This window comes from Pseudomonas sp. WS 5532 (genome assembly GCF_012985445.1).
Classification (GTDB): domain Bacteria; phylum Pseudomonadota; class Gammaproteobacteria; order Pseudomonadales; family Pseudomonadaceae; genus Aquipseudomonas; species Aquipseudomonas edaphica.
On record NZ_JAAQWK010000018.1, the window covers coordinates 1 to 57,671 of the forward strand.

Annotated in this window: 49 protein-coding genes and 1 tRNA gene (1 of these 50 running past the window's edge); 36 read left to right on the forward strand and 14 right to left on the reverse strand. The window is 59.8% G+C overall.

What is annotated here, in order from left to right; translation table 11 throughout:
• Positions 1-207 precede the first annotated feature (207 nt).
• The 5 genes from HBO23_RS25155 to HBO23_RS25175 are packed head-to-tail and all read right to left on the reverse strand — an operon-like array spanning position 208 to position 6,046.
• The gene (locus HBO23_RS25155) at positions 208-1,212 is read right to left on the reverse strand and encodes a substrate-binding domain-containing protein (protein WP_017136516.1); all 1,005 of its coding nucleotides are present in this window, start codon (positions 1,210-1,212) and stop codon (positions 208-210) included.
• Between the two features lie 37 nt (positions 1,213-1,249).
• Positions 1,250-2,113 (reverse strand): SMP-30/gluconolactonase/LRE family protein, encoded by an 864-nt coding sequence (locus tag HBO23_RS25160; protein ID WP_170040153.1) that lies wholly within the window; start codon positions 2,111-2,113, stop codon positions 1,250-1,252.
• 14 nt (positions 2,114-2,127) lie between these two features.
• A complete protein-coding gene (locus HBO23_RS25165) occupies positions 2,128-3,708 on the reverse strand; it encodes an aldehyde dehydrogenase (NADP(+)) (protein ID WP_170040155.1) in 1,581 nt (526 codons plus the stop codon).
• A 10-nt stretch (positions 3,709-3,718) separates the two neighbouring features.
• A complete protein-coding gene (gene araD1, locus HBO23_RS25170) occupies positions 3,719-4,708 on the reverse strand; it encodes an AraD1 family protein (protein WP_170040157.1) in 990 nt (329 codons plus the stop codon).
• 15 nt (positions 4,709-4,723) lie between these two features.
• Positions 4,724-6,046 (reverse strand): MFS transporter, encoded by a 1,323-nt coding sequence (locus HBO23_RS25175; protein WP_170040159.1) that lies wholly within the window; start codon positions 6,044-6,046, stop codon positions 4,724-4,726.
• A 192-nt stretch (positions 6,047-6,238) separates the two neighbouring features.
• Between HBO23_RS25175 and HBO23_RS25180 the strand changes: the two genes are divergently transcribed.
• From HBO23_RS25180 to HBO23_RS25190, 3 genes are read left to right on the forward strand one after another with little or no spacing between them, the layout of a single operon-like run.
• A complete protein-coding gene (locus tag HBO23_RS25180) occupies positions 6,239-7,975 on the forward strand; it encodes an IlvD/Edd family dehydratase (RefSeq protein ID WP_017136520.1) in 1,737 nt (578 codons plus the stop codon).
• A gap of 48 nt (positions 7,976-8,023) precedes the next feature.
• Positions 8,024-8,746 carry a FadR/GntR family transcriptional regulator gene (locus HBO23_RS25185; RefSeq protein ID WP_017136521.1) on the forward strand — a complete coding sequence of 241 codons (723 nt, stop codon included), beginning with the start codon at positions 8,024-8,026 and terminating at the stop codon, positions 8,744-8,746.
• A gap of 42 nt (positions 8,747-8,788) precedes the next feature.
• The gene (locus HBO23_RS25190) at positions 8,789-9,466 is read left to right on the forward strand and encodes an SOS response-associated peptidase family protein (RefSeq protein WP_138450596.1); all 678 of its coding nucleotides are present in this window, start codon (positions 8,789-8,791) and stop codon (positions 9,464-9,466) included.
• Positions 9,467-9,470: 4 nt separating this feature from the next.
• On the opposite strand, the gene HBO23_RS25195 is transcribed toward HBO23_RS25190, so the two are convergent.
• Positions 9,471-10,511: a GGDEF domain-containing protein gene (locus HBO23_RS25195; protein ID WP_170040161.1), complete on the reverse strand. Its 1,041-nt coding sequence runs from the start codon at positions 10,509-10,511 to the stop codon at positions 9,471-9,473.
• Complete coding sequence (locus HBO23_RS25200; RefSeq protein WP_017136524.1) at positions 10,501-11,391, reverse strand: hypothetical protein; 891 nt, start codon at positions 11,389-11,391, stop codon at positions 10,501-10,503. Before HBO23_RS25200 ends, HBO23_RS25195 begins: the two co-directional genes overlap by 11 nt.
• A 324-nt stretch (positions 11,392-11,715) precedes the next feature.
• On the opposite strand from HBO23_RS25200, the gene HBO23_RS25205 reads away from it, so the two are divergent.
• The 4 genes from HBO23_RS25205 to HBO23_RS25220 all read left to right on the forward strand — a co-directional run bounded on the left by HBO23_RS25205 (position 11,716) and on the right by HBO23_RS25220 (position 17,643).
• Positions 11,716-12,591 (forward strand): bestrophin family ion channel, encoded by an 876-nt coding sequence (locus HBO23_RS25205; protein WP_138450602.1) that lies wholly within the window; start codon positions 11,716-11,718, stop codon positions 12,589-12,591.
• Positions 12,592-12,693: 102 nt separating this feature from the next.
• Positions 12,694-13,584: a proline iminopeptidase-family hydrolase gene (locus tag HBO23_RS25210; RefSeq protein WP_170040163.1), complete on the forward strand. Its 891-nt coding sequence runs from the start codon at positions 12,694-12,696 to the stop codon at positions 13,582-13,584.
• Positions 13,585-13,896: 312 nt separating this feature from the next.
• Positions 13,897-16,305, forward strand: a complete 2,409-nt coding sequence (locus HBO23_RS25215) for a glucose/quinate/shikimate family membrane-bound PQQ-dependent dehydrogenase (protein ID WP_138450606.1) — start codon at positions 13,897-13,899, stop codon at positions 16,303-16,305.
• A gap of 72 nt (positions 16,306-16,377) precedes the next feature.
• A complete protein-coding gene (locus tag HBO23_RS25220; RefSeq protein ID WP_170040165.1) occupies positions 16,378-17,643 on the forward strand; it encodes a carbohydrate porin in 1,266 nt (421 codons plus the stop codon).
• Between the two features lie 116 nt (positions 17,644-17,759).
• Here the strand turns inward: HBO23_RS25220 and HBO23_RS25225 are convergent, their stop codons facing one another.
• Entirely contained in the window at positions 17,760-18,941 is a 1,182-nt protein-coding gene (locus HBO23_RS25225; RefSeq protein WP_170040167.1) for a XylR family transcriptional regulator, read from the reverse strand.
• Positions 18,942-19,080: 139 nt separating this feature from the next.
• Here HBO23_RS25225 and xylA point away from each other — a divergent pair, with 139 nt between their 5' ends.
• The 4 genes from xylA to HBO23_RS25245 all read left to right on the forward strand — a co-directional run bounded on the left by xylA (position 19,081) and on the right by HBO23_RS25245 (position 24,191).
• Complete coding sequence (xylA, locus tag HBO23_RS25230; RefSeq protein ID WP_099547911.1) at positions 19,081-20,397, forward strand: xylose isomerase; 1,317 nt, start codon at positions 19,081-19,083, stop codon at positions 20,395-20,397.
• 105 nt (positions 20,398-20,502) lie between these two features.
• Positions 20,503-21,504 carry a D-xylose ABC transporter substrate-binding protein gene (gene xylF / locus HBO23_RS25235; RefSeq protein ID WP_017136530.1) on the forward strand — a complete coding sequence of 334 codons (1,002 nt, stop codon included), beginning with the start codon at positions 20,503-20,505 and terminating at the stop codon, positions 21,502-21,504.
• A gap of 5 nt (positions 21,505-21,509) precedes the next feature.
• Positions 21,510-23,054, forward strand: a complete 1,545-nt coding sequence (gene xylG, locus HBO23_RS25240) for a D-xylose ABC transporter ATP-binding protein (RefSeq protein WP_170040169.1) — start codon at positions 21,510-21,512, stop codon at positions 23,052-23,054.
• Complete coding sequence (locus HBO23_RS25245) at positions 23,055-24,191, forward strand: sugar ABC transporter permease (RefSeq protein ID WP_170040171.1); 1,137 nt, start codon at positions 23,055-23,057, stop codon at positions 24,189-24,191.
• Positions 24,192-24,388: 197 nt separating this feature from the next.
• Here the strand turns inward: HBO23_RS25245 and HBO23_RS25250 are convergent, their stop codons facing one another.
• Entirely contained in the window at positions 24,389-26,953 is a 2,565-nt protein-coding gene (locus HBO23_RS25250) for a hypothetical protein (protein ID WP_170040174.1), read from the reverse strand.
• Between the two features lie 336 nt (positions 26,954-27,289).
• Here HBO23_RS25250 and HBO23_RS25255 point away from each other — a divergent pair, with 336 nt between their 5' ends.
• On the forward strand, positions 27,290-27,601 hold the full coding sequence (locus tag HBO23_RS25255) for a hypothetical protein (RefSeq protein ID WP_186354781.1): 312 nt from the start codon (positions 27,290-27,292) through the stop codon (positions 27,599-27,601).
• 123 nt (positions 27,602-27,724) lie between these two features.
• Here the strand turns inward: HBO23_RS25255 and HBO23_RS25260 are convergent, their stop codons facing one another.
• A complete protein-coding gene (locus HBO23_RS25260; protein ID WP_169988316.1) occupies positions 27,725-29,224 on the reverse strand; it encodes a CoA-acylating methylmalonate-semialdehyde dehydrogenase in 1,500 nt (499 codons plus the stop codon).
• 109 nt (positions 29,225-29,333) lie between these two features.
• On the opposite strand from HBO23_RS25260, the gene HBO23_RS25265 reads away from it, so the two are divergent.
• The 15 genes from HBO23_RS25265 to HBO23_RS25335 all read left to right on the forward strand — a co-directional run bounded on the left by HBO23_RS25265 (position 29,334) and on the right by HBO23_RS25335 (position 47,760).
• Entirely contained in the window at positions 29,334-30,272 is a 939-nt protein-coding gene (locus HBO23_RS25265) for a LysR family transcriptional regulator (protein WP_170040176.1), read from the forward strand.
• A 152-nt stretch (positions 30,273-30,424) separates the two neighbouring features.
• Positions 30,425-30,691, forward strand: coding sequence for an acyl-CoA-binding protein (locus tag HBO23_RS25270; protein ID WP_170040178.1), 267 nt, complete (start codon positions 30,425-30,427; stop codon positions 30,689-30,691).
• Positions 30,692-31,298: 607 nt separating this feature from the next.
• Entirely contained in the window at positions 31,299-31,607 is a 309-nt protein-coding gene (locus tag HBO23_RS25275) for a hypothetical protein (protein WP_170040180.1), read from the forward strand.
• A 526-nt stretch (positions 31,608-32,133) separates the two neighbouring features.
• Entirely contained in the window at positions 32,134-33,999 is a 1,866-nt protein-coding gene (locus tag HBO23_RS25280; protein ID WP_170040182.1) for a 3-dehydroquinate synthase, read from the forward strand.
• Positions 34,000-34,004: 5 nt separating this feature from the next.
• Positions 34,005-34,874: a UbiA family prenyltransferase gene (locus HBO23_RS25285; RefSeq protein WP_169988391.1), complete on the forward strand. Its 870-nt coding sequence runs from the start codon at positions 34,005-34,007 to the stop codon at positions 34,872-34,874.
• Positions 34,871-35,554, forward strand: a complete 684-nt coding sequence (locus HBO23_RS25290; RefSeq protein ID WP_170040184.1) for an EboA domain-containing protein — start codon at positions 34,871-34,873, stop codon at positions 35,552-35,554. Before HBO23_RS25285 ends, HBO23_RS25290 begins: the two co-directional genes overlap by 4 nt.
• Positions 35,555-35,586: 32 nt before the next feature.
• Positions 35,587-36,471 carry a TatD family hydrolase gene (locus HBO23_RS25295; protein ID WP_170040186.1) on the forward strand — a complete coding sequence of 295 codons (885 nt, stop codon included), beginning with the start codon at positions 35,587-35,589 and terminating at the stop codon, positions 36,469-36,471.
• Complete coding sequence (gene eboE, locus HBO23_RS25300; protein ID WP_017136540.1) at positions 36,468-37,688, forward strand: metabolite traffic protein EboE; 1,221 nt, start codon at positions 36,468-36,470, stop codon at positions 37,686-37,688. Before HBO23_RS25295 ends, eboE begins: the two co-directional genes overlap by 4 nt.
• On the forward strand, positions 37,678-39,114 hold the full coding sequence (locus HBO23_RS25305) for a nucleotide pyrophosphatase/phosphodiesterase family protein (protein ID WP_170040235.1): 1,437 nt from the start codon (positions 37,678-37,680) through the stop codon (positions 39,112-39,114). Before eboE ends, HBO23_RS25305 begins: the two co-directional genes overlap by 11 nt.
• Entirely contained in the window at positions 39,093-40,232 is a 1,140-nt protein-coding gene (locus HBO23_RS25310) for a hypothetical protein (RefSeq protein ID WP_170040188.1), read from the forward strand. The genes HBO23_RS25305 and HBO23_RS25310 overlap by 22 nt, the downstream gene beginning before the upstream one ends.
• 10 nt (positions 40,233-40,242) lie before the next feature.
• Positions 40,243-42,606 carry a hypothetical protein gene (locus tag HBO23_RS25315; RefSeq protein ID WP_099547922.1) on the forward strand — a complete coding sequence of 788 codons (2,364 nt, stop codon included), beginning with the start codon at positions 40,243-40,245 and terminating at the stop codon, positions 42,604-42,606.
• A gap of 59 nt (positions 42,607-42,665) precedes the next feature.
• Positions 42,666-43,589: a hypothetical protein gene (locus HBO23_RS25320; RefSeq protein ID WP_170040190.1), complete on the forward strand. Its 924-nt coding sequence runs from the start codon at positions 42,666-42,668 to the stop codon at positions 43,587-43,589.
• A gap of 11 nt (positions 43,590-43,600) precedes the next feature.
• On the forward strand, positions 43,601-44,887 hold the full coding sequence (locus HBO23_RS25325) for a hypothetical protein (RefSeq protein ID WP_017136545.1): 1,287 nt from the start codon (positions 43,601-43,603) through the stop codon (positions 44,885-44,887).
• 3 nt (positions 44,888-44,890) lie between these two features.
• Positions 44,891-46,699, forward strand: a complete 1,809-nt coding sequence (locus HBO23_RS25330) for a hypothetical protein (protein ID WP_170040192.1) — start codon at positions 44,891-44,893, stop codon at positions 46,697-46,699.
• 11 nt (positions 46,700-46,710) lie between these two features.
• Positions 46,711-47,760, forward strand: coding sequence for a hypothetical protein (locus HBO23_RS25335; RefSeq protein WP_170040194.1), 1,050 nt, complete (start codon positions 46,711-46,713; stop codon positions 47,758-47,760).
• Positions 47,761-48,020: 260 nt separating this feature from the next.
• Here HBO23_RS25335 and HBO23_RS25340 read toward each other — a convergent pair whose 3' ends face one another.
• Positions 48,021-48,317 (reverse strand): putative quinol monooxygenase, encoded by a 297-nt coding sequence (locus HBO23_RS25340; protein WP_099547926.1) that lies wholly within the window; start codon positions 48,315-48,317, stop codon positions 48,021-48,023.
• 403 nt (positions 48,318-48,720) lie between these two features.
• On the opposite strand from HBO23_RS25340, the gene HBO23_RS25345 reads away from it, so the two are divergent.
• From HBO23_RS25345 to HBO23_RS25355, 3 genes are all read left to right on the forward strand, one after another.
• Positions 48,721-49,101, forward strand: a complete 381-nt coding sequence (locus HBO23_RS25345) for a DUF1090 family protein (protein WP_169988296.1) — start codon at positions 48,721-48,723, stop codon at positions 49,099-49,101.
• Between the two features lie 178 nt (positions 49,102-49,279).
• Positions 49,280-49,645 carry a hypothetical protein gene (locus HBO23_RS25350; protein WP_017136551.1) on the forward strand — a complete coding sequence of 122 codons (366 nt, stop codon included), beginning with the start codon at positions 49,280-49,282 and terminating at the stop codon, positions 49,643-49,645.
• A 248-nt stretch (positions 49,646-49,893) separates the two neighbouring features.
• The gene (locus HBO23_RS25355; protein ID WP_170040196.1) at positions 49,894-51,339 is read left to right on the forward strand and encodes a serralysin family metalloprotease; all 1,446 of its coding nucleotides are present in this window, start codon (positions 49,894-49,896) and stop codon (positions 51,337-51,339) included.
• Positions 51,340-52,017: 678 nt separating this feature from the next.
• On the opposite strand, the gene HBO23_RS25360 is transcribed toward HBO23_RS25355, so the two are convergent.
• Positions 52,018-52,440: an RDD family protein gene (locus HBO23_RS25360; protein ID WP_017136552.1), complete on the reverse strand. Its 423-nt coding sequence runs from the start codon at positions 52,438-52,440 to the stop codon at positions 52,018-52,020.
• Between the two features lie 228 nt (positions 52,441-52,668).
• On the opposite strand from HBO23_RS25360, the gene HBO23_RS25365 reads away from it, so the two are divergent.
• The 5 genes from HBO23_RS25365 to HBO23_RS25385 all read left to right on the forward strand — a co-directional run bounded on the left by HBO23_RS25365 (position 52,669) and on the right by HBO23_RS25385 (position 55,717).
• The gene (locus HBO23_RS25365; RefSeq protein ID WP_017136553.1) at positions 52,669-53,100 is read left to right on the forward strand and encodes a hypothetical protein; all 432 of its coding nucleotides are present in this window, start codon (positions 52,669-52,671) and stop codon (positions 53,098-53,100) included.
• A 110-nt stretch (positions 53,101-53,210) separates the two neighbouring features.
• On the forward strand, positions 53,211-53,537 hold the full coding sequence (locus HBO23_RS25370) for a DUF2388 domain-containing protein (RefSeq protein ID WP_138452158.1): 327 nt from the start codon (positions 53,211-53,213) through the stop codon (positions 53,535-53,537).
• 217 nt (positions 53,538-53,754) lie between these two features.
• Positions 53,755-54,165: a VOC family protein gene (locus HBO23_RS25375; RefSeq protein ID WP_170040198.1), complete on the forward strand. Its 411-nt coding sequence runs from the start codon at positions 53,755-53,757 to the stop codon at positions 54,163-54,165.
• A gap of 778 nt (positions 54,166-54,943) precedes the next feature.
• A complete protein-coding gene (locus tag HBO23_RS25380; protein WP_170040200.1) occupies positions 54,944-55,096 on the forward strand; it encodes a hypothetical protein in 153 nt (50 codons plus the stop codon).
• Positions 55,097-55,156: 60 nt separating this feature from the next.
• Complete coding sequence (locus tag HBO23_RS25385; protein ID WP_017136558.1) at positions 55,157-55,717, forward strand: fasciclin domain-containing protein; 561 nt, start codon at positions 55,157-55,159, stop codon at positions 55,715-55,717.
• 437 nt (positions 55,718-56,154) lie between these two features.
• On the opposite strand, the gene HBO23_RS25390 is transcribed toward HBO23_RS25385, so the two are convergent.
• A tRNA-Ser gene (locus HBO23_RS25390) sits at positions 56,155-56,245 on the reverse strand.
• A gap of 152 nt (positions 56,246-56,397) precedes the next feature.
• Between HBO23_RS25390 and HBO23_RS25395 the strand changes: the two genes are divergently transcribed.
• Positions 56,398-57,069 (forward strand): Bax inhibitor-1/YccA family protein, encoded by a 672-nt coding sequence (locus tag HBO23_RS25395; protein WP_058419884.1) that lies wholly within the window; start codon positions 56,398-56,400, stop codon positions 57,067-57,069.
• A 72-nt stretch (positions 57,070-57,141) separates the two neighbouring features.
• Here the strand turns inward: HBO23_RS25395 and murB are convergent, their stop codons facing one another.
• Positions 57,142-57,671: the 3' portion of a UDP-N-acetylmuramate dehydrogenase gene (gene murB, locus HBO23_RS25400; RefSeq protein ID WP_017136560.1), read on the reverse strand. Its footprint extends 490 nt past the window's final position; 530 of the gene's 1,020 nt are visible here — the last part of the coding sequence; its start codon lies beyond the right edge, outside the window — the gene reads right to left on this strand; its stop codon occupies positions 57,142-57,144.

The window sequence follows — 57,671 nt, forward strand, 5'->3', positions numbered from 1 at the left end:
CCATCACTTTTTGCGAACAATCGACATTAGTAAGCCTGATTATGGTCAATAATGTGTCCACCATGTCCCCGCACATGTGTCAACCATGTGTCCGGTCCGTACAGGGCGTTTGCCAAAAGTGACCCGCCGTAAGGGCGGAACCATAGGTAGCCGTTACCGCAGCAACGGATATGTACTCCGTCCGATCCCCCCCCCGCCAAGCCTACCTCACTGCCACAACCCAATCTTCGTCAGCTCTTGCTTGAAGTTCTCCCGTGTAATCAGCGTCACCTCGTCCATGGCCGTGTACTTGGGCGGCTCCGTCCCCTTGGTAACCCACTCATACATCATCAGCGCAGTGTTGTAGCCCTCGATATGCGGACTGGGCAGCATCGAACCGAAAAATCCACTGTCAGCCTTTTTCAGTTCGCCAATGGCATCCGTACCATTGATGCCGATACCAATCACATTGGCCGCGGCAAAACCGGCCGTTTCGGTTGCGCGCACGCCACCGAGCACCGTGTTGTCGTTCATACCACCGATAATCAGGTTCTTGGCACCGCTGGGCAGCTTGACCAGTGCCGAGTTGGTGGCGTCCATACTGCCCGGTACATCAAGCGTCTTGGCCGCGGTGAACAGAATGTGGTCTTTAGGAAAACCAGCATCTTCCAGGGATTTAACCGAACCGTCAGTGCGCTTTTTACCCGTGTCCAGTTCGTTAAAGGTATTGATCACCGCATAGGTGTCCTTCCAATCCCAACCGCGTTTTTTCGCCTCCGCCGCCATCGCCGCGCCCTGCTTCTGGCCCACTTCAAACGCGGCCATGCCCAGGTACGGCACGTCCTCCATGAAGTTGCCTTTGGCGTCGACAAAACGGTCATCCACCGCAATCACTTTCAGGCCGTTGGCCTTTGCCTTGGCAACGATGGCCGGGCCGAGTGATACGTCCGGCGGGCAGATCACAAAGCCCTTGGCGCCGTTGGCCGCCAGGCTGTCGATGGCCGAGAGGGTTTTCTCGCCATCCGGCACGGCGATCTTGATCACGGTAAAGCCATGCTCCTTGCCGGCTTTTTCGGCAAACGCCCATTCGGTCTGGAACCACGGCTCTTCAGCCTGCTTGACCAAAAAACCAATCTTCACGGCTTCAGCGGCCTGCAACAGACCGCCCAAGCTCAGGGCCGACACCGCCACAGCGGCGCAGCACAGGGAACGCATACCTCGACGACGATTCATACGGGTGACTCCTTGTTATTGTTTTCAGGTCTTGGGTTTATCCGGCAAAGCGGTGACAGCGTGTGCCCGGCACATCGACCTCGATGGCCAGCACTGCGCCATCCAGCGGGTGATCGAGTGGGCTGGCGGCGCTGGTGATGTAGAGGGTGGTGAGGTTGGGGCCACCGAACACGCAACTGGTGGGGCGGCTCACGGGCAACTCGACAATGCGGTCGACCTCGCCGGCAGGCGTCAGGCGCAGCAAGCAACTGCCATCCCAACGGGCATTCCAGATATAGCCATCCGCGTCCATCGCCGAGCCATCCGGGCCACCACGCTCATGCGGGCCGAACCAGACTCGGGCAGGCTCGAGCTGACCCTCTGGCTTGACCGCATGCCGGTACAAGGTGCCGTCCAGGCTGTCGCCAAAATGCACGTGCGCGCCGTCATCGCTCCACACCAAGGTGTTGGGAATGCCCAACCCTTGCAGCAGCGGCGTGACATGCGCGTTGGCATCGACGCGAAACAGGCCGCCGGAACGCCGCGTAATCGGCAGGTCTTCACCCTGCTCGCCAATGTTGTTCTGCATGGTGCCCAACCACAGGCGGCCCTGGGCATCGCAGCGCGCTTCATTGCCACGGTTACCCGGTTGCGGGTCGGCCACGCACAGCAGCGTGAGGGCTTCGGTTTCCAGGTTCAGCCGGTACACGCCGCTGCTCAGCGTCACCAGTGCATCCCCGCTTTCACAGGGGATGAAGGCCGAGACGTGCTCGGGCAACTGCCAGATCTGCAACTGCCCGCCCATCAGGCGCAGCGCCTGCTTGCCGGCGATATTCACCCAATACAGCGCCTGGGTCGGCACGTCCCAGAACGGGCCTTCGCCCAGCTGCGCACGGTGCGCAGTGACTGCGGTACACGACATAAAACCTCCTGGTGTTACAGCGGGTCGCGCGATGGCGTGCCATCCACCAGCCGCTGGATACGCAACGGGTTGGCGTTTTTCAACGCGTCGGGCAGCAGGCTATCAGGGTAATTCTGCAAGCACACCGGGCGCAGGAAACGGTCGATGGCCAGGGTGCCGACCGAGGTGCCACGGGCATCGGATGTGGCCGGGTACGGCCCGCCGTGAACCATCGAATCACACACTTCCACGCCGGTCGGGTAGCCGTTGAGCAGGATGCGCCCGACTTTCTGCTCCAGCAGCGGCGTCAGTTCAGTGAAGTGCTGCAGGTCGGCCGGTTCAGCAATAAGCGTCGCGGTGAGCTGGCCGTGCAGCCCGTGCAAGGCGTCGCTGAGCTGGGCCTGATCGGCGACCTCGACAAACACCGTGGCAGGGCCGAACACCTCTTCCTGCAACACCTCATCACCGTCGATCAGCAAGCGCACGTCGGCCTTGAACAGCTGCGGCTGCGCCTGACTGCCCACTTGAGCGCTGCCCGCCAGGTGTTGGATGCCAGGGTGCGCCAAGAGCTTTTCCAAGCCTTTGCCATAACTGCCCAGGGTGCCGGCATTGAGCATGGTTTGCGCCGGCTGTTCACCGATCAGTTGCGCCACCTGTTGGGTAAACGCGGTGAACTGTGGCGAGGCAATACCGATCACCAGGCCAGGGTTGGTGCAGAACTGGCCACAGCCTTGCACCACCGAGGCGGTGAGGTCGCGGGCGATGGTCGCGGCCCTGGCGTGCAAGGCCTGGGGCAGCACGATCACCGGGTTGATGCTCGACATTTCGGCAAACACCGGGATCGGCTGCGGGCGTGCCGCCGCCATATCACACAAGGCACGGCCGCCCTTGAGCGAGCCGGTAAAACCCACGGCCTGGATCGCCGGGTGCTTGACCAGCGCCTCACCGACGCCGCCACCGAAGATCATGTTGAACACCCCCGCCGGCATCTCGGTAGCCTCGGCCGCCCGAATGATTGCATCGGCCACCCGCTCAGCCGTCGCCATATGCCCACTGTGCGCCTTGAACACCACCGGGCAGCCGGCCGCCAGCGCGGCAGCGGTGTCGCCGCCGGCGGTGGAAAATGCCAGGGGAAAGTTGCTCGCACCAAACACCGCCACCGGGCCGAGGCCGATGCGGTATTGGCGCAGGTCCGGGCGCGGCAGGGGTTGGCGCTCGGGCAAGGCTCTGTCGATACGCGCGCCGTAAAAATCACCACGACGCAATACCGTAGCGAACAGGCGCATCTGGCCGCTGGTGCGCCCGCGCTCGCCTTTGATGCGCGCAGCAGGTAATGCCGTTTCGCGGCACACCAACTCGATAAATTCATCCCCCAGCGCATCCAGCTCATCGGCCACCGTCTCCAGGAACTGCGCCCGCCGCGATGCACTTAATGCCCGGTACGCGGGATAGGCGGCAGCGGCGGCCTTGGCGGCGGCATCCACCTCGGCGGGCGTGGCCTGATAGAAATCCTGAGGCAAGGCCTCGCCGGTGCTGGCGTCGACGCTTTTCAGGGTGATGCTGCCCTGGGCGCTGCGCTGGCCGCCGATGTAGTTGTGGCCGAGAAACGGATTCATGCTGATCTCCTTAAAGGCTGATGACAGTGCCAGGTGCGAACGCCGCCTCGGCGCTGCCGACCTGATTGACCAGCGGCGCGCCGAACTCGGCCTGGCTGATCTCGAACACATCCCCCGGCTGGGTACGTATACCGTCGGCGAATGACAAGGTGGCGGTGCCGAAGAAATGAATATGCACGTCGCCCGGGGTCAGGAACTGGCTGTATTTGAAATGGTGGTACTCGAGGTTTTCCAGGCTGTGGCACATGTTCGCCTCGCCACTGAGAAATTCGCTTTCCCATATCACTTGACCGTCTCGGCGGATGCGGCTGGTGCCGGCCAGATGCTCGGGCAACTCACCCACACGCAACTCCGGACCATAGCTGCAACTGCGCAACTTGGAATGGGCCAGGTACAGGTAATTCTTGCGCTCCATGACGTGGTCGGAGAACTCGTTGCCCACCGCAAAACCCAGGCGGTAGGGTTTGCTGTCACGGCCGATCACGTACAACCCGCCGATTTCCGGCTCTTCACCGGCGTCTTCAGCAAAGGGTGGCACCGGGAACGCCTGGCCTGGGCGCACGACAATATTGCCATCGCCCTTATAGAACCATTCCGGTTGCACGCCGGCCTGGCCGGCCGGCGGTTTGCCGCCTTCCACGCCCCATTTGAAGATACGCATGGTGTCGGTCAAGGCACTGTCGTCACCGGCCTGATGCATTTTATCGCGGGCCGAGGCGCTGCCCAGGTGCGTCAGTCCAGTGCCGCTGATCAGCATGTGCGCGGGGTCGGGATGGTCGAGCGGCGGCAGGACTTTGAGGTCTGCCAACAGCGCGGCGTAGTCGTAACTGTCGCCCAGCCCGAGGCTGTCGACCTGTTGCGCCAGGCCCACACCGGCATCGATGGCGGCCAGCGCCAACTCACGCACGCTGCGCGCGGTGTGCACTTCGCGCAGTGTGTTGCCTTGCACCACGCCGACACGACGCTCACCGTTACGCAATTCGAACTGAACTAAACGCATCAAACTTCTCCAGGATTAAGTACGTGTGGCGCCTCGGGCGCTGGCGGCAAACTGGTCGGCGGGCAGCACATGCTTGCGCTCCAGCACGCGGTACACCACAGCGGTCAACACCAGCCCGAACACCATGACGCCAGCCAAAAAATACAGGCCCGAAGCCAGGTTGCCGGTGTATTCCTTGAGCGCGCCGATCACGAACGGGCCGATATAGCCGCCCAGGTTGCCCACCGAGTTAATCAAGGCAATGCCCGCCGCCGCACTGGCGCCGGCAAAGAACCGCCCCGGCAAGGTCCAGAACACCGCCGTGCAGGAAAACAAGGCGAATGCCGCCAGGCACAGCGCCGCCATTTGCAGCACCGGCACGCTCAGCCAGGCACTGCAAAACAAGCCGATGGCGCCGAGCACATAGAGCACGGCAAGGTGGCCATAACGATCGTTCAAACGGTCGGAACTGCGCGGGATGATCAGCAGCCCGATGATGCCGAAAATGTAGGGTACCGCCGAGATAAAGCCGGTCACCAAGTCAGTGCCGCCGAACTGTTTGATCAGGGTCGGCAACCACAGGCCCAAGCCATAGATGCTCAAGGTCACCGGCAGATAGAACAGCGCCAGCAACAACACGCGCTTGTCCTTGAGGGCATGCAGCGGGTTGCCGTGGCGGGTCTGGCCGTAGGCTTGCAGGTCCTTGGCCAACTCAGCGGTCAGCCAGGCTTTTTCGTCTTCGCTCATCCAGTTGACCTGCTTGGGGCCGTCCGGCAGAAAGCGCAACACCGGCCAGGTCAGCAGCAACGCCGGCGTGCCAATCACGATAAACAGCCATTGCCAGCCGTGCAGACCAAGGATGCCGTCCATGCCCAGCAGGCCGCCGGACACGGGCCCGGTGATCATCATGGCAATCGGCTGGGAGAGGATAAACAGCCCCAGGATCTTGCCGCGATGGCGCACCGGGAACCACTGGGTGATGTAGTACAGCACGCCCGGAAAGAACCCGGCTTCGGCCGCGCCAAGCAGAAAGCGCATCACATAGAAACTGTGCGGCCCCTGCACAAAGGCCATACCAATGGTGATGGCGCCCCAGGTGAGCATGATCCGTGCAAACCAGCGCCGCGCGCCGAAGCGGTCGAGCATCAGGTTGCTGGGGATTTCAAACAGGAAGTAGCCAATAAAGAACAACCCCGCCCCCAGGCCATAGGCGGCATCGCCGATGCCGACGTCGGCGCCCATGTGCAGCTTGGCAAACCCCACCGCCGAGCGGTCCACGTAGGCGATCAGGTACAGCAGGATCAGGAAGGGAATCAGTTTCAGCGTGATACGCCGAACAAGCCGCAGTTCCTGGCTCATGGGGTCGATCTCCGATTGTTGTTTTTATAGAAGCTCGGGGGCTGCCTCTCGCGAAAATCCGCCAGGGTCAAACCTCAATTAAGCTGGACTATATAGTATGACTATTTGCAAAACAACACTTCCAAAGCTGCGTTTTTGCGCTTATGTTTAAGCACATATAGAACATATAGTCATACAATAAGAGAGTCGATCATGCCTGATAAAAAGCCCGCCCTACGCTCCGCCCAGTGGTTTGGCACCGCCGACAAGAACGGTTTCATGTACCGCAGCTGGATGAAGAACCAGGGCATTGCCGACCATCAGTTCCATGGCAAACCGATCATTGGCATTTGCAACACCTGGTCGGAACTGACCCCGTGCAACGCGCATTTCCGCCAGATCGCCGAGCACGTCAAACGCGGTGTGATCGAGGCAGGTGGTTTCCCGGTGGAATTCCCGGTGTTCTCCAATGGCGAATCCAACCTGCGCCCCACCGCCATGCTCACCCGCAACCTGGCGAGCATGGATGTAGAGGAAGCCATTCGCGGCAACCCCATCGACGGCGTGGTGCTGCTCACCGGCTGCGACAAAACCACCCCGGCGCTGCTGATGGGCGCGGCCAGTTGTGACGTGCCGGCCATCGTGGTCACCGGCGGGCCGATGCTCAACGGCAAGCACAAGGGCCAGGACATCGGCTCGGGTACGGTGGTGTGGCAACTGAGCGAGCAGGTCAAGGCCGGCACCATCACCCTTGACGATTTCCTTGCGGCCGAAGGCGGCATGTCGCGCTCGGCGGGCACCTGCAACACCATGGGCACTGCGTCGACCATGGCCTGCATGGCCGAAGCACTCGGCACTTCCCTGCCCCACAACGCGGCGATTCCGGCGGTGGATGCACGGCGCTATGTGCTGGCGCATATGTCTGGCATGCGCGCGGTCGAGATGGTGCGTGAGGATTTGAAACTGTCGAAAATCCTCACCAAGGAAGCATTTGAAAACGCGATCCGGGTGAATGCGGCCATCGGCGGTTCGACCAACGCGGTGATCCACCTTAAAGCCATCGCCGGGCGCATTGGCGTCGAGCTCGACCTCGACGATTGGACCCGCATGGGCCGTGGCGTGCCGACCATCGTCGACCTGCAGCCGTCAGGTCGTTTCCTGATGGAAGAGTTCTACTACGCCGGCGGCCTGCCGGCCGTGCTGCGTCGCCTGGGCGAAGCCAACCTGATCCCGCATCCGAATGCCTTGACGGTCAATGGCAAGTCGTTGGGCGAGAACACCCAGGACTCGCCGATCTACGGCCAGGATGAGGTGATCCGCACCCTCGATAACCCGATCCGCGCCGATGGCGGTATTTGCGTATTGCGCGGCAACCTGGCGCCGCTGGGCGCCGTGCTCAAGCCTTCCGCCGCCAGCCCCGAGTTGATGCAGCACCGTGGCCGCGCGGTGGTGTTCGAGAACTTCGACATGTACAAGGCACGCATCAATGACCCGGCGCTGGACGTGGATGCCAACTCGATTCTGGTCATGAAAAACTGTGGCCCCAAGGGTTACCCCGGCATGGCCGAAGTGGGCAACATGGGCCTGCCCGCCAAGCTGCTGGCCCAGGGCGTGACTGACATGGTGCGCATTTCCGATGCACGCATGAGCGGCACCGCCTACGGCACGGTGGTGCTGCACGTGGCACCGGAAGCTGCCGCCGGTGGGCCGCTGGCCACGGTGCAGGAAGGTGACTGGATCGAGCTCGACTGCGCCAACGGCCGGTTGCACCTGGATATCCCCGACGCCGAACTGGCGGCGCGCATGGCTGACCTTGCGCCAGCGCAAAACCTGATCGTCGGCGGCTACCGCCAGCTGTATATCGATCACGTGCTGCAGGCCGATCAAGGCTGCGACTTCGACTTCCTGGTGGGCTGCCGTGGCGCTGAAGTCCCCCGGCATTCCCACTAATTGGGATGCTATGATGCCGCGAACCTAAGCCAGAGCCTCCCCGTCGTTATGGATCACCAGCCGCCCAAGCCGCGCAAGAGCCAGCATGCCCAGATCGTTCAGGACTTGGGCATGCACATCGTTTCCGGTCGCTTCAAGCCCGAAGAACGCCTGCCCATGGAAGCCACGCTGTGCGAGGAATACCAGGTCAGCCGCTCGGTGTTGCGTGAGGCGACCCGCGTGCTCAGCGCCAAGGGCCTGGTGTACTCCAAACCACGGGTGGGCGCGGTGGTGCGCCCACGGGTGAAATGGCATTTGCTTGACCCGGACGTGCTGTCCTGGCTGATGCAGTCCACGCCCCACAGCGAATTCTTCAACACCCTGGCCGGCGTGCGGCGCATCCTCGAACCGGAAATCGCCGCCATGGCCGCGACCACGGCCACCGCCGAAGACATCGCCACCATCGAAACCGCCTACCGGGGCATGGAAACCGCCAAGACCCACGATGACCTGCTGCAGGCCGACCTGGACTTCCACCGCGCCATCGCCGACGCGACCCGCAACGACTTGCTCGCCTACATGTGCAACATGCTGTCGTTGCCGCTGCGCGAGTCGATCAACATCACCAACCGCCGTCCTGACATCCAGGGCCTGAGCCTGCCCCGCCACAAAGCGATCCTCACCGCCATCCAGAACCGTGACGCCCTCGGCGCCCGGCACGCCTCGCTGGTGCAACTGGATGACACGCGGGTGGCGCTGGACACGGTGATGAACGTGCTCACGCCGCTGTAAATTGATCGTCTACGCTCAGGGAGTCAGTTCGAGGAACCGGCCATGTGCGGACGACTTTCGCAGTACCGCGGTATTCATGACTTTGTGGCGGCGCTGAGCATGCCCAATGCACTGGCCAATAGCGTGGGCGACCAGCCGCTTGAGCGCTACAACGTGGCGCCAACCACCCCCGTGGCGTTGCTGCACCTGGACAATGATCTTTTGCACGCTGACCCGGTGCGCTGGGGCTGGCGCCCGCACTGGAGCAAAGAACGCCTGCTGGCGATCAACGCGCGTGTCGAGAAGGTCGCGCACGGCGCGTTCTTTCGCGCGATCTGGCCGCATCGCGCAATTGCCCCAGTGGACAACTGGTTTGAATGGGTGGATGAAGGCGACGCGAAAAAACAGCCCTACCTGATTCGTCGCCGCGACGGTGCGCCGGTATTCTGTGCCGCCATAGGCCAACTGCCCGACGCCGATGAGGGCGCGCACGCGCACGATGGCTTCGTGATCATCACCGCCGACAGCGCCGGTGGCATGCTCGACATCCATGACCGCAGGCCCGTGGTGTTCACTCCGGAACTGGCCCGTGAGTGGCTGGACCCGGCCACCTCCCGAAGTCGCGCCGAGCAGATGGTGCTGTTGCAGGGCGACCCGGCAGACGTGTTCGAATGGTTCAAGGTCGACAGTGCCGTGGGCAACACACGCAACCATGGGCCAGCGTTGATCCAGCCGCGCTGAGCACTCATTGGGCGACTGCACACCCCTGCGGATTAATCGGCCTGCCCTCCAGATAGGCCCGGTCCTTGCCATTTTGCTTGGCGCCATACAGGTTGCGGTCAGCGTCCTTAAGCACTGCCGACATCTCGTCCCCCGCCGAAAACCGCGCCATTCCCGCGCTGCACGTGTAATTGTGCGGCGCCGCCACACTGTGCCGGATAGCCTGCAACAAATCCCGTGCGAACTCGCAGGCGACAGCCGGGTCGTCGCCCAACAGCAGCACGCCGAATTCTTCGCCGCCGATCCTGCCGAAACTGTGGCTGCCTTTGGCGGTTTTCAGGCAGGTGGCCATGGCGCAAAGAATGCTGTCGCCCACATCGTGGCCATACCGGTCATTTTTGAGTTTGAAACTGTCGATATCCAACATCATGAAATAGCCGCTGTGGCCGCTGGCGATCAACGCGTCAAAGCCCTGCATGAAGGCGCGCCGGTTGAGAATGGAGGTCAGGTAATCCGTCTCTGCCAGCTCGCGAAACTCACTTTCTACCAGCAACACCGAGCGCAGGTTCTTCAAATAGGAAAAACTCAGGATAAAACCGATGGCCACCGACGCAACGCAAAAAATATACAGATAGACCTGGGCATCGCCGTAAATGTCCGCCTGGATGCACGGCCATAAAATCAACCAGACCAACGTGGCGCAGACCAGGTAATCCTGCACACTGATAAACAGGATGGCGCTGCTGATCACCAGGATAACCGCCAGCGGCAAGCCAAACAGGCGCAACTCCCCATGCGCGCTGATGACATAGGCAAACCCCACGGACAGCAGCACGACATACACAACCCCGAGCGTGCGCCACAGGTAAAAGTGGATGGTCATGTGGTGCAGTCGACACACCGCCAACAGGCACAGGGTGATCGCTGACAAATATATATCCAGCTGCATGTCCGGATGAATCAACAACACCCCGAGCCAGGCAATAATCCCGATTAACTCGGCCTGGGTGACCGCTGGCGACAGTAACCGGCGCATCCGTGGCCTTAACTTCAAATTAGCAGGCATCCCTTTCCCCTCTTTCAACCGCGTGCAGGCCAACCGCAAATGAAAACGCCATAAACCGTCTTACCAGGCAAACAAAAGCCGGCAGCACTTCCAGCTGTTTTTTCGCATGCACTTTGAAATAGCCCTTCTCGACACCCTCCCGGACCATTCTAATAATATGGGTTTTTGATACCGACAGCTGCTGGGCGAGCGCAAGATAAGATGACGATTTGAAGGTCATGCGCTCGTTTTCCGGTGAAAAGGCATCGTTATATATCGCCAGCATCAACAAATGGCCTGCATCTTTCTTCACCAGCCAAAAACAGTCGGGCAGCAACACATCAACGGTCATTTCGTCGGCCAGGATCTGAGCGAAGCCTTTGAAATAAAGGGCTAGAAAACTGCGGTCGTCCATCTCGCGCATTGTGCGAAAACGCTCCTTCTCAGGGCACATCAGCGCCAGTGAGTCGGTAATGGACGTCAGCATCAGCCGCACTTCCCGGCAGGCTTCATCCGAGGGCGCATACACCCTGAACCGGCTGTCCTCCGGGTGTGCGTCGACCACCATGAACCCCAGCGCCCGAAACAGCAGGAAGATCGACTCCAGGCTGTTTCTTGAGCAATACCCCCGCGCCACACAAAAGGCTTTCACCTCGCAAAGCAAGGCTGTCGGTTTGGAAAAGTACTCGCTGAACAGTGCAAATGAGACCATCAAACGGCTGTATTTCATTGCACTTTTGTAGAAAAACGGGCGTTTCGAGTAAGGGCCAAGAAGCACCTGATAATGTGCCCGAATACAAGATTCAAAGTCCTCATGACGTTCAAGTGCTTGTGCAGTATTACCGATATCCAACTTTAACGAACTGACACGCATGAAAGAACCCTGATCAACCAACTTCATCCCACTGATCTAGACTACAAAGTTCACGTAGTCAGGTCCCAAAACAAATCACGTCGTAAAACGGCCCCTGATGGCGCTTTGCCTTTGGGGTCAATGTACAGTGATTGCCGCGTGGCACAGCATCATTACCAAAGTTGTTCCAACTGCACTTCCTGGGCTATTTGCTAACGCGCAAGCGGTGAACTTGCTTGAAATAGCAGTGCAAAGATTGCGTGTGAAGCAGAGCCAATAAATGGCGCCAGAAATATGACCGCGAACCTTTCACCGCCCCCGGGCGTCCGAGCTAGGGTATTTATTGCCCATTGCTCGCCGTGAGGTCCTCGCTTGAAAGCCGCCATCATCAAAAAGTACCGCCTGATTATCAAAACCATGGGCTATGTGGGTTGGGCCTTGTTCTGGCTGTTGTTGTGGGATGTGGCCGTCACGGTCGATTTCATGTTGTTCCTGACCACCAAGATCAACTTGCCGCTGATGCCGCTGACCCTGCTGGGGTCGGCGCTGGTGGTGTTGATCAGCTTTCGTAACAGCAGCGCCTATAACCGCTGGTGGGAAGCACGCACGTTGTGGGGCGCAATGGTGAATAACTCGCGTAGTTTTGCACGTCAGGTACTGACGTTGCTGGATGACTCCAGCGGCGAGGTAAACCCGGTCAAGGCCACCCTGTTGCGCCGCCATGTGGCCTATGTGAATTGCCTGGCGGCGCACCTCAAGGGCCGCCCGTGCCCGGATGAAGTACGTGCGTTTATCCCCGCCGAAGAGTTTGCGCGCAATGGCGCCACCAACAACTTTGCCAATGACATCCTCACCGGTTCAGCGACGTTGTTGGCCCGCGAATACAAGGCCGGGCACCTGGACAGTATTCGCCTGGCGCGGCTGGAGTCGACCCTGGTGGACCTGTCCAACGCCCAAGGCGGCATGGAGCGAATCGCCAATACGCCGCTGCCCTACCCTTACGTATATTTCCCGCGGCTGTTTATCTCGCTGTTCTGCCTGATCGTGCCGGTGGGCCTGGTTGAATCCCTGGGCTGGTTCACCCCGCTGGCCTCGACCGTGGTGGGCTTTATGCTGCTGGCGATCGAACGCATCGGCACTGACTTGCAAAGCCCGTTTCATTCCAGCGAACACCAGATCCAGATGGAAACCATCTGCGAAACCATCGAGAAGAACCTGCAGTCGATGCAGCGGGATGCGCTGGCTTAAGCTCAAGGTGCTTTTTAATTCAAGAACCTATCATTTTTACCAGTGCCCCTGACGCGCGGTTTTGACTAGCCTGTAGCGCATCTATCCAAGGAGGCACACAGCATGCAGGTTCGCGAAGGTTATGCCGATTTCCGTGGCTACCGGACATGGTTCCGGGTCACCGGCGATTTGAGTTCCGGGCGCTTGCCCTTGATCGTCGCGCACGGCGGCCCCGGCTGCACCCATGACTACGTCGACAGTTTCAAGGACCTGGCCGAAACGGGGCGCGCGGTGGTGCACTACGACCAATTGGGCAATGGCCGCTCCACTCACCTGCGCGACGCACCCGCTGACTTCTGGAACGTGGCGTTGTTCCTGGCGGAACTGGACAACCTGATCGAGCATTTGGACATCAGCGACTACGCGCTGCTGGGCCAGTCCTGGGGCGGCATGCTTGGGGCTGAACACGCGGTACGCCAACCCGCCGGCTTAAAGGCATTGATCATCGCCAATTCGCCCGCCTCCATGGACCTGTGGTGCGCCGCCGCGAATGAGCTGCGCCAGGCATTGCCCACCGAAGTGCAGGCCACCCTGCTGCGCCATGAGGCGGCAGGCACCACTGACAGCGCCGAGTACCGCGCAGCCTCGGATGTGTATTACGCCCGCCACGTCTGCCGCGTCCAGCCGGAGCCCGATGAAGTGCTGCGCACCAATGCCGCCATCGAAGACGACCCGACCGTTTATCACACCATGAACGGCCCCACTGAATTCCACGTGATCGGCAGCCTGCGCCACTGGAGCATCATCGAGCGACTGCCACGCATCCAGGTGCCGACGTTGTTGATCTCCGGGCGCTTTGATGAAGCCACACCCGCCACGGTACAGCCGTTTGCCGATGGCATCCGCGACGTGCGCTGGCAGATTTTTGAGCAGTCGAGCCATATGCCGCATGTCGAGGAACGTGAGGCGTGCATGGCGTGTGTGGGGGCGTTTCTGGCGCACGTGGAGCAATAGCCAGATTGAGCTTTGTGGCTGACGCTCTACACTAAAGCCAATGTGGAATGGGGCTGGTGTGGGAGCTGGCTTGCCTGCGATGACATCAACTGGGTGTACCTGATGTACCGAGGTGTCTGCATCGCAGGCAAGCCAGCTCCCACAGTTGGTTTTTGTCGCTGGGGACATCTGTGTTCGCATCGGCGCCCTGCGAGCCAGGGTTTTGCTGTTGTACCCACATTTGTAAAAGACTATTACGCAGCACAATGTACTAACTGGTTACTTATATTGCTAAAATCGCGTCTTTGCCCTCTCACCTTCGAGTCTGTCGACATGAAAAGAGCATCGCGCGCCGCTGGCGCCTCTAGATTTCTCCTGCTGGGCCTGGGCGTGGTTATCGCCCTGCTCGGCGTAGCGCTGGCTGTGGGCGGCGCCAAGCTGGTCAGCCTGGGCGGTTCCTGGTACTTCCTGGTCGGTGGCGTGGCCATGGCCGTTTCCGGCATGTTGATCGCGCGGCGCAAGCCGGCGGGCGCCTGGCTGTTCGCCGCGTTCCTGGTTGGCACCGCCGTGTGGGCGATTGCGGACGTGGGCCTGGTGTACTGGCCGCTGTTCTCGCGGCTGTTCATGTTTGCCGTGATCGGCCTGGTGGTGGCGCTGGTGTATCCGCTGCTGGCCGGCCGACCGGCGCGTGGCGCCTATGGCGTTGCCGCCGTGCTGGCCGTCGGCGTGGCGTTGGCGGCGGGCAATATGTTCGTTGCACACCCAAGCGTTGCGCCCACCGGCAAAGGCCCTGGCGTCACGCCAGTGGCCGCCGCCGATGCGCAGAAAGACTGGGCGCATTACGGCAACACCGAAGGCGGCAGCCGTTTTGCGGCGCTGGACCAGATCAACCGCGACACGGTCAATAAGCTCAAAGTGGCGTGGACCTACCACACCGGCGACGTGGCGATCAGCGACGGCAACGGTGCCGAAGACCAACTGACGCCCCTGCAGATCGGCAACAAGGTATTCATCTGCACCCCGCACAACAACCTGATCGCTCTGGATGCCGACACCGGCAAAGAGCTGTGGAAGAACGAAGTCAACGCCAAATCGGCGGTCTGGCAGCGTTGCCGTGGCATGGCGTATTTCGATGCCACTGCGCCGATTGCCCAGCCCACCCAGCCAAACAGCTCGCCGATCATTGCTGCCAGCGTACCGGCCGGCGCGCAATGCCAGCGCCGCTTGCTGACCAACACCATTGATGCGCGCCTGATCGCAGTGGATGCCGACACCGGCAAGTTCTGCGAAGACTTCGGCACCCACGGCCAGGTGGACCTCAAGGCCGGCCTGGGCAATGTACCGGACAGCTACTACCAGCTGTCCTCTGCGCCCTTGATCGCCGGCACCACCGTAGTGGTCGGCGGCCGCGTGGCAGATAACGTGCAAACCGATATGCCCGGCGGTGTGATCCGCGGCTTCGACGTGATCAGCGGCCAGATGCGCTGGGCGTTCGACCCGGGCAACCCCGAAGACAAGCAAGCCCCGGCAGCCGGCAGCACTTATGTACGCAGCACGCCGAACAGCTGGGCACCGATGTCTTATGACCCGCTGATGAACACAGTCTTCCTGCCGATGGGCAGCTCGTCCACCGACATCTACGGCGTTGAGCGGACCCAACTGAACCACAAATACGGCGCCTCGGTGCTGGCGCTGGACGCCTCTACCGGTGCAGAAAAGTGGGTGTACCAGACCGTCCACAATGACCTGTGGGACTTCGACCTGCCGATGCAGCCGAGCCTGATCGACTTCACCCCACCTGGCAGCGACAAGGCCGTGCCAGCGGTGGTGATCGGCACCAAGGCCGGGCAGATCTATGTGCTCGACCGCGCCACCGGCAAGCCGCTGACCGACGTGAAGGAAGTACCGGTCAAGGCCGCCAACATCCCCAACGAGCCTTACTCGCTGACCCAGCCTAAATCGGTGGGCATGCCGCAGATCGGCGCGCAGACGCTGACCGAATCGGACATGTGGGGCGCCACGCCGTTCGACCAATTGCTGTGCCGTATCGACTTCAAGGGCATGCGCTACGAAGGCCTGTACACCGCGCCGGGCACCGACAAATCGCTGAGCTTCCCGGGTTCTTTGGGCGGCATGAACTGGGGCAGTATTTCCACCGACCCGGTGCACGGCTTTATCTTCGTCAATGACATGCGCCTGGGCCTGTGGATCCAGATGGTGCCGTCGCAGAACAAGGCCCAGGCCGCGTCCGGTGGTGAAGCGCTGAACACCGGCATGGGCGCCGTGCCGCTCAAGGGCACGCCGTATGCGGTGAACAAAAACCGCTTCCTGTCCGTGGCTGGCATCCCGTGCCAGGCACCGCCGTTCGGCACCCTGACGGCCATCGACATGAAGACTCAGCAGATCGCCTGGCAAGTGCCGGTGGGCACTGTTGAGGACACCGGCCCGCTGGGCATCCGCATGCACCTGCCGATCAAGGTCGGCCTGCCGACGCTGGGCGGCACCTTGTCGACCCAGGGCGGGCTGATTTTTATCGCCGGCACCCAGGACTTCTACCTGCGCGCCTTCAACAGCGGCAACGGTGATGAAGTCTGGAAAGCCCGCCTGCCAGTGGGCAGCCAGGGCGGCCCGATGACCTATGTGTCGCCAAAAACCGGCAAGCAGTACATCGTCATCACCGCCGGCGGTGCTCGCCAGTCCACTGACCGTGGCGACTACGTAATCGCCTACGCCCTGCCGTAACGCCCCTCTGTTCGCGCGGTGCTCTCCTGCACCGCGCGCGCCTTTCTATACATGCCGTTTGGAAGACCCCGCATGACCCTCACTTCTCCTATGCCCTTCGGCCGCCTGGCGCTGGGCCTGGCTTTGGCTGCCGCCCTGCCCGTTCAAGCCGACGACACTACCCTGACCGGCGACTGGGGCGGCCTGCGCCGTGAACTCGACGAGCAAGGCATCCGCTTCACCGGCGACTACAGCGGCGAGACCGCCTACAACGCCGACGGCGGCCAACACCGCTCGGCGCGCTACTCGCAAAACATCAAGCTCGGTGTGCAGTTCGACCTCGGCAAGCTCTACGGCTTCACCAACGGCGACCGCATTCAGCTGACCATCAACGACCGGCGCGGCAACAGCGCCTCCGAAGACCTGGTAGGCAACCGCCTGCCGATCCAGGAAAACTATGGCGGCCTCTACACCCGCCTCACCGAGCTGAGCTACGAGCGCACGCTGTTCACGCCCGCGCTGAACATCAAGCTCGGTTACATGGCGATGGGCAACGACCTCGGCGGCCTCGACAGCGGCATCCTGTGCAACTTCATGAACGCCGGTTTCTGCGGGCACCCGCTGAACATGTCCGGCGGCAGCGGCTGGACCAATTACCCGAATGCACGCCTGGGTGCGCGGGTGAAATACGATTTTTCGCCAAACTGGCAACTGCGTGTGGCGGCATTCAATGTCGACCCCGACAGCAACGGCAACTCCAGCCGCGCCTGGCGCCTGGACCCCAAACACACCACCGGCACCGTAGTGCCGATCGAGCTGGTGTACAAACACGCGGGCACGCTGCCGGGTGAGTACAAGCTGGGTTATTACTACGACAGCTCCGATGTGAAGCGCATCGGCAGCAACAAAGACGTGAACGGTCGCGGCGGTCACTACCTGCTGATCGACCAGGCCGTCTGGGCCTCCAGCACATCCGCAGGCCGTGTGCTGCACGCTTTCGGCCAATACTCGGCCGCCAGCGAAGCCGCCTCGCCGTTCAGCAAGTGGTATGGCGCGGGCGTGGTGCTGTACAAGCCGTTTGAAGGCCGCCCACGCGACACAATCGCCTTGGGTTATGGCCGTGCGGTGCCCAACCCACGCAACCGTGACGTGCAGGAGTTGGCGGCGTTCAATGCGGGGACGGACTACCCCAACCTGAACAATGCCGAGCAATTGATCGAACTCAGTTATGGCTACCAGGCCACGCCGTGGCTGACGCTGCGCCCGGATGTGCAATACATCATCGAGCCTGGGGCGTTTTCCGGTGAGAGCATCGATAACGCGCTGGTACTGGGGTTGCAGGTCAAAGCCGTATTCTAAAAGCCTGAACACCGTCGAAAATGTGGGAGCTGGCTTGCCTGCGATAGCGCAGTGTCAGTCAGAACACCTGGCGCTGACACACCGTAATCGCAGGCAAGCCAGCTCCCACAGTTGTTCTACGGTGTACTTGCGCCATGCTGGTACTCGCGCGGCGTACAGCCAAACTCTCGCCGAAACACTGTATGCAGGTACTGCGCCGATTTGAAGCCGCAACCCTGGGCAATGTCGGCGATCGCCAGGGCGTGGTTTTCCAGGCCCTTGGCCGCCGCCGCAAGTTTGAAGCGCAGAATCTCGTCATGCACGCTGCACCCACGCACCTTGCGAAAGTGCGACTCCAGGGATGAACGCGACACCCCCACATACGCCGCCACCTGCGCGGTCTTGATGCCCTGGCAGGCGTATTGGCGAATAAACAGCAACGCCTGCATCACATACGGGTTGCCCAACGGTTGATGCAGGCTGGAGGCCTGCACATTGATTGCATCCGGCGGCACCAAAATCTGCGTGCCCGCGCAGGGTTTGCCGTGCAGCATCTGGTGCAGCAACGCGGCGGCCGTGCGGCCCATGGTTTCGGTACCCTGGATGACCGAGCTGAGCGGCACGCGCGTAAGCGTGCGGGTCAGCGGGTCGTTGTCGATGCCGATCAACGCGACCTGTTCCGGCACGGCGATGCCGGCGGTGAGGCAGGCTTGCAGCAATTGCCGGGCGCGGGCGTCGGTGACGGCGATGATGCCGATGGGCTTGGGCAAGGCTTGCAGCCAGGCGATTTGCTGCTCCACCGCGCTGTCCCACAGCGGCGCACTGGTGCCCAGCCCACGGTAAACCTCAACCTGCAAACCATCGCGTTGCATCAGGCGGCGAAAGGCTTTCTCGCGCTCCTGCGCCCAGCGGTTGGCCTGGGCTTCGGGCAGGCTGAAGCAGGCAAAGCGGGTCAGCCCCGCCTCAATCAAATGTTCGTACGCCAACTTGATCAGTGCATGGTTATCGGTGGCCACATAGGGAATGCCCTTGGGGTAGGCGCGTGCATCCTGATAGGAGCCGCCCACTGCCACCACCGGCAAATGAATATCGGCCAGCGCCTCACCGATCAGCGGGTCATCGAAGTCGGCAATGATGCCGTCGCCCTGCCAGCGCTCGATGCCTCTTAAACGGCACAAAAAGTCTTCCTCCAGGAACAAGTCCCAGGACACACGAGTGCTGCTCAGGTAATTGCCGATGCCGGTGATGATGCCGCGATCGTAGATTTTGCTGCCGTTGAACAACAGGGCAATGCGGTGCACGGGCGGTAGGGTTTTCATTGTTTTTATCCTGGGGCCGGTCGCTACAGACTAGCCCTGGCTGGTCAAAATCGCACTACGTCTTGGTGATTTTCATAATCGGCAGTCCCGATGCCGTTGCTAGTATCGGGGCACCGCCAAGAACAATAAGGAAAACACCATGCCGTACTTCCCAGGTGTCGAGAAGGTTCGCTTCGAAGGCCCCAACAGCGACGCCCCTCTCGCCTTTCGCCACTACGATGCCAACAAACTGATCCTCGGCAAGCCCATGCGTGAACACCTGCGCATGGCCGCCTGCTACTGGCACACCTTCGTGTGGCCGGGGGCGGACATGTTCGGCATGGGCACCTTCAAGCGCCCGTGGCAGCGCAGCGGCGAGCCGATGGACGTGGCCATCGGCAAGGCTGAAGCGGCGTTCGAGTTTTTCTCCAAGCTGGGCATTGATTACTACAGCTTTCACGACACCGATGTGGCGCCCGAAGGCGGCTCGCTCAAGGAATACCGCAACCACTTCGCGCAGATGGTCGACCACCTTGAGCGCCATCAGGAACAAACCGGTATCCAGTTGCTGTGGGGCACCGCCAACTGCTTCAGCCACCCACGCTTTGCCGCTGGCGCCGCCAGCAACCCGGACCCCGAGGTATTCGCCTACGCGGCCGCTCAAGTGTTCAGCGCGATGAACGCCACCCAGCGCCTCAAGGGTGCCAACTACGTGCTGTGGGGCGGTCGCGAAGGCTATGAAACCCTGCTCAACACCGACCTCAAGCGCGAGCGCGAACAACTCGGGCGTTTTATGCGCATGGTGGTCGAGCACAAGTACAAGATCGGCTTTAAGGGTGACCTGCTGATCGAACCCAAGCCCCAGGAGCCGACCAAGCACCAGTACGATTACGACAGCGCCACGGTGTTCGGCTTCCTGCATGAGTTCGGCCTGGAACACGAGATCAAAGTGAATATCGAGGCCAACCACGCCACCCTGGCCGGGCACAGTTTTCACCATGAAATTGCCACCGCCGTGTCCCTGGGGATTTTCGGCAGCATCGACGCCAACCGCGGCGACCCGCAGAACGGCTGGGACACCGACCAGTTCCCCAACAGTGTCGAGGAGATGACCCTGGCCACCTATGAAATCCTCAAGGCCGGGGGCTTCAAGAACGGCGGCTACAATTTTGATTCCAAGGTGCGCCGCCAGAGCCTGGATGAGGTTGACCTGTTCCACGGGCATGTCGCCGCCATGGATGTGCTGGCCCTGTCTCTGGAGCGTGCGGCGGCCATGGTGCAAAACGACCGATTGCAGCAGTTCAAGGACCAGCGTTATGCCGGCTGGCAGCAGCCCTTGGGCCAGGCGGTGCTGGCCGGTGAGTACAGCCTGGCATCGTTGGCCGAGCACGCGTTTGCCCATGAGCTGAACCCGCAGGCTGTGAGCGGCCGTCAGGAGATGCTCGAAGGCGTGGTCAACCGGTTTATCTACACCTGACCGCCTGCTGATTTTGTGGCGAGCGGGCTTGCCCCGCGTTGGGGCGCGAAGCGGCCCCTGTTACTGGCAACTCGGTTTTAACAGATACACCGCATCGCCACCACCATGAAAGCATTCAAACGTACCCTGCTCGCCACTGCCCTGGCTCTGCTCGCCCTGCCGGTGATGGCCGACTCGGCCCACCCGAAAATCGGCTTTTCCATCGACGACCTGCGCCTGGAGCGCTGGTCCCGCGACCGCGATTACTTTGTCGCCGCGGCCGAAAAGCTCGACGCCAAGGTGTTTGTGCAGTCGGCCGATGCCAACGAGCAGAAGCAAATCTCGCAGATCGAAAACCTCATCTCTCGCGGCGTTGACGTGATCGTCATCGTGCCGTTCAACGCCACCGTGCTGACCAACGCCGTCGCCGAGGCCAAGAAGGCCGGGATCAAGGTGGTGTCCTATGACCGCCTGATTCTCAACGCCGACATCGACGCGTACATCTCCTTCGATAACGAAAAAGTCGGCGAGATGCAGGCCAACGGCGTGCTGCAAGCGGCGCCCAAGGGCAATTACTTTTTGCTCGGCGGCGCGCCCACCGACAACAACGCCAAAGTGCTGCGCGAAGGCCAGATGAAGGTGCTGCAACCGGCCATCGACAAGGGCGATATCAAGATTGTCGGCCAGCAATGGGTCAAGGAATGGAACCCCACCGAGGCCCTGAGCATCGTCGAAAACGCCCTGACCCGAAACGACAATAAGATCGATGCCATTGTGGCCTCCAACGACGCCACCGCCGGCGGCGCGATCCAGGCCCTGGCCGCGCAGAAACTGGCAGGCAAGGTGCCGATTTCCGGCCAGGACGCCGACCTCGCCGCCGTCAAGCGCGTGATCGACGGCACCCAGACCATGACCGTGTACAAGCCTCTCAAGCTGATCGCCACCGAAGCCGCCAAGCTCTCGGTACAGCTTGCGCGTAATGAAAAACCTACCTACAGCTCGCAATACGATAATGGCAGCAAAAAAGTCGACACCATCCTGCTCACGCCGACCCCGCTGACCAAGGCCAATATCGACCTGCTGGAGAAGGATGGTTTCTATACCAAAGAGCAGATTGCCGGGCAGTGACCGCCATGGCCGACTACTTGCTGCAAATGAACGGCATCGTCAAAACGTTTGGCGGTGTCAACGCTCTGAACGGCATCGATATCAAGGTACGGCCGGGGGAATGCGTCGGCCTGTGCGGTGAAAACGGTGCCGGCAAATCCACCTTGATGAAGGTGCTGTCGGCGGTCTACCCGTATGGCACCTGGGAAGGGGAAATACTCTGGGACGGGCAGCCGCTTAAAGCCCATTCCATCAGCGAAACCGAGGCCGCCGGCATCGTTATCATTCACCAGGAGCTGACCCTGGTGCCGGACTTGTCGGTGGCCGAAAACATCTTCATGGGCCACGAACTGACCTTGCCCGGCGGGCGCATGAACTACCCGGCCATGCTGCAGCGCGCCGAAGCGCTGATGCGCGAACTCAAGGTGCCGGACATGAATGTGGCGCTGCCGGTGTCGCAGTATGGCGGCGGCTACCAGCAACTGGTGGAAATCGCCAAGGCGCTGAACAAACACGCGCGCCTGTTGATCCTCGACGAGCCCTCCTCGGCCCTGACCCGCTCGGAAATCGAGGTGCTGCTCGACATTATCCGAGGCCTCAAGGCCAAGGGCGTGGCCTGCGTGTACATCTCTCACAAGCTCGACGAGGTGGCTGCCGTGTGCGACACCATCGCGGTGATTCGCGACGGCAAGCACATCGCGACCACGGCCATGGCCGACATGGATATCGCGCAGATCATCACCCAGATGGTCGGCCGCGAAATGAACAACCTCTACCCCACCGAGCCCCATGCAGTCGGTGAGGTGATTTTCGAGGCGCGCAACGTCACCTGCTATGACGTCGACAACCCCAAGCGCAAACGCGTGGACGATGTTTCTTTCGTGCTCAAGCGCGGGGAAATCCTCGGCATTGCCGGGCTGGTCGGTGCCGGGCGCACGGAACTGGTGTCGGCCTTGTTCGGCGCCTACCCCGGCCGCTACAGCGCCGAAGTGTGGCTGGACGGCCAACTGATCGACACGCGCACGCCGCTCAAATCGATCCGCGCCGGGCTGTGCATGGTGCCCGAAGACCGCAAGCGCCAAGGCATCATTCCTGACTTCGGCGTGGGCCAGAACATCACCCTGGCGGTGCTCGACCGCTACGCGCATATGACCCGCATCGACGCCGAGGCCGAGCTTGGCAGCATCGACCAGCAAATCGCGCGCCTGCACCTCAAGACCGCCAGCCCGTTTTTGCCGATCACCAGCCTGTCCGGTGGCAACCAGCAAAAGGCCGTGCTGGCGAAAATGCTCATGGCCAAGCCCCGCGTGCTGATCCTCGACGAGCCCACGCGCGGCGTGGATGTGGGCGCCAAGTATGAGATCTACAAACTGATGGGCGCGCTGGCCGTCGAGGGTGTATCGATCATCATGGTCTCCTCGGAACTGGCCGAAGTGCTGGGGGTTTCCAACCGCGTGCTGGTGATTGGCGACGGCCAGTTGCGTGGAGACTTCATCAACCAGGGGCTCACCCAGGAACAGGTGCTCGCCGCTGCGCTCAGCCAACACAATAAGAATGGGAAAACCGCGTAGATGAACCAGGTCAAACAGCTTTTTACCCGCTACAAAATGCTCGCCCTGGTGATCGCAGTGGCGATCATCTGGGTGTTTTTCAGTTGGCAGACCGAAGGCGGCTTTCTCACGCCGCGCAACCTGTCCAACCTGCTGCGGCAGATGTCGATCACCGGGATTCTGGCGTGCGGCATGGTGCTGGTGATCATCAGCGGCGAGATCGATTTGTCGGTGGGTTCACTGCTGGGGCTGTTGGGCGGGCTGGCGGCAATTCTGGACGTGGTCTACCACATTCCGCTGCTCGCCAACCTGAGCCTGGTGGCGCTGTGCGGTTTGATGATCGGCCTGGCCAACGGCTACATGACCGCCTACCTGCGCATCCCCTCGTTCATTGTCGGCCTGGGCGGCATGTTGGCGTTTCGCGGGATTTTGCTCGGCATTACCGGCGGTACCACCATTGCGCCGGTATCGCCGTCGCTGGTGTATGTGGGCCAGGGGTATTTGCCGCATGCCGTCGGTGTGGGGCTGGGCGTGTTGCTGTTTGCCTTGACCCTGTTCCTGACCTGGAAGCAACGGCGCAACCGCGCACTGCATGGCCTGGCGGCGCATTCGTTGGTGCGTGACCTGTTACGCGTGGCTGTGATCGGCGCAGTGCTGGCCGGGTTCGTCACCACCCTCAACAGTTACGACGGCATCCCCGTGCCGGTGTTGCTGTTGCTGGTGCTGCTCGGCGTGTTCAGCTACGTCACCAGCCAGACCGTGTTCGGCCGTCGCGTTTACGCGGTGGGCAGCAATATGGAAGCCACACGCCTGTCGGGCATCAACGTGCAGGCGGTAAAACTGTGGATCTTCGGCATCATGGGCGTGATGTGCGCCCTCGCCGGCCTGGTCAACACCGCGCGCCTGGCTGCCGGCTCACCGTCGGCGGGCAATATGGGCGAACTGGATGCGATTGCCGCGTGTTTTATCGGCGGCACCTCCATGCGCGGCGGCTCGGGCACGGTGTATGGCGCGTTGCTCGGCGCGCTGGTGATTACCAGCCTGGATAACGGCATGTCGATGCTGGACGTGGACAGCTACTGGCAGATGATTGTGAAGGGCAGCATTCTGGTGCTGGCGGTGTGGGTGGATGTGAGTACGCGGACGGGGCGCCGCTGAGGGGCTCGCAAGTACGGGCAAGCGCCAATGTGGGAGCTGGCTTGCCTGCGATGGCGGTGTAAAAGTGCCAGCCAGTTAGCTGACACTCCGCTATCGCAAGCAAGCCAGTGACCTTTATGGATCGACGGCTTACTTGAGTGACGTGAACACAGGCACCGACGCCGCCGCAGTGTGCGTGGCTACTGCGCTGTTAGCGTTCAAGCAATGCTGCTCCCGTCAAAAAGGCTATACGTATACTCGGGAACCTTCGAGGGCTTGGACAGGTAGACAAATAACTTATTGTCCGCCTCTTGGACAGCCAGGACTTGCATAGGCTCACCTGGTGCTACGGCGACATGGTCAGGCAAAAAGCTGGTGGATAAGTTCTTTTTGGGTAGCGACTCATCAAACACATACACAACCTGTTGAGTGGCGTTACCGCGTTCCTCTGCTTCCTCCGTGGCCCAACTTTCCCATTCAGTGGCATTACGGACGGTCGCCGAAGCAGACTGTACACCCGAGTCTTTAAACACCTGACCTACGCCATTCTTGATCTTTTCAGCGCCCTCTGGCGTGACGAAAGCAGAACGATAGGCTTTGCCTTCGAAACTGTTTAACTCATCGAATTCTTCAAGGAACATATCCAGCTCAACGGTGCGTTCACCCGTTCGCAACGATTCATTGATAGCATTGCTATCCTTATCTATATATTCCCCCACCTCGTCATAATCTTCTGCGTTACTTTCGCTAATGAGCTTCGTCAGTGTGTCTGCAAAGGTTTGGCGTTGTGCTTGGGTAACGGGTGCTGCTGCGTTGCTTTGCTCAGTAATAACAGCGTCCAGCGCTTCACTTGCCTGGGCATATTCCAATGGAATGAACGCTGACTCGACGCCACCACCCACAACGCTCCTGAGTTGCCAAACGCCCGCCTCATCGGGCTTCGCGATAATGCCACTGCTCACCCACTTCGATGGATCAACCGGGTCTGGATTACGCAACAAATAATGCACGCCATCCCCACCATCAGGCGTGTCAGCGACAAAGTACTTTTGCCCTCTAAACTCAATTTCGCGCATCTGCGCAAAGGTTGCAGGTGCGTCAGTAGTTGGGTTTACTGTCGGCGGTGATTCAACAACTACTTCAGCGGTATTTTGCGAAGCGCTGGGGGTTCGCATCAGTTCCAAGTCGCTTTCCGAAGAGTCCGGACTCCATGTGTAATTTTTGCCGGGCGCTGAGACCTCAGAGACGTTGGCTACCCCACGCAGTCCCTCACTCAGCGCAACCTCGTGCGCCAGTTGTAAGCTTGAAATCACCGCTGCGGCAGTGCCGCCAAGGCGATCGGATGACGTCTTGCCATAGATGGAGTCATGGATACCAAAGACGATATTGCCCGCGTTACCGACACCAGGCAGATAACCGAAGGTATTGCCCCAAAGGTCTTTTGCGGCCTTCCAGTTTTGCTGCGAGGAACCAAACACTTGAGTTTGGTCGGACCACACCGCGTTTTTAGCATTCACCTCCTGGTAGTGAGCGGCAATACCGGTATCCAGGTTGCCGTATTTCAACCGATATCCGCTGTCGCGCGACTCGGTGTAATTAAATGTCTCCCACACGGGCACAGCCTCATCTTTAACGAGGCTTCGATAGCCAGGGTAGGTGGCATGGTTGCCTGCAATTAAATTATCCAGCACATCGCCCGCCTTGGGCCAATGCGCATCTTGGGTGCCTTGCCTGTCGCCGGCATTGAAACTGCGCAGCAAATGATTACGGTTTTTTTTAGCCCAACCGGCAAAGTCCCGATCGTCCCATATTTCGGTGACCCCGCCATTCTTCAAATCGATCATCACACCCTTATGGGGTCTGCTTTCCACATTGCCTTTAAACTCTAAGAATGGAACAAAGGCATACCCTGCCAATGGGTAGCCATAAATATTCGGCACAATGACCTGCCCGTTCCTGCGTAACGTGCGCCCCACGGCCGTTTGAGCGGCTTCGCTTAACTGCTCGAAACCTTCCTTGTCATTGGCCAGGCTTTGCAAGGTGCCCCGTACGGCATAGGCGTCAGCTTTGCCTGAACGCTGCGCCAATGCTCCCGTCGTGTCGCGCATGGGCTGGGATATCTCAAGCTCCCAATGACGCTGAAGTTTGTTGCCCATCGACTCCAGATCCGCGACCTTGCTTCTGTCCTGGGGCTCAATATGCATAGATTGGACGTTGACCGTGCCGCCTCGCTCGACTTTATCGTGCGCAAGCGCACCGGCGGCAATTTCCCACGCAAAGTAGGTACGTATATTTTGATTGGTCACATGGGAGGCCCCGTTAAGCTCCCTTACTGACGAGGTGAACGTTACGTTGATTTTTTCATGAGGGTCATAGCCTGCGGCCAGCAACCCACCACTGAAGTAGCCCGCCGGTTCGAGAAATTGGCGAGGCTGCTGGAATTTGACGTTGCGTTCGCCATCGCTGCCATTTTCTATATTGTTGATCGCCGCAACGACACGATCAGCATAGGCATCGATTCGCCGCATACGCTCAGGTAGCTTATAGGCCGCAGTGGGCGCAGTGGGCGCAGTAACGTGGGTTGCACCATAAATGAGCGACTTGTTAAAAATATCTTGTGACAGGGGAGCAGCGGTCGTTTCTGGCTTAAAACTGAGAGAGATACCAATGCCGCCTGCTGTGAAACCAACTGTTTGAACATTACCAGAGCCCTGCGTACCGGCCTCTGGTTCAAGAGCAACCGTTATCGCAGATTGTATAAGTGGAAACATATTTAAACTCATATCAGGATACTCCTTTCAGAATATTTACCCCCCCAAAACATTGAGCATGAACGTGAATTAAACAACTATCACTCTCTGTTCAAATCATATGAAGTTGGGAGCCAGTCCCGGGTGTACTTTTGCCCCTTTGGCATTATTTCCACACCAGCAATCAGATGAGTCGTACCGAAGAATGAACGAGTTCCTTCGATAGAAGTCACGTTTGTTACCTGCTGTTTTTGCACCGCACAGCGTGGAAGTTGAACAGGACAGGCTATCGGTGCACTTGACTGTTGAACGCTCGGTGGGTGGCCTGTCGTCATGCTTTGTAAAGGGCCAGCAAGACGTGTCGGTTCCTTGATCAGACAGGTACTAAACGATGAAAAAATTGTCCCCGACCCACCTGACAATTCCGCCAAAGACCGCGCCGCCTTCAACCGCGCCATCGACCATTACCTACCCACCCCCGGCGTTCACAGTGTTATCGAAGACCTGAGCTTCGAAGATGCCCTGCTCGACAGCGCTTCGGCCACCACGCTCAATTGCAGTGAAATGCTCGCCAGCCCCGAACGGGCGAAGATTCTGGCGGTATGGCATTTGCTCGAGCTGGCGAGGACTACGGTGGATCGCTCCATTGAGTGCCTGAAGCCCGCCAAGGCTATGGCTTAAATGCGGTAAAAAAATGTGGGAGCTGGCTTGCCAGCGATGGCGGTGTATCAGCCAGAACATCTGGTGCTGATATCGCTATCGCAGGCAAGCCAGCTCCCACATGTGAACTGCGGTGTATTTAAGTTACTTGGACACCGGCATCGCAAACTCAGCGCCCTGCTCAATGCTCTCCGACCAGCGCTGCATGATCGACTTCTGCTTGGTGTAAAAACGCACACCTTCCGTGCCGTAGGCATGCATGTCGCCAAACAGACTCTTCTTCCAGCCACCAAAGCCGTGCCAGGCCATCGGCACCGGAATCGGCACGTTGATGCCGACCATGCCCACTTCGATGCGCCGGGCGAATTCGCGGGCGATGTTGCCGTCGCGGGTGAAGCAGCTGACGCCGTTGCCGAACTCGTGGTCGTTGACCAGCTTGATCGCCTCGGCAAAGTCATTCACGCGCACGCAGGCCAGCACCGGGCCGAAGATTTCTTCGCGGTAGATGCTCATGTCTTGGGTAACGTGGTCGAACAAGGTCGCACCGAGCCAGAAGCCGTTTTCCAAGCCTGCCTCGGTTGGCACGTAATCACGCCCGTCGAGCAGCAATTGCGCGCCGGCTTGCACGCCTTGTTCGATGTAGCCGCTGATGCGTTCCAATGCGGCGCGGGACACGATCGGGCCCATTTCAGCCTTCAAATCGCGGCCGTCGGTGATGCGCAATTGCTTGGCACGCTCGGTCAAGCAAGCGATGACTTTGTCACCCACATCGCCTACCAACACGGCGACGGAAATCGCCATGCAGCGCTCGCCGGCACTGCCGTAGGCGGCGCCCATCAGCGCATCCACGGTTTTTTCGATGTCGGCGTCGGGCATCACCACCATGTGGTTTTTCGCGCCGCCCAGGCCTTGTACGCGCTTGCCGTTGCGCGCGCCGGTTTCGTAGATGTATTGCGCAATCGGCGTGGAGCCGACAAAGCTCATGGCCTTGACGTCCGGGTGTTCGAGCAGTGCATCCACCGATTCCTTGTCGCCCTGCACCACGTTGAACACGCCTTTGGGCAGGCCGGCTTCACGCAGCAGTTCGGCCATGAACAGCGAGGCGCTCGGGTCGGTCGGGCTTGGCTTGAGGATAAAGGTGTTGCCGGCCGCAATGGCGATCGGGTACATCCACATCGGCACCATCACCGGGAAGTTGAACGGCGTGACGCCGGCAACCACGCCCAGCGGCTGGCGCATCGTCCAGTTGTCCATACCACGGGAAACCTGGTCGGAATGCTCGCCCTTGAGCAGGTTGGGAATGCCGCAGGCGAATTCCAGAATATCGATGCCACGGTCAACTTCACCCTGGGCATCGGTAAAGACTTTGCCGTGCTCGGCGACGATGATGCGCGCCAGGTCGTCCTTGCGTTCACGCAGCAGGTGCAGGTACTCGAACAAAACGCGAGCGCGGCGGATCGGCGGCGTGTCGGCCCAACTGGCAAACGCGGCCTGGGCAGCGGCGACGGCTTCACCGACGGTCTGGCGGCTGGCCAGCGCCACGCGGCCGGTGATTTCGCCGGTGGCTGGGTTGTAGACGTCCTGATAGCGATCATCGCGGCTCACGCGTTGGTCGTTGATGTAGTGCTCGATCGTACTGGTCATGGCAGGTGATCCCAGGTGGGTAGCGTTGAGGCACACGATAGGCTTTCAGTTTGTTCCAAACCAGAGCAGAATCCTGAACTTATTGTCCTTGTGAGCGAACAATAGAACCATGGAAAAATCCGAGATCGAAGGGCTGTGGACCCATATTCACTGGTTGTCGGTGCTCGAAGAGCAAGGCACCTACACCGCCGCCGCAGCGCGTCTGGGGGTGAGCAAGTCGGCCGTCAGCCAGCGCATCTCGGACCTGGAAAAGGCCACCGGCACCCGCCTGGTCACCCGCACCACGCGCAGTGTGCGGCTTACCGATGCGGGGCTGTCGTTGACCCGCGAAGTGCGCAGCGCCTACGAACATATCGCCCGCAGTTTCTCGTCGGTGCGCGACTCGGCCGGAGAGATTCGCGGGCTGGTGCGCCTCACCGCGCCGGTGGCGTTTGCCCGGCAGCAGTTGGTGCCGCATCTGTCGGAATTCCTGCAGCAATACCCGCAAGTGCGTATTCAACTGGACGTGTCGGATGCCCTGAGTTCACTGACAGCCGAAGGTTACGACCTGGCGGTGCGCCACGGTTTCCAGGTGCCAGAAACCCACGTGGCCTGGAAGTTGTGCGACACCGGCTCGGTGCTGGTCGCCACCCAGGACTACCTGCAGCGCCACGGCGAACCCCGCGAGCCCAACGACCTCAGTGCCCACAACTGCCTCTACTACCCACGCGGCGCCGACCAGCCGGCCTGGACATTCGAGCGCGGCGGCAAAAAAGTCGAACGCGTCACCGTGCCCATCGCCGGCAGTTTTTCCACCAACAACAGCGAAGCCCTGCGCGACTCGGCGCTCAACCACCTGGGCATCGCCCTGCTCCCGGACTTCAGCGCACAGGCGGCGCTGGCCAGCGGCACGTTGGTGCAAGTGCTCAAGGGCTGGACACTCAAGGGCGCGTTTGCCGATGAGATTTACTTGATCCGCCCGTATTCGCCCCATGTGCCGAAGTCGGTGAGTGCGTTGGTGGGGTACCTGAAGGAGAAACTGTCGAGTGGGTTTCGGTTTGTGGGATGAGGCGAGGTTGTGCGAATAAATCAGCGCCATTAAGCGTGGCGCTTATAGCCAACAGGTATTGATAACTGTGAATTATACCAGGCGTATTGTTTATGCCTGGCACTTACTATTTGTAGCGCACACCTAACCCGGTTTAATACCTTGGAGGCACCATGAGCATTGCAGATTTCGACTCAGCAGTGGAAGCGGTCACACGGTTATCAAAACGACCAGCCGACGATGAACTTCTTGAACTGTATGGGTTACACAAACAATCCACACAGGGTGACAATAACTCTGCAAGGCCTGGCTTCACTGATTTTGCAGGAAAAGCTAAATGGGAAGCTTGGAACAAACTAAAAGGTACGTCACAACGTGAGGCCCAAAATAGGTATATCGAATTAGCGAATAGCCTGATCAACCGAGAGAGCACCTCATAAGGGTCGGCCACCACACTCAATGGCAGTGAAATGCTCGCCAGCCCCGAACGGGCGAAGATTCTGGCGGTGTGGCATTTGCTGGAGCTTGCCCGCACCACGGTGGATCGCTCTATCGAGTGCCTGAAACCTGCAAAAGCAATGGCTTAAACACGGTCAAAAATGTGGGAGCTGGCTTGCCTGCGATAGCGGTGTATCAGACAGAAAATTAGGTGCAGATATACCGCTATCGCAGGCAAGCCAGCTCCCACATTGGATCGTGTGGCTGCTGCTCCGTGTGGCTGATCAGTCAGTGGCCTTTCGACATGGTTTGTAAAGGGCCAGCAAGGCGCGTCGCTTTTAATTGCAGGACGTTTCCTAGACAATCCCTGCCGCCTTGTGCCTGTTGGAATCGATGGCTAGTCTGCGATCCGTCACTGCTCATCAGTGATCGGGTTTAGCAGCCTGACTTCAATAGGTACACGGTTCACCGCTGCGTTTATGGTGGCTGTGCGTGGGGCACCTTCGGGTGCGCTGGTTTTCCTATTGACCGGTCTGCTAACCCGCGTACAGCTACCACCCTCGTTTAGCAGCGTTGGTGATAGCTCTCTGGTTCAATAGGAGTTACACCATGAAAAAAGTCGTCCCCGACCCACCCCGCAATTGCGCCAAAGACCGCGCCGCCTTCAACCGCGCCCTCGACCATTACCTGCCCACCCCCGGCGTTCACAGCGTGATCGAAGACCTGAGCTTTGAAGACGCCCTGCTCTACACCGCCAGCCTGCTCGACAGCGCTTCGGCCACCACGCTCAATTGCAGTGAAATGCTCGCCAGCCCCGTACGGGCGAAGATTCTGGCGGTGTGGCATTTGCTCGAGCTGGCCCGCACCACGGTGGATCGCTCTATCGAGTGCCTGAAGCCTGCAAAAGCAATGGCTTAAACACGGTCAAAAATGTGGGAGCTGGCTTGTCGGGTCGCCGCATCGCTGCGATGGCGGTATATCTGTACCTGATTTTCTAACTTATACACCGCTATCGCAGGCAAGCCAGCTCCCACAATTGACCATCGTCGCACCCACTAAACGGAATAGTTCTCGACAACTACGCGCGCATAAACTTGTTATAGCCAGCCGCAATAATTAACCAAACAAACCCCACCGTTATGTAATCCACTTGTTACTTTCAAAGCCCCTCACCAACAGCTTCTTGACGCAGACAAAAAAGCCATACAACTAATTGTAAATATTGAATAATCATCGCCACTCCTGCTCCACTCAAGCGCCCTTTTCAAACTCCCGCCCGCACAAACTTGCAAAACAACCACAACCGGCTACGTTCATGAATACCGTGAAAGCCATCAGCCATTACGCACAAAACCTGCCAGCCAGGTGAGGGGTTTTATTGTTCTAAAAACGGCGCAAACACAGACACGGAACTTAAGTCTCAATACTCAAAAGGGATGCTTTGATGAAGCGCAGCCGGTGGTATCGTGCATGCTCGAAAAAGGCGCCAGCCGAACATTTTTGGCTGTCATTGGTGTGCTTTTCTGCGCTGGTGATTGCCAGCTTTCTGTTGTTTGAACAACAGATCCAAGACTTCCTGATTCACCTCAACCTGTACCAACCGTCCTCGCCTGCCCAGGCGTTCAACCTGGCCCTGCTGCTGGTCGCCCTGCTCGCGCTGGACGTGGTGCTGCCGGTGCCGTCGAGCATGGTGGCGTTGCTGGCGGTGGCCATGCTCGGCAGCGTTGGCGGTTACCTGGTGATTTTTATCGGTCTGTGCCTGGGTGCAGGCTTGGGGTATGCGTTGGGCGCCGGTTATTTTCGTTTGCTGTCCGGCCGCCTTGGCTTGCATCAGCGCTCGCCCGGGCAGTTGGCGTACCGCTTGGGCACGCTGTCGTTGATTTGCCTGCGCGGTGTACCGGTGCTGGCGGAAACCTCGGTGGTGGCCGCCGGGATGCAGCGCTACCCGCTGCGGGCCTTTTTGCTGATCACCACTTTGGCCAATGCCGGCCTGGCGCTGGCCTACACGGCCATCGGCACCTTCCTGATCGAGCAGAATTCATTGCTGGTCACGGTGCTGGCCAGCATGGTGTTGCCGCTGGCGTTTGTGGCGATCTACAGCTTGCTCAAGCGCAAGCCCAAAGTCGACCAGCCTTTGCGCGGGCGGTTCGAGGTGACTTACGACTACCCAGTGATCTTCACCGACCACCTGTTCGACCCACTCAACCCGTGCCTGCACCACCAACTCATCACCCAGCACAGTGCACCCGTCACGGTGATGGTGTTCGCCGATGAGCAACTGCTGCACAGCGCCCCCGCGTTGCGCGACCAGATCGACGCCTACTTCGCGGCCCATGCCGATCTGCAGTTGCTCGCCGCGCCCATCGCCGTACCGGCCGGTGAATTGAGTAAAACCTCAGAGGTGTTGCAGCAGCTCTACAGCGACATGCTGCAACACGGCCTGGACCGGCATTGCTACGTGCTCGCCCTGGGCGGCGGCGCGGTGCTGGATGCGGTGGGTTACGCCTGCGCGACCTTCCACCGGGGCATCCGGCTGATCCGCATCCCCAGCACAGTGCTGGCCCAGAACGATGCCGGTATCGGCGTCAAAAACGGCATCAATGCCTTTGGCCAGAAGAACCTGCTCGGCGCGTTCTACCCCGCCACCGCCGTGATCAACGACTTCCAGTTGCTCACCAGCCTCACCCGCCGCGACCAGATCGCCGGGCTGGCCGAAGCAGTGAAAGTGGCGCTGATCAAGGACGCCGCGTTCTTCGAGTGGATGGAAGCCAATGCCAGCGCCCTCGCCCACTTCGACCACGCGGCCAGCCGCTACGCGATTCGCCGTTGCGCCGAGCTGCACCTGGGGCATATCACCGGCGCCGGTGACCCGTTCGAGCGCGGTAACGGCCGCCCGCTGGATTATGGGCATTGGGCCGCGCACAAACTGGAAAACCTTAGCCACCACCGGCTGCGCCATGGTGAAGCCGTCGCAGTGGGCATGGCCCTGGATGGGCTTTACGCGAACGCACTGGGCCTGTTGAGCGATTCCGAAACTGAGCGGGTGATGAGCCTGCTGCACACGCTGGGCTTCAACCTGTGCCCGCCGGAATTGAGTGTGACCGATGCCCAGGGCCGCTCACCGCTGTTGCTCGGCCTGGAGGAGTTTCGCCAGCACTTGGGCGGGCAACTGTCGATCCCCATGCTCACCTGCATCGGCCAATCGGTGGACCTGCATGCAATCGACAGCGCAAAAATGCAAACGGCGCTGCAACGGCTGGCGGCCCACAGCAGCCCGGCACTGGCGGCCACCGAGGGCTACGCGCGATGAGCCCGATGAAAACCTGGATGACCCTCGGCCGCGTGTCCAACCTGCCGACGGTGTGGACCAACACCCTGGCCGCCGCCCTGCTCGCCAGCAGTGCCGGGGCCTTGGCGCCGCCCTCCTCGCTGGTGTGGGTGCTGCTGTTGACCACCTTGTCGCTGCTGTACCTGGCCGGCATGTTCTTGAATGACCTGCTGGATGCCGACTGGGACGAACAACACCACAACCCGCGCCCCATTACCCTGGGACTTGCCAGCCGTCAACAAGTCGGCCTGGCCACAACCTTGCTGCTGGTACTCGCGGCAGCGGCGGTGCTGGGCCTGAGCCGCTTGATCGACACGCCGCATTGGTTGCTCGGCGGCGTGGTGCTGCTGGTGGGCTGCATCTTCGGCTACAACCTGCTGCACAAAAAATATGCGCACAGCGTGTGGCTGATGGGCGCCTGCCGCTCGGCGCTGTACCTCACCGCCGCCGCCAGCCTGGCGGTGCCGCCGGAGCCGATTTGGCTGTGCGCGATTCTGCTTGGCGTGTACATCAGCGGCCTGACCTACCTGGCCCGCCAGGAGCACCGCAACCAACTGATCAGCCGCCTGCCGCTACTGTTGATGCTCAGCCCGCTGGCCCTGGCGCTCTACTCCAACAACCTGTGGTTCTGGCCGGTATTGCTGCTGTGGCTGGGCTGGTTGGGCTGGCATTACTGGAAACACCTGGCCCACCCGCAACAGCGCCAGGTGCGCGCGTTTATCGGCGCAGGTTTGGCCGCGCTGCCGTTGTTCGATGCACTGGTGCTGGCGGTGGCCAATCAGCCATTGGGCAGCCTGGTGTGTGTGCTGGTGTTTTTCCTGCTTCCCCACTTTCAGCGTTGGATCAAGCCGACATGAACATGCGCCCGGATAACCTCGCCGACCTTCGCTTGAGCCTCACCCAACGGCTGGATGCCACGCAGCTGCATTGGTGGTTGCAGGCACATGCAAAGCTTGAAGAACAACCGCATGCTTCCACGGCGGCGCTGCTGTGCGGCCAGTGCAAACGCCAGTTGCCTGCCGCCGTTGTCGCGCCAGCCCGGGCACTGGTGGTGGCCAAGGCGCTGGAACACACGCCGGCAGACGATCACCTGCCGCTGCTGCGCCAACTGTTCCTGTGGGGCGATGACCAGGAAAAAATCGCCCTGCTCAGCGCCCTCGACTGGCTCGACCGCGACGGGATGTGCCTGGAACTGGCGTTGCAGGCTGGGCGCACCAGTAACCCCCAGGTATTTGCTGCCCTCGCCCTCGACACCGCTTACCCGTCACGTCATTACCCGGAACGCGCCTTTCACCAACTGGTGCTCAAGGCGCTCGGCATGGGCCTCGACATCGGGCGCCTGGTGAACCTGGCGCAACACCACAGCGTGACCCTCAACCAGCTCGCCCTCGACCTGCTCGACGAACAGCTCGCGGCCTCACGCACCGTGTCCCCAGGCTTACCCAAAGCGATCGCCTTTGACCTGCTCAGCCCGGCGCAACTACAGCGCTTGCGCGGCCTGCGCCTGCCGCCCGAATGGCACGCCTACCTGAACTGATGCACATCGCCTTCCCTTGACGAGGATTCACCATGCTCAAGTACTTCGATCCGCATATCCATATGGTCAGCCGCACCACCGACGACTACCAGAACATGGCCGCCGCCGGCATCACCGGGGTGATTGAACCGGCATTCTGGCAAGGCCAGGCGCGCACCAGCCTGGGCAGTTTCGTCGACTATTTCGACACGCTGCTGGGTTGGGAACGCTTTCGCGCGAGCATGTTCGGCATCCACCACTTCTGCACCATCGGCCTGAACCCCAAGGAGGCCAATGACCTGTCGATTGCCAATGAAGTGCTGGAGATTCTGCCGCGTTACCTGGTCAAGGATGGCGTGGTGGCGGTGGGTGAAATCGGCTACGACGACATCACTCCCGAAGAGGACCGCTTCCTCGCCGCGCAACTGGAACTGGCCAAGCAATTCAACCTGCCGGTGCTGGTGCACACGCCGCACCGTGACAAGATCGGCGGCACCAAACGCACCCTCGCCGTCATCCGCGAAGTGGGGATTGCCGAACACCTGGTGATCATCGACCACCTCAACGAACTGACCTTGCCGCTGGTGCTCGACAGCGAGTGCTGGCGCGGCCATTCGATCTACCCCAACACCAAGATGTCGGAGCAGCGCATGGTCGCGTTGCTGCAGGAATACGGCACCGAAAAAATGGTGGTCAACAGCGCGGCGGACTGGGGCATCAGCGACCCGCTCAAGGTGCCCAAGACCGGCCAGGCGATGCTCGCGGCCGGGTTCAGTGCAGCCCAGGTGGAACAGGTGCTGTTCCATAACCCGGTGGACTTTTTTGCCCAGAGCGGCCAACTCGACAAGGCCCTGGTGAGCACGCCGCTGCCCATCGACCAACGCAAGCAATGGCAAGAAAACTCGGCCCTGCGTGGCCAGGACCCGGTGGTCAAATGAGCGCCGCCAAGGGCTGGGCGGCCAGCCAGATCGGCTATTGCAGCAATGTACACCCGGCACGCGACCTGGCCGGGCTGCGCGCCTCCATCACCGAGCATTTTCAGGGCGTGCGCACCTTGCGCGGGCTGGCCCAACAAGACAGCGGCCTGTGGATCTGCGCCCAGGCGGCGGCGCAATTACAGCACGCCCCGGCGCGCACGCAGTTTGTGCAGTTACTCAAGCAAAGCGGCGTGCGCCTGACCTCACTGAACGGTTTTCCCTATGGCGACTTCCACCAGGGCGCGGTGAAGGCCGAGGTGTATTTGCCCAGTTGGGCCGACCCGCAACGGCTGGCTTACAGCCTGGACCTGGCGCGCATCCTTGCCCACGCCCTGCCCGACGATTGCCGCCAAGGGGTAATTTCCACGGTGCCGCTGGGCTATGCCGCAACCTGGAGCAAAGCGCGGCAACTGCGCGCCGATGAACACCTCAGCCAACTCACAGCCGCACTTGCCACGCTGCACCACAAAACCGGCAAGAAAATTGTGTTCTGCCTGGAGATGGAGCCCGACTGTGTGCTGGAAAATACCGAGCAGACCCTCGCATTCTTCCAGCACCGGCAGGCCATGGACCCGAACCATGCCTACCTGGCGCTGTGTTTTGATGTGTGCCACCAAGCGGTGATGTTCGAGGATTGTTATCAATCCCTGGAACGGCTGCGTGCCGCCGGCGTGCCGGTGGGCAAGGTCCAGCTGTCCAATGCGATGATCTGCCACTTGCCGCCCGACGATGCCGTTCGGCGCGAAGCCGTGCTCGACACCCTCGCAAGCTTTGCCGAAGCCACCTACCTGCACCAGGTCAAGGCACTCGATGCACAGGGCCGTCGCGTGGCATGGGCCGATCTGCCGGCGGCATTGCAAGGTTGCACCGGGTTCAACGAACTGCGCATTCACTTCCATATCCCGCTGTTCAGCGAACACTTGCTGTTGCCCGAACTGCGCGGCAGCCAGGCGGCCCTGGCCCAGACCTTCGACTACCTGGCCGCCCACACGGAGTTCCGCCCGGTGCTGGAGGTGGAAACCTACAGCTGGGGCGTGTTGCCCGCGCAACTGCGGCCCACCACGCAACAGGCGCAGCTGGAAGGCATCGCCGCCGAGCTGCGTTGGGTCGAGAGCCAATTGCGCCAGCGCAACCTGCTGCAAACCCTGATGCAGGAGGCGTATGCCGATGCGCTCTGAGCAACCGCTGCTGCTGATCAATGTGGTCGGGCTGACGCCGTCGCTGCTGGGCGAGGCGACGCCGCAGATCAACGCGCTGCTCAAGACCGCCAAGATGGCCAGCCTGCAACCGGTGTTCCCTGCCGTGACGTCCACGGTGCAGGCCTCGATCCTCACCGGCGCGCCGCCGTCGCAGCATGGGATCGTCGGCAATGGCTGGTACTTTCGCGACCAGGCCGAAGTGCGTTTCTGGCTGCAACCCAATGCGCTGATCCAGGGCGAAAAGGTCTGGCACACCCTCAAGCGTGAAATGCCGGGCTTTCGCTGCAGCCAGTTGTTCTGGTGGTACAACATGTACGCCGATGTGGACGCCTCCATCACACCGCGCCCGCATTACCCGGCCGATGGGCGCAAGCAATTTGGCCTGTATTCGTCGCCGCCCGGTTTGCATGAGCAGATCGAGGCGCAGATTGGCGAGTTCCCGTTCCATGGTTTTTGGGGGCCGGCGGCGGGCATCGCGTCGAGCCGCTGGATTGTCGATTGCGCCATGGCCGAGTTCCAGATCAGCCGGCCGCACCTGCAATTGATCTACCTGCCGCACCTTGATTACAGCTTGCAGCGCGTGGGGCCTGAGCACCCGTCGATTGCTGATGAAGTGCGCGCCATCGACCACGAAGTCGGGCGTTTGCTGGCCTTCGCCGAGGCCCAGGGTGCGGCGGTGATGCTGCTGTCTGAGTACGGCATCGAAGCCGTCGCGCAGTCGGTGTCGATCAACCGCGTGCTGCGCGCCGAAGGCCTGTTGCAGGTGCGCCAATCCTTGAGCTGGGAACTGCTCGACCCCGGCGCCAGCGCGGCGTTTGCGGTGGCGGACCATCAGGTCGCGCATGTCTACGTAAAGCACGCGCAAGACATCCCGCGCGTCAAAGCCCTGTTGCAGCGCCAGCCCGGCATCGAGCAGGTGCTGGACAAAGCCGAACAACGCGTTTGGCAGCTCGACCATCCACGCAGCGGCGAGCTGGTGGCCGTGGCCGCCGCCGGGTTCTGGTTCGATTACTACTACTGGCTGGACGAACGCAAAGCGCCGGATTTTGCGCGCACCGTGGACATTCACCGCAAGCCCGGCTACGACCCGGTCGAGTTGTTTATCGACCCGGCCATTCGCTTGCCCAAGCTCAAAGTGGCGCGCCGCCTGCTGCAAAAAAAGCTCGGTTTTCGCTACTACATGGACCTGATCCCACTGGACACAGGGTTAGTCCGTGGCAGCCATGGTCGTCTGCCCAGCAGTGCGCAGACCGGCCCGCTGCTGATCACCAATTGCGACCTGGCGTTGCCGCAGCAACTGGCGGCGACGGCAGTCAAGCAACTGCTCCTGGAGCACTTCCTGGGGCGCCCTCACCTCGAACTGGCGAATGCCAAGGAGCTTTCATGCGGCGAGCCTTATCTATAACGGTCCTGAGCGCACTGGCCGGATTGGCCCAGGCACAGGACACCACCCCCTTCGATTGCAGCAACTTTCTGCAGTTTGGAGGCAATCTCGACGCCACCCGGGCCGCCTTCACCCAAGGCCCCGAGACCCTCGCCTGGAACTGGTTTGCCTGCCTGAACCAGCCTGCCGGCCCACAAAGCCCTGACCGGGTCTGGGAAACCCTCAAACCGTCGGACCAGGTCTACCTGCCTAACGGCGCCCAACCGCTGCCGTATGGCCAAAGCGTGCCGCCACCCGCCGCCGTGCTGAGCCAGGCCCAGGCGATGGGCATGAACCCCAACCGAATCTTGCATAACCTCAACGCCACGCAACAGGTGGACGGGCTCATCCTGCAAATGGGCGGCCAGGTGCCGGCAGCCGAGAAAGGCCAGCCGGTGCGCTTCCAACTGCTGATGGGCCAGGACACGTTCGAGTACATCGTGCAGCAGAAGGTCTACAACGTGAACGGCCAGGCCGCACTCACCAGCGACCTGAACTTCCCCTCCACCGCCTGGGAGCTGAAAGCCGCGTGGCTGTGGATCGGTAACGACACGGCCTACCAGCAACAACTGGCCAGCCAGGGTTACTACATTGCCCAGGCCTACTACCAGCAGGGCAAGCAGTATCAGGTTGGCTATGCGGCGCTGAGCGGCTTGCATGTGATCAACAAGCTGAACCCCGATTGGGTGTGGACCACCTTCGAAAACCGTAACAACAGCCAGTACACGGTGACCAACGCCGCACCCGCTGCGCCGATGACCAACAGCACCGGGCCAACAGCGGCGGCGCAGCCGGTGAACGCCACCTTCCAGGCTCAATACCCGGCGTTGGCGCAGTACGAGCTGATCGGCGTGCAATCCAACACCACGCCAACGTTACTGGCCAACTCCCAGCTGGAATCGGCGTTCCAAAGTGAATCTTCATGCTTTGCCTGCCATGGCACCGCGGCCTATTCGCCCAAGCAGGGCTACTTCAATTTCGCCTTGAACAAAGACGGCGGCATCGTCTACCCCACCGCGCCGTTGCCCGCCTCCGACTTTGTCGGCTACCACAAACTGGACTTTGTCTGGTCGCTCAAACGCGCCCAGTGGCAACGTTAAGGAGCCTCACATGAGCGTCTTGAATTTCCCGCGTATCTACCTGGGCGGCCATATGTTCTGGAACCCGCCGACGGCCAACAACAACGACATGTACCCGCTGTACGATGCGGTAAAAATGCAGATGAACTGGCCGTTCTTGAAGGCCTTCGACATCACGCCACTGAATGCCGCCAGCACCTTGCTGCCCTGGACCATCGCCCCGCTGCCGCCCGCCAGCGTGCCCGACTACGTGATGCAGGTGCCAGGCAATGCCGGGCAGTTGACCACGCCGATGATCCCTGGCGAGTGGAACCTGTTCGGCGACAATGCCTGCGGCACCGTGAGCTACAACCAGACCCAGTCGGTGATCACCGGCGGCGAGTTACCCGGCGGTGGCTATGTGGACCAGGACCCGCTGATCAACCAGAGCTTCCAGTTGCTCGGCAACCCCTTCGGCGGTGCCCCCAGCTCGCCGGCGCGCTTTGTCGACGTGAGCCCCTGGCAGAACACTTTTACCGCGCTGTACTTCGACAAGCTGGTGCTGGGCAACGCCGAGTGCGGCCTGACGCTCAATCGCCAGTTCCGCATGCTCGACCGTTTCCTCAACTTCAACTGGGCCAACCTCGGTGGCCTGGCCTACGTGACCACCACCTGGCAAACCTGTTTCCCCAAAGAGAACCTGGAATGGGTGATCGGCAATTCCGCCTTGCTGCAAAACCTGCAGACCCAGATGGCGCAGCAAAATGCCAAGGGCTTGATGTTCCGTTTTTCGACCTACCTGACGTGCTACGACAAGAACGGCATCCTCAACAACTACCCGCCGATCGACACCCACTCCTCCAGCGCGGCGGCCCAGGCCCAGGTGCAGGCCATGTACCAACAGGGGCTGGATAACGTCGGCGATATCTTCTTCAACCCGGCCTATAGCCGCACGGTCGGCACCCTGGGCCTGTGGCTCGACGATGAGTTCCCCACCGCCCCCGCCGGCCGGCGCCTGGTACCGGCCGGTGCAGTGCCCATCTACAAGACCTCGCCGGGCACGGCCACCCAGGCGCAGCTCGGGGTGATCTCGGCGCAGGCCCACGACAACACCCTGTCGCTGGACCTGGGCAATGCCTTCCCGTTCTACCCGATCGACAAGACGGCCGACATCCCGGTCGCGGCCAAATTCCAGGCCGGCAATTACCAGATCGGCATCCGCCAGGGCACGCAATTCAGCCCGCTGGCCAGTTTTGGTTATGACGATTATCAACAGGCGGCCTTCGACAAACGCTCGGGCATCCTCGACCTGCCGCTGGGCGTGGACGCCCAGGCACTCCTGCAAACCGGCACCCTGGAACTGCAACAGCCCGGCACCACGCCCGTGATCGCCGCGACCCAGCAGATGTGGACCGCCGAAGTCGTCGAGAGCGCGAGCTTTATCGACGTGGGCGACACCAAAACCCTGCAGGTTATGGTGCAATACGACGGCCTGCCCGCGCCTGCCGGCACCACGTTGTGGGTGGCCGAATACGGCAATGCCTACATGCTGTGTACCACCGACTACTACCTGGCCTTCAGCAACGCGGCGAACTTCACGCTGTTCAACAACGACCCGGCCAACCCGGCGAATAACAGCGCCAATTGGCCGCAATTTCAAGGCGCAACCACGCTGCGCAGCCACGTAACCGAGGGCACCGGTCGCCAATTGATGGCCACGCGGCTGGCGGTGTCAGCCGATCAAATGACGCCGGTGACCTACCAGGAATTTTTACCGACACCTGCGGCAGTGGCCTTAAGCCCGACGCTCACGTTCGCCAACCCGATCGCCATGCAAGGCACCTTGCAAGACCCGCTCAACAATACGGTGCAATACAGCCTGGCGAAGATCCAGACCGACGCCAACGGCATCGCCAACCTGACCGTCACCGCCCAGGCGCCGGGTTTTCCGACCTTGCGTTTCTTTGTGCAGGAAGGTCAGCAGGCACCGGCGATCCCGTTCAGCTTCCCGCTGCCCACGGCCTTCACCGACTTCCTCGCGCCGCTGCGGGTGCTGCCGCTGGAACCGCAGTTGCAGCAGAACTTCGTCAACGCCTGGAACCTGATTTATCAACGCGAAAACGCCGGCCAGCTGATCTGGGAGACCTTCATCTACCCCTTCATCCTGCAGCCGTTTTATTACCTGTACCCGATCATGAGCAAGTTCATGCCGCTCAACTCCTTGTCGCGCATTGAGGGCGCGGTGGACCAACTGATTGTGTTGATCAGCAAGCCCTATCAGGAAGAAAGCACCCTGGCGATGCCCATTACGCGAGACATGCCGCAAAGCCGTCGAGCCGTACTGGAGTTGTGGGCGCAAGCCTTGGTGAAACGCAACTACCCGCCCGTGCAATTGAGCATGAGCGACTACCACTAAGCCACACGCAGGAGCGCCGGGTGGCCTGACGGCTGCCCGGCCCCCCACAGGAGTGTCCTATGAACACCAGCCTTTTGAGCCGACTGTTGCTGCTGTTTGTGCTGCTCAGCCCCGCCGCGTTTGCCGCCGACGACAGCGGCGCCGTGTACTTTACCAATGGTGTACACAACAGCGAAGGGTGCAACGCGCAGAACGGCAACTGCATCGCCAAACGCGCGCCAGGCGAGCCGTCCGATCCGTTTTTTCCGGCGCAATGGATCAGCGACTGGACGATGTACCGGGTCATGAACAACTACGCGAAAAACCCGCCGCCCTATAGCAATCCACCCTCGACCCTCACACCTGCCGACTACACGGTCTCGCGCGGGACGAGCTACTACGACACCACGTATATCCCGCCGGATGGCGACGGCTTCGGCGCGATGATGGAGCACTACGAGAAGTACTGCCTGCCGATCTTCCCGATCAAGAACAACAACTACACCTGCTCGTTCGTGTCCCTGGGCAACAAGGCGTACTTTTTGACTTACCCGCAGGACCGCCCGAAAGACATGCCGGCCTGCTGCATGTTTTCGCCGATGAACCACCCACCGCGCCAGGACTTTATCGAGCACCTGCCCTACAGCGCCGAGCGCAGCAAAAACCTCAACGCCAGCGTGCAGGCCTATGCCCTGGACCTGCAATCACCGTCGGGGCCGATCCTGTTTGGTTATGCCTTCAACAAGCGCCAGACAGGCTCACCACCCTACCGTTCGCCGCAGTCGTTCTTCTTTTCCGGGGACACCAGCGTGGCCAATGCGCCGATCGTGAGCCAGAACTACACCAACTTCCGTATCGCCAAACCCGACCCCAGGCAGACCTGGGACCAAGTGGCTGCGATGTGCCCGTCCAACCCGCCGCCTTGCCAGCTGTTCGAGCCGCCGGCCTCCCAGAGCAACGGCCATAAGGCGCAATGGAACCAGTTGATGCAGCGTAAGCCTTGAGGAAGATCATCATGAAAACACTACTGAGTGTGATGCTGCTGGGGCTGGTCAGCCTGCCGGCCCTGGCGCGCGAAGCACCGCAGCCGTCGACGCTGGCCACGCAGCTCAACTGCCAGCCACCCACCAGCGCCCCCGCCGCCAATGCGCCGCAGGACCAGTTCGATCAATACAGCTGGCAGATGTTCGTCGCCCTGAACTGGCCGGCCCAGGACGGGCAGCGTGGCACGCCCAACTGCAACAAACAGCCTGGGGATTCTGGCTACACCGTGTGGCAGACCTACAAGACCGTCAGTGAGATCTTCCTGCCGGGCGCCGCCAACCCTGGGCCGTGGAACAGCCCGCTGACGGCCCGCAGCCTGGGCATCATTAATATCGCTGCGTTGAAGAACAGTTCGCTGGTCAACTCCATCGACCAGGCGGTCGGTGGCTGGCTGATCGACCAGGCGGGCAACCCGACCTACTACGATATCTCGGCCAACCAGGCGTCCTATAACTACATTGTCGGCAACCGCTTCTACAACGCGAATGTGGTGTCCAAAGCCAATAACATCAGCTTCCCCAATGGGGTGATCGAAATCAAATCGAGCTGGCGCATCCTCACACCCAGGGACAATGCCAGCCATTACCTGACGCAGATTGCGCGCGTGGCCACCTTCAACAGCCAGGGCCAACGCACCGGGGTGACCGAGGCGTATCTGGGGCTGGTGGGCCTGCATATCATTACCAAGGTCAATGGCTACCCGCAGTGGATCTGGTCGACCTTCGAGCAGATCGAAAACGTGCCGCCCAAGGCCAAGGTCAATGGCCAGTGGGTCGATCAGCCGGTGTCCGGTACGGCGTATTCCTACTACACCCCGTTGGCCCCGGCCGCCACGCTCAACCAGTCGCCGTGCAACTGGCAGACCCAGGGCACGCAACTGGTCTGTGTGCCCAAGCCCGGCACCACGTTCAAGACGCCGAACCCGCTTAACCGCGTAACGCCGATTGCCGACGCCACAGGCTGGGTGAATGCCAATTACCAAGCCAACCCCGGCCTGCAACGCAGCGTCTTGAAGTACTACCAGCTGATCACCACCCAGCGCCCGCTGATGCCCAACAACCCGAGCAACCCACTGGGCCAGCCGACACCGGCGCTGTCGGCCAACGTGACCATGGAGAGTTATATCCAGCCCAACAGCAGCTGCATGAATTGCCATTCCATGGCCACGCCGGTGAAGAGCCCGTTCAAGTCTGACTTCTCGTACCTGTTCAAATTTGCCAACCCTCCCGTCACCCCACACGCCACGGACAAGGAATAGACCATGAGCATCCTCAATGGACCACGACTGAATTTCTGGGGCGGCATCCGCACCGACGTGAGCTTGCCGAACAACTCGCCGACCATCCCGTTCAATGGCAACCCGAACTGGCCGCTGTTTGACCTGACCACCTCGACCCTGGCGCCGGGTGCGCAGTCTTATACCGATGACCAACTGAACAACATGATCAACGCGCCGGCCGGCAACTACTACACCGCCGGCGGCTGGAACCACTATGGCCAGCATGTGGTGGACATGCAGAACGCCCTGATCAGTTCCCAAGGTGTGCCGGGCAACATCAGCACCACCGGCGACCTGATTGGCCAGCCGGTGTATCTGCTCGGCTCGGTAGACCCCGTGACCGGCCAAGGCCCGGTCTCCGGCCCGATGATGGTGGACCTGGACCCCAGCGCCTCGACCACCACGCAGATATTTGTCGGTGGCCTGCAAATTGGTGGCAACGACAATATCCAGTTGCTGATCCGCAACAATGCGGTGTGCAGCAGTTACGACGTGACCGGCCGCGTGCTCGACCCGGCAAAAATGGACGCACCGGGCTCGTTCCATGCCAGTGGCACGTTCCAGTTGACCTTCCCGCTGAGCAGTATCGTCAGCTGGAACCAGAACAGCGCCGGCCTCAAGGCGATCATCCAGGCGCCGGGGGCGACGGGCATTGTCTTGCGTTTTGTGATGTTCGAGATGTGCCCGCAGATGACCACGGCGCAGTTGGACGCTGATTACGCCGCCGGTAAATACACGCCGAACCCGAGCATCGGCCGGGTGATCGGCACCCTGGCCCCGGCGTTTGCCGGCGAACTGCCGGGCTGCCAGCCGGGCCGCCAGATAGTCAACCAGGCCACGGGCAACGCCGCCTATGCGGCGCTGGGCAACAACGGTTTGCTGAGCCTCGATATGGTCAACGTCATCCCCAAGCAAACCTTCCGCGCCGTGCGCGATGACATCACCAGCCCCATCGGGCCGAATGCCAATTACGGGCCGGTGACCATTGCCGCCGGTGCCGCGCCGCTGACGACGCTCAATCCCACCGCCAGCCCGCTGGTCAATTACTACGTGTATGGCGGTATCGTTGACCTGCCCCTGAATACCAGCCAACAGCAAGCCGTGAGGACCACGGCGCTGAACATCACCGCCCCCAATGCAGTGAACGGTAAAAAACTCAACGCCACCGAAGCGACGTACCGGGTGTATGCCGACCAGCGCAATGTGTACCTGGAGGACTACCCCACTGGTTTGACCATCACCCTCCGCGTCAGCTACTTGGGCGGACCGGTGCCCAACGCCACCAAGGTGAGCCTCGCAGCCAGCGCGCCGGGTGCTTACGATCAAAAGCAGTATTTTGACTTCCTTAACTTCCCCACGTCTCTGACCGTGAATGCCGGGCAACAGATGGTGAGCTTCCCGGTCACGCTCAAAAGCGGCAGTGCCGGCCAGGCCGGTTTTGTCGCGCTGACCTGCACGGCCAACGGCGTGGACGATGGCGCCTTCTTCACCAACTTGCGCAAATACGCCCAGACTGATTTCGGTATAGCCAAGGGCAGCACCATCACCTGGGCACAGGTTTACCCGAACGTGTTGCGCTTTCACTACCTGGCCTTCCCCGCCATGTCGCGCTACGTACCGCTCAACCAGCCCGACGCGATCATGGGCGCCAAAAACGCGATTTTGGCGCGCACCTCGGACGCCTACAAAGGCACCACGCTGTTCATGCCGGTCGTGCGCTCGATGTCGCCGGCCCAGCGTGCGTTGCTGCGCGCCTACCTCACCGGCAGCCCATGGCAGCCGCCGCAATAGGAGCACACCCCATGACCTTGCATATTCCGGCGCAGCCTATTGAGGCACTGCACCCCATTACACTGATCGCCGACGGCCTGCTCAACCCACGCGGCCTGTGCCTGCAAGACGATGGCAGCCTGCTGTTGGCCGAAGCCGGCTCCGGCCTGGCGGACCAGCCCTTCAGCGGCCGCATCAGCCAACTTCAACCCGACCCTGCGCGGCCTGGTGAATACTTGCCCGGCAAAGTCATCGCCCAAGGCTTTCGCAGCATGAACATGCAGGCGCGCATGCTGCGCGATGAAATCATGGGCGTGTCGGACATCGCCTGTGTTGATGGGCGTTGCCTGGCCAGCCTGACCGATTATGTCGGCGGCTCGCAACTGCTCGACCTGCAATACAACCCGCCTGAGCCGGTGTTCCACAGCCGGGGCAATTTGAATGCACTGTGCTACCACCCCACGCGCCGCAGCTGGCTGGCGGTAAAACCTGATACCAATCAACTGGTGGAGTTCACACAAGGCAGGGACGAACGGGTGCTGGCGCAACTGCCGGAACTCGATCAGGGCCAGGAAGCCGTGCCCGTGACCCTGGTGTACGAACCGCAGACGGATGCAGTGTTGATCAGCCTGTTCTCTGGCGAGCTGCACGGCGACCCGGCGCGCAAGGGCATCGACTTTGCCGACTTTGCCGGCCAAGTGATCCGCGTGCACCCGGCCACCGGGCAGATGGAAGTGGTGATACGCGGCCTGCAATTGCCCACGGGCCTAGCGTTGTGCTCGCGCGGCAGGCTGCTGGTGCTGGAACTGTGCAGCCACCTGCAACAACCGCTGCTGCCGGACTGGAGCGGCGAGCCGCTGCACGGCGGTTTTACCCGATTCAGTGGGCGTTTGCTGCGTTGCAACCTGCACACCCGGGAAGTCGAAGTGCTGGTGCGCGGCCTGGATACGCCGTCCAACTTATGTGTGGTACAGGACGCCGTGCTGATCAGCGAAGGCATGGGCCTGGCCGGGCGGCCAATCCCCACGCCCTACAACACAGTGGTGCCATTGAGCGGCAAGATAAGGCGGGTGCCGCTTTGAAACCATGCCCTACGCAGTCAAGCAAGTCGAATCAGAAATCGAGCTGAAGAAAAGCAACCCGTGGCGAGCAGGCTTGCCCTGCGATGGGCTGCGCAGCAGCCCCAGCCCGCTGTAACTGGCTCACCGAGTCGCCTGATTTGGGGCGGCTTCGCCACCCATCGCAGGGCAAGCCTGCTCGCCACAGTGACAGTGTTCGTCCTTGATTAAAGGGTATCGCGGGTTATTCAAAGACCTTGAAAGCGCTGGCTCTGAAAGCGGCCTTATACCGCGTCCTCCAGCAGCAAGACGGTCGCAGGCCCCGCACGAAACGACGGATTGTGTTGGGCCGCTTCCACCATATGAGGGGCGACATGGTGGGCGTCCAATGCAGCCTTTGAAGCCCATTTTTCGATGAGGACAAAGCTGTCGGGGTTGCCCACCACGGGATGCAAATCATAGTTCAGGCACCCGTGCTCGGCCCGCACCTTAGGTGCCAGCGCCTGAAACGCTGCCAACTGCTGCAAGCCCTTGCCGGGCTGGGTATTGATCATCACGACAAGCCGCACTTCATTTGGCATGAACACACCGTCACTTAGGCTGGATAAGGAAGCAGCACAGTACTTGAGCGTGATGCCTGGGTGCAAAAAACATAATTCACATGCGGATTTCACGCGGTTTTCACAGTGGCGCGCCTAGCCTGAACTCAGCTCCTAAGTGAACACCTTTTAAGCCCGCGCCCCCATCGTGGGCTTTTCTTTGTCTGGTTTTACCTGCGTGCCGAGCGGTTAGAGGTGTAGACAGCCCAGGCCATGCCCCGCCAACAACGTGAAGGCATTCACACTTCCGCAACGCCAGTGTTGAAGCACAAAAATTGCCCCAATAGTATTTCCCTCCACCCGAGCGCCCAACTTTATACGGATATTGCTCTGCGCCAGCTCGGGCGCTGACACGTGTGCAGGCAATCAAACATTGAGGTTTGCCATGCGTCTTACCCAACTCGCACCCGCCGCCGCCCTGTTCAGCCTGTTTACCCTGCCCGCCCACGCCGCCGACCTGACAGCCCTGACGGGCGCGCTGTCCTCCGCCCTGGGTGGCAGCAGCAACAACACCGTCAACACTAATACCAACAACGCCTCCTGCCAGCAGCAGATCCGCGATCTGCAGGCCAACATCAATGCAGCCAACGCCAAAGGCGATACCTTGCGCGCGACAGCCTTTCAGGCGGCCCTGACGCAAACCAATAAAAGCTGCAGTAACGCGCGCTACAACACCCAGGCGCAGGTGGATACCAACCCACAACACCAGCAAAACGTGAACAAGGCTGCGGATGCGATTAATGCCATCGGTGGTTTGTTCAAGTAAGTCGAAATTTGATGTGAGAAGAGCCCGCGGTTGCGGGCTTTTTTACGACCGGTACTTGGCTATCTGCCGTGTGCAGCCCGAGGAGGTAGACATGCTTTAATGCACGCCTATCACCCTGCAAAGGGAATTGCCCGATGAGAAAATACCTCCAGTGCTCGGAGTGTTAAGGATATTTCAAATGAACGGACGCACCTTGCTGGTCGTTATGTTGCTTGCCCACCCCACGCTATCCGTTGCAGCCACCCAACCTGCCGACGGGAAGGTACTCGGGGCAAGCGATGGCCTGATGTACTCCCGGGCGCAATTCACCTGCGGGGCGCTGCCCGCCGATCTCGTCGCCGATTACGTAAAGGCATCCAAGCTGATTGCAGGGCCAAGCGCGGAATACGATGAAGGCTACGAGCAAGTCGTCTCCCGGGGTGAGCGCAATTGGCCGGCCATCCCGAGCGTTGAGCAGCGAGCACTCGAATGCCAGAAGTCGAAAGAGGACCTGGCGATCAAGGTGAAGCTGGCACAACGCTGGTTTCCTGAGGCTTACAAGTAAGCGCTGGAAGTTATTGCCACCCGCTCATATTTATCTAACGGAGCGCCCACTCCATGGTCAGCGACCTCTCACCAAACTGAGGCTCTCAAAATATTTAAGGATATTTCAATACGTTATATATTATATTTAATTTTCAAATAACACTAAACGCATAACTCCTTTATAAAGATCAACACAACAAGAAAACAGCGAACACGTGATAAGCCTATAGCACTCCACGCTCAATGGACACGAAGGAATGTAAACTTATGACTGTCTCAACGAAAAATCTTGTTAATCCAACTGCCTCTTCGGCAGGAATCCAGACGAGTGAAGATTACCAAAGCCTCCTGAATTTTTCACACGCTTATGATCGAGGAGGATTTAATTTAAATGGAAAGCCGTCTTACACCATTACGCAGGCAGCGGATGAAATAACCCGAGGCGGTTACTATTGGGGCGACAATGACCATAACGGCAAATACAATTTCACCTACAGCTTTCTGACTTCAGAAAGTAAATCTTACGCCGCCGAGAAAGTTTCCGGCTTCACCGCTTTCAACGCACAACAAAAGTCCCAGGCAGCCCTTTCGTTTCAATCCTGGTCAGACGTCGCCAATATCTCATTCCGTGAATCTAACAGCGGAGGCGACGCCCATATATCCTTGGGCAACTACAGCAATGATCTGCAGCATGGCGGTGCCCGGTCGGCTTTCGCGTTCTACCCAAACAACAGTGGAAACAGTGACGCATTATTTTATACCAATAAAAGTTACCAAGAAAACTTAACGCCCGCGAACGGGAATTACGGCCGTCAAACTTTAACCCATGAAATTGGTCACACGCTTGGCCTGCAACACCCAGGCGCGTACGATGCCAGCGTGGGACGGCCGTCCTATTCGGATGCGAAATATGCCGAAGATACACACGGCTACTCCGTGATGAGTTACTGGAACGAGAGCAACACCCATCAAAACTTCAGTAAAGGCGGGGGCGAAGCCTATGCAGCCGGCCCGCTGATCGACGACATCGCTGCGATCCAGAAGCTCTACGGCGCCAACTACGCCACCCGCGCCGGCGACACCACCTACGGGTTCAACTCCAATACCGGGCGGGATTTCTACAGTGCCGCCTCCAATACCGACAAGCTGGTGTTCTCGGTATGGGACGGTGGCGGCAACGACACCCTGGACTTCTCCGGCTTCACCCAGAACCAGAAGATCAACCTCACTGAAGGCGCGTTCTCCGACGTCGGCGGCCTGGTGGGTAACGTGTCCATCGCCAAGGGCGTTACCCTCGAGAACGCTTTTGGTGGCGCAGGCAACGACCTGATTATTGGCAACAACACAGCCAACATCATCAAAGGCGGTGCCGGCGACGACATCATCTACGGCGGTGGCGGTGCGGACCAACTATGGGGCGGCGCCGGCAACGACACGTTTGTGTATGGTGCCAGTTCCGACTCCAGGCCAGGGGCTGCAGACAGGATTTTTGACTTCACCTCGGGCTCCGACAAGATCGACCTGTCGGGCATTACCAAAGGTGCAGGCTTGAGCTTCGTCAATGCATTCACCGGGCATGCCGGCGATGCTGTGCTGAGCTATGCCTCGGGTACCAACCTGGGCACCTTGGCGGTGGACTTCTCCGGGCACGGCGTGGCCGATTTCCTCGTCACCACCGTGGGCCAGGCGGCCATCAGCGACATCGTGGCGTGATCTAAAGCGCGGTGCTTCGGCGCCGCGTTCTGAGGAGCCAGAAGTGGATTCTGGCCTTTAGACTAATTGTCGTAGAAGTACCACATTACAGCTATCACGGTGGCAACCCATCCTAGGGTAAGCAAAAATGATAGACCTGCGAGCCGCTTATCCATGGTGCCCTATCAAAAACCGGATGGCCGCAATACGAACGCATCCAATCAGAGTAGTTGAGTGTTCTCAGTGTGCAATATCACGTGCCTGATGATCAGTCCTTGGTCGCCAGCGTCAGTGATTACCATAGCTCAATGAGGGCTACCATCAGGAACCTTTTGCATAATCTGGAATCTGTGCTGCTTGCTTTACATCAATCAGTTAGCGAGCGCCCAGCATGATATTGAGAAACACCTTACTGTGCATTGCGCTTGTCGCCGCCGGCTTCCTTGCCGGGTACGCAGCGAAACCCACCCGCGAACTTCAAGTAACGGCCGGCCAACTCATAGAGTGCGGGCGGGTAATCATGCCGACTCTCGGTATGTGAGCCCTGCGTAATTCTTCTCGCAGGCCTGGTCAGCTATTCTGGCTCGGTCATACGCTGTGCCCAACGCTACCGTTCTTTTGGATGCGAAAGCCCAGCGTGGGCTGGGCTCTTTTTTCGTGAATATTAAGAACCTTAGGGTTTTGCAGCAACGGTCACCGCTATTTCAACCGGACCACTATCGTGGATGCGAGCATGTCGCCTAAGCGTTTGCGTGAGCCAAAGAAAATAAAAATCCAGTCCAAAATGCTCAAAACAGGCGTAGTGATGTTGCGCATAAACGACTGATATAGATTGCAATTAAGATGGCTACGCTCGTCAATGACTGACATCCCCAGCAATTTTTTACCCACGCTTTGACCGTTTGGCATTGCGTCCGAAAACAGGTAATACGCCGCAGCGGATCCAATAGCCAGAATCCCGACCGCGTCTGGAGATACACCCACAAATTCAGCCGTTCTTCCCACGGCGAATAAAACAAAAAAGGTGATTAAGGAGTCAATCCACTGACCTCCCAACCGCCGCCCCAATCCAGCCAAGTTGTCTGGCTTTCGGTACTCGCTTTGAGGGGTGCTCACTTCCATGCGTTGACGCTCCAATAATGTTCGATTTGAAATATCTCAATATGCACAAAGCTCAGCGCGGATATGCTTAAGCCCGTCCTCCGCAGCCGATTCCATTATGGCATATCTTGTTACAACCATTCGCCCGCAGGCACCACCCGCAAAGAACTTCAAACTTTTGTCCTAGTCCCAATGACAGGCGTGCTTTAAACCGTGAGCGCCTGCTGACAACCCATAGAGGTTCACAAAATGAAAATGACACTGCCCGCCCTATTTCTGGGCGTCCTCATTTCGCAAGGAGCAATGGCTGCCGGAGATGGCACAGCCGGCCTTGGAGGCGGCGTTGGTGGTGCACTTGGCAACATCGTAGGTCAACAGCTCGGCGGCTCAACGGGCGCGGCGGTAGGCGCAGGCGTAGGTGGTGCTGCCGGCAGTGCTGTCGGTGCTCAAAAAGGCAATAGAGCGGAAGCTGCATTAGGTGGAGGAATTGGCGGCGCGGGTGGCTCATTGATTGGTAATCGCCTCGGCGGTACAACCGGCTCGACTATCGGTGCAGGTCTCGGCGGCGCGGCGGGTGGCGCGCTGGGAAACAACCTGGCGGACGATGAGAGCAATCATCGATCCGATGGCAGAAAGCACAAAGGCAACAACAAGCATAAACACAAGAACAAGCATCGTTAGGTTCTGACGCTGTTAGATCGAAGCCCGGCCCAGCGCCGGGCTTCTTGTTTCTGGCAGGCGCCCCGCTCTGCTATCGTGGCCCGCTCTGATCGCAGTGGAAGCATCGAAGCATGAATTCATGGAAGACTCTGGCAATCGCCTTACTGGCATCGGTCAGCACACAGGCCGTATCAGGTGACAACGTCAACCCTGTCGCTGCAGGAATATTTATCACCATTTCCTTGCCAACCATTTTAATTGGGGCAACCACATCCCTCACCACCGAGCCGCCAAAGATATTCAAGTCAGCCAAGACTGACGCACTGGCGTTCATAGGTTCGGACGGCGAGATTCGCGGAGCACAGTTTGAGCAAGCCTGCCGACACTATCGATTGAGTTACAGATCACCGCTCATGTCCGATATGCAACTCGCCAAGGCGATCGCGGCGTCCTACTGAGCGCAACCTTTCACATCCCTTTCACACTCGGGCGCTTAGGGTTACCCCAGCTCCTAGAGAACATCCCTTTAAGCCCGCTAATCCCCATCGCGGGCTTTTCTTTGTCTGCGATTTGGAGGGCCGAGACGTGCCCTCGACGTCTTACCCGACGACCGCTATACACGCCCACCTTCAAAATGACACGATAACGCCTTGCCTTCGTAAGCAGGAATACAGGATGTTCAGTCACGTAACCGTTGGGACAAACGATCTTGATAAGGCGTCTACCTTCTATGACGCGGTGCTGATCCCTTTGGGGCTCTGTCGACGGCCTGTAACCCCTGATGGCGGGCCACCTTCGGCATGCTGGATCAAGCCAGATAACGCTCTCCCTCGCTTTTATGTGTACAGCCCTTATGACCGCAATGAGGCCGAAGCAGGGAATGGCAGCATGGTGGCTTTCACTGCACCCTCTCCAAATGCGGTAGATACCGCCTATGCGGCCGGGCTTCTTGCAGGTGGATCTGATGAAGGTGAACCTGGCCAACGCCCCCACTATGGTGATGGTTACTACGGTGCGTACCTGCGTGATCCAGATGGCAACAAGGTGCACATCGCTCATCGTGGAGATTTGCATGTGGCGGGATAGGCGCCGCTCACGGTATTGGCTTGAAGCCCGCCATTGCGCGGGCTGAATGTGCTGAATTGACTGTGTGACCAGGTGCTATCTACCGACTTTCCGAGCGCTAATCAGCAACTGGCATCTACCCGCCATCTGCGGGAGGGATACAGCCACATCAGACAACACGCGGTACATCTCATGCTCGTCCGCAAACGGGTAAACCTCGAGGTTGAGAGCGATCTGAATCTTGCGCAGATCTGTGCCTTCGACGAGCCAGCGCTCAGCGGTGCGAGTCATCGCTGATCCGTTGTCATCCATCTGCCAGGCAAGAAAGTCGAATAGCCTGGCGACCTGCCGAAAGGATATCGAGTCAGGGATATCGGCAAATGGCCGACCACCAGGAGTGCCTACGAAATTCGGGGCGATTCAGCTACTGCTGTATATCACTGATCACAATCTGCGAGCTCCCCTCGATCCTTTTGACTTCTACAGTCATGCTCCCATGCTCGCCTTTGACCAAGTAAAGGTAAAGATAAAAACCTGGCCCAGTGTCACTTTCATCGTATACAAACCGTTTCAACAAGGTTAAGGAAGCAACATTACCTATCTGAGTAGTCACCTGTTGGTTTGAACGTAAATACTCCTGAAACGCAATATTCGCCTCATCCTTTGCCTCGTAGTATCTCAGCACAAACCCTGCTATCACGACGACCAACACTGTCGCAATTACAGACCTGATTTTTTTGAATCTCGGGCTTTTTAAACTACTCATACTGAATCGTCGCTGATTTGGCAGGCAGGTGGAATGACCATTTTTGACCAAGAACGGACAAATCACAATTGCGCCCCTGCCCAGGCATTCAGTGTGGATGGAATGTCAGGAACAGCGACCGACAGGTTTGAACCGGCAGGCGTTGCGCTTAAAAAGTTATTTTCTGAAAAGGTGCATCCACTTTGATCGTTGGCTCGTAGATTCAATACCCTCACTCGGAGGGCACAAGAGCCAAGGAGATTCATCATGCACGCCTTTTACAAAAAAATTGCTGCTGCAGCCTGCTTCGCGTTTCTCTCCGTTACTGCAACACTCAGCTTTGCTGCCGACACTGTGATGGTCGGAGGCGCAGCGATGTACCCAAGCAAAACCATCGTGGAGAACGCAGTCAATTCAAAGGACCACACCACACTGGTAGCGGCAGTCAAAGCTGCCGGCCTGGTTGATACACTCAACAGCAAAGGTCCTTTTACCGTATTCGCTCCGACAAACGAAGCCTTTGCCAAGCTGCCAGCAGGCACCGTCGAAACTCTGGTCAAGCCTGAGCACAAAGCCGACCTGACTAAAATTCTGACCTACCATGTAGTTGCTGGCACACATACATCAGCACAGCTGATGGCCGACGCCAAGAAGAATGGCGGCACCGTTGTGTTGAAAACAGTTCAGGGGGAGTCGCTGAATATTAAGCTGCACGACGGCAAGCTTTGGGTTGTCGATGCCAAAGGCGGTAAGGCGAGTATCAGCATCGCAGACGTTATGCAGTCCAACGGCGTAATCCACGTTATCGACTCGGTCTTGATGCCTTAAACGCTCTTGAACCCGGCAGGCGTGCAGTTTGCCGGGTGTTGAGGCGCGCATATAGGCAGTTACTGTCAATTCAAGGAAGAGCTATGTCATCGCTACTGTTTTACACAGATGCTAACGAGGCGATCGTAGTTACTGAATTGGGCAGGGAGATCCGGCGCTTGCCGCAAAGGTCGGCGGGTATCAGTTCAGGAATATTCGACCCAAAGCGGGGTCAGAAATCGTGGATATTGGCGATGCAAGCCTGTTGCTGGGGCATAGCAATCAGGAAATCGCAAAGCGCGTTTACAGAAGGCTTGGCGCCACTGCGAAGCCGTCAAAATAGAAAAGTTCTGGAACACTTCCATAATAGCTATGGAACGCGGAACAAATACAAACCCGCCACGACCAAACCCCAGAAACGCAAAAGCCCCGCAATCGCGGGGCTTTCGTGTAAATCTTGGCGGGAAACCAGGGATTCGAACCCTGGAGACGCTATTAACGTCCGCCGGTTTTCAAGACCGGTGCATTCAACCACTCTGCCAATTTCCCTTTTGCTTCACAGGATTATGATAGCCCATCCCGTGTCAGCGGGCGCCATAATACCCGAATGAAACACACTGTCAAACTCTTGCCATGGCTTGTTACAGAGCGTCTGTTATGATCCTTGCGACTGAATGTTTCAAAACTGAAGGAGTGTCGCCATGCGCGAACAGAATTACGCACTGAATGGTAACGCGCAGGCTGAGCAGCTTGAAGTCAGCCGCGTGTTGCGCAACACCTACGGCTTGCTCGCCCTTACCCTCGCGTTCAGCGGCGTAATGGCGTATGTGGCGCAGCAGATGCGCGTCGGCTACCCGAATATCTTTGTCGTGCTGATTGGTTTCTACGGTCTGTTCTTCCTGACCAACAAACTGCGTGACTCGGCCTGGGGCCTGGTGTCGGCGTTTGCCTTGACTGGTTTCATGGGCTTTATCCTTGGCCCGATCCTCAACCGTTACCTCGGTATGGCCGGCGGCGCGGAAGTGGTCAGCTCGGCATTTGCCATGACGGCCCTGGTGTTTGGTGGCCTGTCGGCCTACGTGCTGATCAGCCGTAAGGACATGAGCTTCCTGGGTGGCTTCATTACCGCAGGCTTCTTCGTGTTGCTGGCGGCAGTGGTTGCCGGCATGTTCTTCCAGATCAGCGGCTTGCAGCTGGCGATCAGCGCGGGTTTTGTGCTGTTCTCCTCCGTGTGCATCCTGTTCCAGACCAGCGCCATCATCCACGGCGGTGAGCGTAACTACATCATGGCGACCATCAGCCTGTATGTGTCGATCTACAACCTGTTCATTAGCCTGCTGCAGATCTTCGGCATCATGAGCCGCGATGACTGATTGCTAGCGCAATAAAAAATGCCCCGTATCGAAAGATACGGGGCATTTTTGTTTTCACGGGATTGCAAACGCTCAGTACTGGTTAGGTTCCATTTCCAGATCGACCTTGAAACGCTCAGCAATATCACGCTGGATGCGCAGTGCCAGGTTGGCAATATCATGCCCAGTGGCCGCGCCATAGTTGACCAGCACCAGCGCCTGCAGTTTATGCACGCCGGCATCGCCGTCGCGAAAGCCTTTCCAGCCGGCTTTATCGATCAACCAGCCAGCGGCGAGCTTCATCTGCCCATCGGCCTGCGGGTATGCCACCAGATCCGGATACTGCGCCTTCAGCTCAGCCGCCAACACATGGGACACCAGTGGGTTTTTGAAGAAACTGCCGGCATTGCCCAGTTCTGCCGGGTCGGGCAGTTTTTCACGGCGGATGCTGCAAATGGCACGGCTGACATCACTCGGCGTCGCCTCAGTGATGCCCTGCCCGGCCAGGCGCTGCTGCACCGGGCCGTAGTCGAGCTTGAGGTGCCTGGCGCGGCTCAGGGCGAAACGCACCCGCAGGATCAGCCAGCGCCCGGTTTCGTGCTTGAACAGGCTGTCACGGTAGG

Coding starts and splice junctions, on each gene's coding strand:
- araD1 (WP_170040157.1), bottom strand. CDS start 4,708: ATGCGTTTAGTTCAGTTCGAATTGCGTAACGGTGAGCGTCGTGTCGGC.
- HBO23_RS25385 (WP_017136558.1), top strand. CDS start 55,157: ATGCACGCCTTTTACAAAAAAATTGCTGCTGCAGCCTGCTTCGCGTTT.
- HBO23_RS25245 (WP_170040171.1), top strand. CDS start 23,055: ATGAACCAGGTCAAACAGCTTTTTACCCGCTACAAAATGCTCGCCCTG.
- HBO23_RS25395 (WP_058419884.1), top strand. CDS start 56,398: ATGCGCGAACAGAATTACGCACTGAATGGTAACGCGCAGGCTGAGCAG.
- HBO23_RS25190 (WP_138450596.1), top strand. CDS start 8,789: ATGTGCGGACGACTTTCGCAGTACCGCGGTATTCATGACTTTGTGGCG.
- xylG (WP_170040169.1), top strand. CDS start 21,510: ATGGCCGACTACTTGCTGCAAATGAACGGCATCGTCAAAACGTTTGGC.
- HBO23_RS25355 (WP_170040196.1), top strand. CDS start 49,894: ATGACTGTCTCAACGAAAAATCTTGTTAATCCAACTGCCTCTTCGGCA.
- HBO23_RS25280 (WP_170040182.1), top strand. CDS start 32,134: ATGAAGCGCAGCCGGTGGTATCGTGCATGCTCGAAAAAGGCGCCAGCC.
- HBO23_RS25275 (WP_170040180.1), top strand. CDS start 31,299: ATGAAAAAAGTCGTCCCCGACCCACCCCGCAATTGCGCCAAAGACCGC.
- HBO23_RS25335 (WP_170040194.1), top strand. CDS start 46,711: ATGACCTTGCATATTCCGGCGCAGCCTATTGAGGCACTGCACCCCATT.
- HBO23_RS25260 (WP_169988316.1), bottom strand. CDS start 29,224: ATGACCAGTACGATCGAGCACTACATCAACGACCAACGCGTGAGCCGC.
- HBO23_RS25360 (WP_017136552.1), bottom strand. CDS start 52,440: ATGGAAGTGAGCACCCCTCAAAGCGAGTACCGAAAGCCAGACAACTTG.
- HBO23_RS25165 (WP_170040155.1), bottom strand. CDS start 3,708: ATGAATCCGTTTCTCGGCCACAACTACATCGGCGGCCAGCGCAGCGCC.
- HBO23_RS25315 (WP_099547922.1), top strand. CDS start 40,243: ATGAGCGTCTTGAATTTCCCGCGTATCTACCTGGGCGGCCATATGTTC.
- HBO23_RS25310 (WP_170040188.1), top strand. CDS start 39,093: ATGCGGCGAGCCTTATCTATAACGGTCCTGAGCGCACTGGCCGGATTG.
- HBO23_RS25180 (WP_017136520.1), top strand. CDS start 6,239: ATGCCTGATAAAAAGCCCGCCCTACGCTCCGCCCAGTGGTTTGGCACC.
- HBO23_RS25215 (WP_138450606.1), top strand. CDS start 13,897: ATGAAAAGAGCATCGCGCGCCGCTGGCGCCTCTAGATTTCTCCTGCTG.
- HBO23_RS25185 (WP_017136521.1), top strand. CDS start 8,024: ATGGATCACCAGCCGCCCAAGCCGCGCAAGAGCCAGCATGCCCAGATC.
- eboE (WP_017136540.1), top strand. CDS start 36,468: ATGAGCGCCGCCAAGGGCTGGGCGGCCAGCCAGATCGGCTATTGCAGC.
- HBO23_RS25265 (WP_170040176.1), top strand. CDS start 29,334: ATGGAAAAATCCGAGATCGAAGGGCTGTGGACCCATATTCACTGGTTG.
- HBO23_RS25225 (WP_170040167.1), bottom strand. CDS start 18,941: ATGAAAACCCTACCGCCCGTGCACCGCATTGCCCTGTTGTTCAACGGC.
- HBO23_RS25340 (WP_099547926.1), bottom strand. CDS start 48,317: ATGCCAAATGAAGTGCGGCTTGTCGTGATGATCAATACCCAGCCCGGC.
- HBO23_RS25160 (WP_170040153.1), bottom strand. CDS start 2,113: ATGTCGTGTACCGCAGTCACTGCGCACCGTGCGCAGCTGGGCGAAGGC.
- HBO23_RS25375 (WP_170040198.1), top strand. CDS start 53,755: ATGTTCAGTCACGTAACCGTTGGGACAAACGATCTTGATAAGGCGTCT.
- HBO23_RS25380 (WP_170040200.1), top strand. CDS start 54,944: ATGACCATTTTTGACCAAGAACGGACAAATCACAATTGCGCCCCTGCC.
- HBO23_RS25290 (WP_170040184.1), top strand. CDS start 34,871: ATGAACATGCGCCCGGATAACCTCGCCGACCTTCGCTTGAGCCTCACC.
- HBO23_RS25155 (WP_017136516.1), bottom strand. CDS start 1,212: ATGAATCGTCGTCGAGGTATGCGTTCCCTGTGCTGCGCCGCTGTGGCG.
- xylF (WP_017136530.1), top strand. CDS start 20,503: ATGAAAGCATTCAAACGTACCCTGCTCGCCACTGCCCTGGCTCTGCTC.
- HBO23_RS25295 (WP_170040186.1), top strand. CDS start 35,587: ATGCTCAAGTACTTCGATCCGCATATCCATATGGTCAGCCGCACCACC.
- HBO23_RS25220 (WP_170040165.1), top strand. CDS start 16,378: ATGACCCTCACTTCTCCTATGCCCTTCGGCCGCCTGGCGCTGGGCCTG.
- HBO23_RS25320 (WP_170040190.1), top strand. CDS start 42,666: ATGAACACCAGCCTTTTGAGCCGACTGTTGCTGCTGTTTGTGCTGCTC.
- HBO23_RS25285 (WP_169988391.1), top strand. CDS start 34,005: ATGAAAACCTGGATGACCCTCGGCCGCGTGTCCAACCTGCCGACGGTG.
- HBO23_RS25270 (WP_170040178.1), top strand. CDS start 30,425: ATGAGCATTGCAGATTTCGACTCAGCAGTGGAAGCGGTCACACGGTTA.
- HBO23_RS25250 (WP_170040174.1), bottom strand. CDS start 26,953: ATGAGTTTAAATATGTTTCCACTTATACAATCTGCGATAACGGTTGCT.
- HBO23_RS25330 (WP_170040192.1), top strand. CDS start 44,891: ATGAGCATCCTCAATGGACCACGACTGAATTTCTGGGGCGGCATCCGC.
- HBO23_RS25345 (WP_169988296.1), top strand. CDS start 48,721: ATGCGTCTTACCCAACTCGCACCCGCCGCCGCCCTGTTCAGCCTGTTT.
- HBO23_RS25195 (WP_170040161.1), bottom strand. CDS start 10,511: ATGCCTGCTAATTTGAAGTTAAGGCCACGGATGCGCCGGTTACTGTCG.
- HBO23_RS25305 (WP_170040235.1), top strand. CDS start 37,678: ATGCGCTCTGAGCAACCGCTGCTGCTGATCAATGTGGTCGGGCTGACG.
- xylA (WP_099547911.1), top strand. CDS start 19,081: ATGCCGTACTTCCCAGGTGTCGAGAAGGTTCGCTTCGAAGGCCCCAAC.
- HBO23_RS25325 (WP_017136545.1), top strand. CDS start 43,601: ATGAAAACACTACTGAGTGTGATGCTGCTGGGGCTGGTCAGCCTGCCG.
- HBO23_RS25200 (WP_017136524.1), bottom strand. CDS start 11,391: ATGAAGTTGGTTGATCAGGGTTCTTTCATGCGTGTCAGTTCGTTAAAG.
- HBO23_RS25210 (WP_170040163.1), top strand. CDS start 12,694: ATGCAGGTTCGCGAAGGTTATGCCGATTTCCGTGGCTACCGGACATGG.
- HBO23_RS25350 (WP_017136551.1), top strand. CDS start 49,280: ATGAACGGACGCACCTTGCTGGTCGTTATGTTGCTTGCCCACCCCACG.
- HBO23_RS25370 (WP_138452158.1), top strand. CDS start 53,211: ATGAATTCATGGAAGACTCTGGCAATCGCCTTACTGGCATCGGTCAGC.
- HBO23_RS25175 (WP_170040159.1), bottom strand. CDS start 6,046: ATGAGCCAGGAACTGCGGCTTGTTCGGCGTATCACGCTGAAACTGATT.
- HBO23_RS25365 (WP_017136553.1), top strand. CDS start 52,669: ATGAAAATGACACTGCCCGCCCTATTTCTGGGCGTCCTCATTTCGCAA.